Consider the following 43,513-nt stretch of genomic DNA (forward strand, 5'->3'; position numbering starts at 1 on the left):
TCAATGCCTTCGCGATTACCTTCGCTGACCGTTGGCCCGACGCTCAAACCTACTGATCACCCAACGCCGGAAACACCGTTAGCGAGATAGTCCCCGCGCTCAGGGGTTGGGGGGTTGGGCTTTGGCGCGGCGGCGGGCTAGTTCTTCCTGTTCCAGGATGGCGGCTTCGGGGAGGGTGGGGGCGGTGCCGCCGAGGCGGGCGGGGACCCAGCGGGCGCCGGGTTGCATGGGGTAGTCGTGTTGGGCGGCGGTGAGCAGGGCTGCCATGTGGGTGTGGAGGGTGGTGGTGAGGGCGTCGGGGGGTTCGGCCGGTGGGATGGGTTCGCCGACTCGGATATTGATCGGGAAGTTATGTCGGCCGAGCCGCTTCGGGATGTCCTTGGTCCAGACGCGGTGCGCGCCCCAGATGACCAGGGGGATGATCGGGACGTCGGCTTCGATGGCCATGCGGGCCGCGCCGGATTTGAAATCCTTCAGTTCGAAGCTGCGGCTGATGGTCGCCTCGGGATAGACCACGACGAGTTCACCGTCGCGCAGGGACTCGACTGCCCGGCTATAGGATTCGGCACCCGCCGTGCGGTCGACGCCGATTGCCTTGCAGTGCTTCATCAGAAAGCCGACGATGCCGTGCTCGAGCTCGGCCTTCATCATGTATCTGACGTTGCGGCCCGACTTGCGGCCGACCAGTCCGACCTCCATGAAGTCCAGGTAAGCGGTGTGATTCACCGCAAGCACCGCGCCGCCGGAACTCGGGATCCGATGCTGGTCGGCGATGTCGATCCGCAGCCCTTGCACCGCGAATATGGTGCGCACCAAGCCGGTGAGTATGTCGTAAACCGGTTCCCGCGCCATCCGAAATCTCCGCTACTACGAGGCCGTCTTCTTCCGAGCTGCTTTTTCCGCGGCCTCGGCGGCATCGAGCGCGTCGGCCTCCTCCAGGGTAGGGGCGCTGCCGCCGAGCCGGGCAGGCACCCAGTACGCGCCCTGCTCGTGCGGATAGTCCTTTTGCAGGTCGAGCAGCATTTCCTGCATGGTCGCGCGGAGCTTGGCGGTCAGCTCGGACGCGGGCTCGAACGGTGGGATCGGCGCGCCGACCGCGATGGAGATCGGAGTGTTGGTGCGGCCGAGGCGCTTCGGGAAGCCCTTGGTCCACACCCGCTGCGCGCCCCAGATGACGATCGGGATGATCGGCCCGCCGGACTCGATGGCCATCCGCGCCGCGCCGGACTTGAAGTCCTTGATCTCGAAGCTGCGGCTGATGGTCGCCTCGGGGTACACGCCGACGAGCTCGCCGCGCTGCAGATACTCGACCGCGGCCTGGTAGGAGTCGGCGCCCGCGCCCCGGTCGACCGGAATGTGCTTGAGCGCACGCATGATCGGGCCGGAGATCTTGTCGTCGAAGACCTCTTTTTTAGCCATGAACCGGATGTAGCGCTTGGGGGTGCGCACCGGCAGCCCCGCGTAGGTGAAGTCCATGTAGCCGGTGTGGTTGACCGCGAGTACGGCACCACCCCGCGCGGGGATGTGTTCAGCGCCCTTGACGGTGAACTTCAGGCCTTCGACGAAGAAGACGGTGCGGGCAAGGCCGATGATCGTCCGGTAGACGGGTTCCACAATTCCGCTAGCGTAGTCGCTGACTGTCTCATCCGGCAGTGGGCCACTGCTTTGTGGGTCACACCGAGCCTGGGACGGCTCGCTCGGCCTGTCGCACGCTGTAGAGAAGAGGATCGTCGAAGTGGAATGCGCCCATCTGAATCCACCTGGACGCGACCGTAGAACACCGCGTGATCAGCCCACCACATCGCCTCGACCGCTGCGCATCGTCCGAGCTTTGATCGGCGGCTTGGCAATCTCCGGCGCCTTCGCGCTGACCGGCTGCGACTCCGCGGTCGGCATTCCGAACGACGAGCCGGTGCAGGTCACGACGGCGAGCACGACACCGACCGCCGTCCCGTCCACTCCGGGCAGCACGTTGGCGCCCGCCACGTCGTCGGCCGCCCCTTCGGTCGGCCCGGTCGCCGAACTGCCTGCCGCCGTGCAGCATTGGGCCGCGGATCTGAAGACGAGCACCGTGGCGCAGCTGCAGGCCAAGTGCTGGACCATCGCACCGAAGAACGTGGCGGAAATGTACGCCGATGAGCAGCCCATCCTGGCCGCCCTCGCCCAGCCCGGTACCGCCACGCGGGACGCCATCACCTGGAAGACCAGGACCACCACGGTCGCCGTCGACCGCGCCGCGCTCGACACCGGCTATGCCTGCCCCCGGGTCGCCTCGGCGGGCGCCGACATCGAGTACGACGACGCCGACGCCAGACACACCGTGCGGCGCTACCTGGCCCGATCCGTCGGCGCCCCGCTCGACGCCGCCGATAAGGAGAGCACCTACCCACTGGTCTGCAAGGCGTCCCCCGCCACTTGGGATCCCACCGGCACCGGCAAGTCCAGCGCAGCACCGCTGGCTACCAACCCTGGCAAGCTGACCGGCGCCGCCAAGTTCGCCGACCAGGAAATCCATTCCGACCCGCCCCGCGGGGACTACATCGCTGTCGATGTTCCGGTGACCAACTCGGCCGGGACGACACAGACCCGCGTGTTCACCCTGGCCGCCGGGCCACAGGGCTACTGCATCGGCGACGTCTCCCCGTAGCCCTGCTCGCGGGGGCACCGCGAGCGCTCGGCAGTTCTATACAGCCATTACCCTGGATGGCTGGTAACGGTAGGAGGAGCAGCTCGTGCAGATCACCAGCGTCGGACACGCCGGATTCCACATCCGCACCGCGGCGGGGTCGATCCTTTGCGACCCCTGGGTCAACCCCGCGTACTTCGGATCGTGGTTCCCGTTTCCCGACAACACCCAGCTGGACTGGGACGAGCTGGGCAACTGCGATTTCCTCTACGTCTCGCATCTGCACCGCGACCACTTCGACGCAGAGAATCTGGCAAAGCACGTCAACAAGGACGCGACGGTGCTGCTGCCGGACTACCCGGTGCCGGATCTGAAGCGCGAGCTCGAGAAGCTCGGCTTCCACAAGTTCTTCGAGACCGAGGACTCGGTCAAGCACACCATCAGCGGTAACGGCGCCGAGCTCGACATCATGATCATCGCGTTGCGCGCGCCCGCCGACGGGCCGATCGGCGACTCCGGATTGGTCGTCTCCGACGGCGAGACCACCTGCTTCAACATGAACGACGCCCGTCCGGTCGACATGGACGTGCTGCACGATTCGTTCGGCCACATCGACATCCATCTGCTGCAGTACTCCGGCGCGATTTGGTACCCGATGGTCTACGACATCCCGAGCCGGACCAAGTCGAACTTCGGTAAGCAGAAGCGCCAGCGCGGCATGGACCGCTGCCGGAGCTACATCGAGCAGGTCGGGGCGACCTGGGTGGTGCCGTCGGCCGGGCCGCCGGTGTTCCTGGACGACGAGCTGCGCTACCTCAACGACGATCGCGGCGACGAGGGCAATATCTTCCCGGACCAGATGGTGTTTCTGGATCAGATGCGGATCCACGGCAACGAGGGCGGGATCCTGATGATCCCCGGTTCCGTCGCCGACGTGCGCGGGGCCGAGTTGGACTTGACCCATCCCTTCGAGCCGGGACTGGTCTACGACAACAAGGCCGAATACATCGAGTTGATGGCGCAGCGGTTGGCGCCGGTGCTCGCGGCCGAAAAGGCTTCCTGGGCAACGGGTGACGAGCCGCTACTGGAACCGCTGAAAGAGCTGTTCGAGCCGATCATGGCGCAGAGCGATCTGATCTGCGACGGCATCGGCTATCCGGTCGGGTTGGTGATCGGCGACGAGACTGTGGTGCTCGACTTCCCCAAGCGCGTGGTGCGCGGGGCGATCGAGGGAGAAGGCAAGTACCGCTACGGTTTCCGGATCGCACCCGAGCTGGTGCGCACCGTGCTGCGGGACAACGAGCCCGACTGGGTGAACACCATTTTCCTGTCCACCCGCTTCCAGGCGTGGCGGATCGGCGGCTACAACGAATTCCTCTACACCTTCTTCAAATGTCTCACCGACGAGCGCATCGCCTACGCCGACGGCTGGTTCTCCGAGGCGCACGACGATTCCGCCTCGACCGAGCTGGCCGGGTGGGAAGTGCAGCGTCGCTGCCCGCATCTGAAGGCGAATCTGTCGAAATTCGGTGTGGTGGAAGGTAATACGCTTACCTGCAACTTGCACGGCTGGCAGTGGGATCTAGAATCGGGACGTTGCAAGACGTCCAAGGGTCACGAGCTCCGGTCACGCAAGTTGAGCTGAGTCAGCATACGATTTCCGGTCGATGCCGCATGGTATCGACCGGAAATGGTTCTGACGGAACAGGTCTACTTGCCGTTGAGCTCGCGGGTGAGCCTCGAAGACCAGGGACACCAGAAGCAGCCGGGCAAGAAGGGGCCACACGCTTCATCGAGGTGATCGTTGGTGTACATGATGCTCGCGTCGCAGACCTCGATGGCCATCGTGAAGAAACTGATCGTGTCCGGGTCGAGGTGGAAGTCCCACTCCGGGTTGTACTCGGCGCGAACCTTCCTGATGCGGCCCATGACATGGGTCGACATCTGCTCCTCGCCCTTCAGAATGCGCCGAGCCTCCTCTATTCGTTGGTCGTTGGCGAGCTGGATGACAAATTCTTTGCCGGAGTAATCGGTGAATGCGAAGAGTGCCATGATCATCCCTCGGTCGAATGCGGCCAATCGACTCTGATTGGAGAAATCTAGCCCTTCGATGGTATCCAGTAGATCGTTCGCCGGGACGCGATTCGCTCGCGTAAATCATTGCACGACAACGGAATTAGCGAACCGGTCCGTTTGCCGCCGAGGAACCGGTAACGCCAACCGGTACGCTGGTACCGATCGAACCGGCTATCTGTTACTTCGTAATAATTGCTGCCGCACAGTACTTTTCGAGTAATTGAACAGTTTCGAACCGACCGCACGAAACAATTACCGCCGCACTATCCGCTTCGCCGTTACGATCAATTCGCGGGCAGCTATCGCGCCGCGGGCGACCGGCGCGGCGACACGGCCGTCGGCATCGATCAGCACCCCCGATGGGGTGCCGCGTACGCGGTAACGCAGCGCCGCTTCGTTGCCCTGCTGCACCAGCACCGGAATATCGGTGAGTCCCTGCTCACGTCCCCATTCGGCGTGTTCGGTGGCGTCACCGTTGCCGACGACGACAATGCTCAGCACCCGAGCGGTCCGCTCCTGCCAGCGCGGCAGCTCCCGCGCCAACGCCGCGCACAACTCGCAGCCCGGATGGACGAAGACCAGCAGTACCTGGCGTTCTCGCGCCAGCAGGGACGCCAAACTCGTTCTGCCACCGGCGACATCGAGTAGCTCGAACTCCGGGGCGACCGCGCCGACCGGTAAGCCCTCCGCACCGAGTGTCGACAACGCTTGCTCGTCGACCCGCTTGCGCAGGGCGTGCACGTCACCCCACAACCAGATCAGCACCGCGACCAATACCGCTGCCACGGCGAGCCAGACCGCGTCATCGGTGGGCAGTGTGCCCGGCACCCGGGGATAAGCGACCGCACCCCATCCGACCAGCATCGCGAGGACAAGCAAGACGCCGTTGCGCACCAGCGTCCGTGCCCCGATGGGCTCCGTACTCACCGCGCCGAAGCACGAACAGGCCGGTCGTTCCCCACGTTTCAACAACCGCGCCACCGCCAGCGTGAACACGACGAGCAACAGCAGAGCTAGCGCCGCACCCGGCAAAACCGTCCACGGCACCGGCACCGCGATCGCGACCAATCCCTCCAGCGCGGGTAACCCCCAGCCCACCGCAGCCACCCACCGCATCGGAACCCCGAACTCCCCCACCGCTTTCCGCGTCCCGACCGGGTCCGCGAGCTTCCCCACCGCCGACAATCCGAACAGCACACCAACTACCAGTCGCGAAATCCACACCCCGTATTCGATAGGCATGAGCGCACGATCCCACACCGGCAAACCGCTGAAATACGAATCGGTGGAACTACTTCCATGCGGCTGGACGGCCGACCGTCCGCGCGAAGTCAGCTAGGTGATCGGGTGGCGATACCGACGGCGACCAAAGTAAGCGCGCTGCCTACGACCGCGGTGGCGGACAGGCCCGCGCTGGTGGGGGTGGCGAGGTCCAGGACGATCGACATCAGGAGTTGGCCTGCTACGGACGTCAGGCCGAGAAGGAGTACACCGATCCAACGGACGGTGATGGCAGCCAGTGCGATGAAGGCGATGCCGATCAAGCCGCCGAGGTAGAGCCAAGGCTGCCTGGGGAATTCGGCGGAGAGGCCGGAGCCGAGCAAGACGACCGCTTCGATCACGACCAGGGCAACCAGGCCGACGCAGAAGTTGACCAGGGTGGCGGACAGCGGGCCGCCGACCGCGCCGACGCGACCGTTGACCGCTTGCTGCCAGGCCAGGCCGATGCCCGCCAGGGCTGGCAGGATGATCAGCAGTGCGGTCGGTGCGCCGCGCAGCGATTCGGGGACCGAGAGGGCGCCGGTCGATGTGCCCGAGCGGCCCGCCCCGGCGATCAGCACCGCGAGTACGCCGAGCGCGGCACCGCCGAACCGCAGTGCGGTGACCGGTGTGCGGCCGTTCGGCGCCACGCCGAGGCGGTCGACCACGAGGCTGCTCAGCAGCTGGCCCGCGACGACGGCGACGGTGAAGGCGGTGACCCCGATCGCCGCGACGGCAAGCCCCTGACACGCGACGAAGAAGGCGCCGCAGAGCCCACCGAGCAGATGCCACGGCCGCAGCGTGCCCGCCGACAGCGCGTTCCGAACCCGCGCCGCACCCTCGCGCAGGCGACCGCTGCACACGAACGCGACCGCCAGAATCAACAGACCGGACCCGAAACTGAGGGTGGCCGCGGCAATTCCATCATGCAACCGCGCCCCGAGCGCGCCATTGATCCGCCCCTGCACCGCCACCCCCGCACCGATGCAGAACCCGAACCCAAGCCCCCACCTCGCCCGCACGGTCACCCCCGGAACGCTACCGCCGCACCCCCCGCACCGGATGCACCGTGCCGAGTCGAACAACACGCGCGCGAATACCGCCGAGGTCAGCCACCTCAGCACAACCAGCTCATGCTCAACGGGACAAGTGGCGGCGCCTGAGCATGCCCACCATCCATGTCCCGTCGATCGTGACCGCCAGCGAGCACCCGTCTATACGGCGGGTGGAGAGCGTCAGCCGACGCGAAGGGTGGGACGGGTGGCGTAGGTGTCGTGGCGGGCGTAGGTGCGGTCGCCGCCGTTGCGGGCGATGGAGCCGCGGACCAGGCGGGTGCGGATGCGGGCGCCGAGGTTTTCGTGGAAGCGAGTGGCGCCGGGCAGGATTCGCCGAGGCACCTCGAGTGCACCGTTGACCACGGCGGTGGCCAGCACGGCGCTCTGGAAGAATCTGCTGTCGGGCAGGCCGAGGAAGTCGGCATTGGTCGCGCCGAGGATGATTCGGCTGTACGCGACCATGTAATTGGTGATCACCTTGCGTAGCGCGCGCTGCGCGGCGGTGGTGTCACCGACGAACAGGCCGCCCGCCGCGGGGACGAGGGCCTGGGCCAGGCGCTGGGAGTCGGCGTCGGGGATGAATTCGGTGTCGGCGAGGATCCAGAAGGCGCGCCAGGTGTCGGTCTCGCAGGTCGGCAGGATCTCCGCGTCGATGCCGAGCAGGAACCCGACGTAGCGCCAGAGCTGGAAGACGGCGTCCTTCTCCTTCGCCGAGAACTGCAGGCCGAGCGCTTGGGCGCCAACGAGATTCGCCATGGAGAACAGTCCGAGGGTGCCGACGGTGAGCACCTGGTTGATCGGATGGTCCCAGGCCTCGTAGTCCCAGTCGGGGCGCCGGTTCATGCCTGCGCGCACCAGCGCGTGCATCAATCGCACCCGCAACACGCTCTGATAGCCGACCGCATTGCGTTGCAGCGCACCGGGAGTCGTCACGTCGAGCCACCACTGGGTGGTCTCGGCGAGGCGGCGCGGCGCCATCGCGTCGAGGTCGCCGGTGCCGACCAGCGTCTTGTCCGCGCGCGAGGCCAGGTAGCCGCCCATCAGGGCGAACATGCCCATCGCGATGCCGCCCCAGACGCTGGTGCGGCCGACCACGCGGGCGCCACGGTCGATTTTCTCGCGGTCCAGCCAGTACGGATCGGCTTCCACCTGCGCGAAGAACGCGGCCAGCTCCGCGGGGGCGTCGGGCACCGCGGCGATGCCGCTGTCGAGCGCGACCTCGAACATCCGGCGGCCCTCGCCGACGGGCAGCCGCTTGAACATCGCGACCATGGCGTCGGCCAGTGGATCGCCGACCGTGGTGAATCGGCGGAAGGAGTCGCGCTGGGCGGCGGTGCAGCTCAGGTCGCCTGGTGCGAGTACCGGCACGGCGTACTTGAACGGGAACTCCGTGAACAGCTGCGGAGTGGCCAGTTTCTGGTTGTCATGCGCCATTGCACTTCACCCGTCGGATCGAGGTTCGCGGTCGAGCATTCTGACAAGACCGTCCCACACAATCCGATATCTGGCAAGGATGTATGCCAGAATGACTCGGATGGCTACCACCTCGCGGTCCTACGGCGGCGTGCCGATCGAACAGCGCACAGCGCGGCGGCGTGCCGCGTTGCTCGACGCTGCCCAGGAAATCATCGGGACCTCGGGTTTCGCCAAGCTGACGGTCTCAGGGTTGTGCACCAAGGCGCGGCTTTCCGAGCGGTACTACTACGAGAGCTTCCGCGATCTCGACGCGGTGTTCAGCGAGGTGTTCGACCGGATCGTCGACGAGATCGGGCAGGCGGTGGTCACCGCGTTCGTCACGACGCCCACCGATATCCGCGCCAAGACCAGGGCCGCGATCGCCGCGGCCATCGACCTGATCGCCGACGACCCGCGCAAGGCACGCATCGCCACCGTCGAGGCCCAGCTCAACCCGGCCTTGCTGATGCGAAGGGCCGAGGTGATGCGCTCGTTCGCGGGCATCATGATGGCCGTATGCGCGGGCGAGGTCGGCGCCGATGTGGTCGACAACGCCGGAGACCGAGCCGAATTCGCCGCCACGCATCTACTCGGCGGCCTCTGGGAAACCACCAACAGCTGGCTGGCGGGCACCCTTCCGGTCACCCGGGCCGTCCTGATCGATCGCTCCACCGACCAATTCCTGCTCACCGCAAGTCATCTCATCGGTGTCCCACTCGACTAGTCCTCGGCGCCGGCCGGTCTCGGCGGTAGCCAGGACAGGATCAGCAGGGCGATGGGAAGGATGGTGGCGCCGAGCAGAGCGAGGGTGGTAGCCATCGACCACCAGGTGGTGGCGAGCGTGGCGAAGGCGAATACCGCCAGCGAGACGACCTCGCCGAGCAGGCCGGATACCGAGGTCACGGTGGCTCGGGCCGGACCATCGATCGCGTCTTGCAGCCGGGCTCCGGCGACGACACCGGCGTTGTACACGATGCCGTAGGACAGGCCTATTCCCGTAAAGCCAAGGCCGGTAAGGACATACACGGCACTCGGCCAGTGCTCGGCGAGTCCGGCGATCAACGCGCCGCCGAGGAACAGGACGCCGCCGACGCCGACGGCGCTCGCCATGGTGCGGCCCGAGATGCCCTCGGTGCGCCCGGCCAGCAGCGAGCCGCCCAGCGAGCCGAACACGGTCAGTCCGACGAGCAGCGGCACCACCGCCGTCGGCACGCCGACCGACTCGGCGAGCAGCGCGAAGTACTCGTCGAACGCGGTGATGCCGAACAACAATGCGCCGAGCAGCACGCCATGGCGCGCCGTGCGTACTCGAATCGCCTCTCCGACACCGGTCTTAAGCATGACGAGGTAGCGGGCGAGCGGTCCTGCGCCGTCCGCCCGACCCGGCTCCGCCTTCGCATCGCCCACTATCACTCGGCCGCCGACGGCGGTGGCACGACCATCGATGGTGGCGTTCCGATTCGTCTCGGTAGCAAGGCCATCCGGCGTCGAGGCGCGCGTGTCAGCGATCGGTTCGGCCTCTGGCTGTGTGGCTTCGTCTTCCACCTCATCGATGTCGGCGGCGGATACCGCCTTCGGCGCGCTGGGCAGCGACAGCGCGAGCACCGTGTGCAGCGCGGCGAATCCAACACTGGACCAACCGATCAGCGCGTAACCACCCCAGAGGTACAGCGGCGTGGCGGCGACAATACCGACGACAATGGCGGTTTCCGAGGCCGCGCGGGTGTAGCCGAGGACGCGAGCGTAGGCGGACTGCTCGCCGCGGCTGGCGAGATCGTCGTAGAGGAGGGCCTCGAAAGTCCCGGAGGCCAAAGCGCCCGCGGTGCCCCACAGTACGAATCCCAGGGCGAAACCTGGATAGGTCGGGACGAGGGTCCACAGAGCGAATCCCGCGGTCAGCAGGGCGCCGCTGAGCACGAGGAGCGCGCGACGCGACACCGTATCCGCCCACGCGCCGGACGGCACTTCCAGCAGGAACGCGGTGGTCGACCAGATCGCGAACAGCGCGGAAATTTGCCCGGTGCTCAGCCCGTGGTCGGCGAACAGCAGGGAGTACAGCGCGTAGAGCGGGATCAGGTCGCCGAGGCCCTTGAACAGCACGGCGCGGATCGTCAGCGAACGGGCCGTCGACTCCGCGCGGACAAGAGCCGAGCGCCGCGAGAGCGCGGCTGGACGCGAGAATGTACGGAGGGCGCTACCCGTCAGCCGGGCGACAGATCAACAGAGGTAAACGATCAAACGCATGTGTATCAGCATGCGAACCCGTGGCAGGCCGCGTCAAGCGGTTATCCGAGTGGCAGCCAGCCGTTGGCGGCGTGCATCGAATCGCCGTCGTCGAGCTCGCGCCCGGCCGTACCCGGCCCGACCCGCCCGTGGTTCTCGTTGAGGTCGCTGATCAGCTCCGCGACCGGGTGCGAGTCGCTGTAGTGATAGCCCTGCGCGAGGGCGAAGCCGAGTTCGGTGAGCACCGCGGCCTGGTATTCGGTCTCCACGCCCTCGGCGATCACCTGCAGGTCGAGCGCGCTACTCAAGGCGGCGATCACGCCGAGCAGCGGCGGCGCCGGGGAGTCCGAGCGGATGGCGGCGACGAAGGACTGGTCGACCTTGAGGATGTCGCTCGGCAGCGTGGCCAGCCTGCTGAGCGAGGAGTATCCGGTGCCGAAGTCATCGATGGCGATGCGCACGCCTCGGTCGCGCAGGGTGTGCAGATTCGCGATGGCGGTGTGCGATTCGGCGGCCAGCTCGCTCTCGGTCACCTCTAGCACCAGTTGTTCGGCAGGCCAGCCGGTGGTGGCGAGGATGCCCGCGACGCGATCGGCATAGCCTGCCTCGGCCAGCTCCAAGCCGCTGACATTGACGTTCAGCGTCAGATCGAGCTGAGCGAAGGTGTCCTGCAGTCGAGCCGCGTCGGCGCAGGCCCTGCGCAACACCAGCTCGTCCAGATCGGCGATGAGGTCGTATTCCTCGGCGACCCGGATCAGGCCCTCGGTGGTGACGTCCGGCTGCGCGCTCGACGACCAGCGCAGCAGCGCCTCGACACCGACCGCCTTGCCGCCGCCCTCGGTGAGGCTGACGATCGGCTGGTAGTGCACGTCGAGCAGGCCGCGGTCGATGGCCTCGCGCAACTCCACCGCGAGCGGCAGCTGACGCGAGGACTCGAGCACCGTCCGGTTACGACCCGCCTGCTTGGCCCGGTACAGGCCGACGTCCGCGCGGCTCACCAGCAGCGAGCCGGATTCGCCTGGCTGCCAAGAGGTCACGCCCGCCGAACAGCCGGTGGTCACCGCCGCGCGCAGTTGCTCGGTGAGCAGGATGGCGGCCTGCTCGGTGGTGTTCGGCAACAGCATCGCGAACGCGTCGCCGCCGTAGCGGGCCAGGCGCTGGTCCGGCGCAAGCAGTTTCGACCAGGTGTCGGCGACCCGCTGCAGCACGGCGTCGCCGGCCCGGTGGCCGAGGTGGTCGTTGATCTTCTGGAATCGGTCGAGGTCGACGAGCACCAGTGCGAGTCCCTGGCCGGTGCGGGCGGCCTGCTCGATCGCGGAGTTGAGCGCGCGATCGAAGCCGCGCCGGTTCAAAAGCCCGGTCAGCACGTCGATATCGGCTTCCGACGCCATCCTGGTGAGGATGCCGACGACCACGCCGACGCCGAGGGTGACCCCGGCCGGAATCAACCCGGACCACCATGGCAAACCGGGATGCACCGGCCGCGTGGGCAATACCCACAGACACAGCGCCATGGCGAAGGCGATGTGCGCGGCGGCCTGCGACCACGCGAAGAACAGCGCGGCATCGCAGGCGACGAAGACATAGAAGGCGGCGAGGCTGATCGAGCCGACGGTGTTCGGGAAGGCGTAGACCGCGACCGTGACCAGCACCGTCGCGATGGCGACGTACCCGTGATGGACAGAGTGCGGCAGCCGAGGACCCCACGCGAGCAGGGTGAGTCCCAGCGTCAGCGCAATCGCCGCAGCCGTACCGACCAGCGGCCGATTACCCTCTTCGCCCGGGGCGATCGCAGTAATAAGCAGACCCAGCACACCACCCATGACGTAGAACGCCCCGGTGGTCCGAGCCATGACCATAGCTGTCGCCAGCGCCGATGCCGCCCGCACCCGGGTTCGGGTATCGCCGCGCGCCCCGATTCCTCGCACGGGGAATAGCCTAGACACAACGAATCCCAGCGGTTGCCACATCCCGTGAATCCGGCATGGCGAACCGGTAGCTATTCAGCGTCGCGAAACATTCGGGTAGCCAACGCGACTTGGCCACCGGTGCCCCCATTCCACATTCGTCGGCACCGGCGCAGTCTGTACAGAGGCGAACCAGAGGCAGTTCGGACGGGCAGATGTCCGCCTATCGCCTGATGCGTGCCGGACTCCAGGTATGCCCTACTTCGGCGGCGTCAGCACCTCGGTGCCGACGAACGGAACCAAGGCCGCAGGCACCCGCACCGAACCGTCGGCCTGCTGGTTGTTCTCCAGGATGGCCACGATCCACCGGGTGGTCGCGAGCGTGCCGTTCAAAGTGGCTGCGATTTGCGGCTTTCCGTTCTCGTCGCGGTAACGCACGGAAAGGCGACGGGCCTGGAAGGTGGTGCAGTTCGAGGTGGAGGTGAGTTCCCGGTAGGTCTGCTGGGTCGGCACCCAGGCCTCGCAGTCGAACTTGCGCGCGGCCGAGCTGCCGAGATCGCCTGCGGCAACGTCGATGACCCGGTAAGGGACCTCGACGGCCGCGAGCATGTCGCGCTCCCAGCCGAGCAGCCGCTGATGCTCGGCATCGGCCTGCTCGGGTGTGGTGAACACGAACATCTCCACCTTGTCGAACTGGTGCACCCGGATGATGCCCCTGGTGTCCTTGCCGTAGCTGCCCGCCTCGCGCCGGAAGCACGACGACCAGCCCGCGTACCGCTTCGGGCCGTTGCTCAGATCGAGGATCTCGTCCGAGTGGTAACCGGCCAGCGGCACCTCCGAGGTGCCGACCAGGTAGAGGTCCTCCTCGGCGAGGCGGTAGACCTCCGAGGCGTGCTGGCCGAGGAAGCCGGTGCCCGCCATGATCTCCGGGCGCACCAGCACCGGCGGGATCATCATGGTGAAGCCGTTGGCCACCGCCTTCTGCACCGCGAGCTGCAGCAGCCCGAGTTGCAGCAGGGCGCCGTAGCCGGTCATGAAGTAGAAGCGGGCGCCGGAGACCTTCGCGCCGCGTTCCATGTCGATCAGGCCGAGCGACTCGCCGAGTTCCAGGTGGTCCTTCGGCTCGAAGTCGAATTCCGGTGGCGTGCCGACGGTTTCGAGCACGACGTAATCGGCCTCGCCGCCGGCCGGCGCGCCGTCCTGCACCACGTTCGAGATGGCGCGGTGCGCGGCGTCCATGTCGGCGTCGGCGGCGTGCTGCGCGACCTCGGCCTCCTTGACCTTGACCGACATCTCCTGGGCCTGCGCGAGCAGCCCGGAGCGCTCCTCTTTACTCGCCTTGCCGACCAGCTTGCCCATCGCCTTGTGCTCGGCACGCAGGTTGTCGGCGGTGGCCACCGCCGCACGGCGCGCCACGTCCGCCTCGAGCAGGGCATCGACGAGGGCGGGGTCTTCGCCACGGGCGCGCTGCGAGGCGCGGACCGCGTCGGGGTTGTCCCGCAGGAATCGGAGGTCGATCATGGGGCCTCAGCCTAGTGGTTCGGCTATCGCGGTTTCACCCCGATATCCCAGGATGCGGAGCACTCGGCCGACGACGCGCGCATAGTTGGCTTGTGGGTACAACTTTCGACGAATCAGCGATCGACGACGCACTGGCCGAGCTGACCGCGGGCGCGAAGGTGTGGGCACAGACCCCGCTGCGCCGCCGCCGCGAGCTCCTCGACGACATCCACGCCCGGACCGGACGCTTCGCCGACGACTGGGTGCGGGCCGCGCGGACCATCAAGGGCCTGGCCGCGGACTCGCCGCTGGTCGGCGAGGAGTGGATGTCCGGGCCGCTGACCCTGCTACAGGCCACCGCGGCGCTGTCCGCGACGATGGCCGCGCTGGAGGACGGGCGCAGTCCGCTCGACGGGGTCGCGGTCAAGTCGGCGCCGGGCAATCGGGTCGCGGTGCCGATCCTGCCGTTGAGCACCTATGACCGGCTGCTGCTCAACGGTTTTCACGGCGAGGTGTGGCTGCGGCCCGGCGTCGACGCCGATACCGCGCGGCAGCGGGCCGGGCTGGCCCAGCTCGATCCGACCGCGACCGGCGGCATCGGGGCGGTGCTCGGCGCGGGCAACATCACCTCCATTCCGCCGCTGGACGCGTTGTACGAGCTGTACGCGCACAACCGGGTGGTCGTGCTGAAGCTGAACCCGATCACCGATCCGCTGTACACGGTGTTCGAGATGGTGTTCGCGCCGCTGTGCGAGCTTGGTGTGCTGCGGATCGTGACGGGTGGCGCGGCGACCGGCGGCTACCTGGTGCACCATCCCGACGTCGCGCATGTGCACATGACCGGCAGCGCGCAGACGCACGACGCGATCGTGTGGGGGCCGGGGCCGGAGGGGCTGGCACGCAAGCAGGACAACCGGCCGCTGCTGGACAAGCCGATCACCAGCGAGCTCGGCGGGGTCTCGCCGACCATCGTGGTGCCCGGCGACTGGTCCGACGCGGACCTGCGTTATCAGGCCGAGCACGTGGCGACCCAGCGGCTGCACAACGGCGGCTACAACTGCATCGCCGCGCAGGCCATCGTGATCAGCAAGGAGTGGGCGCTCAAGGACAAGTTCCTGGCCGAGCTGCGCGCCGCCCTCGCGCAGGCGCCGCAGCGGTCCGCTTACTACCCGGGTAGCGACTCGCGGGTGGCCGACGCGCTGGCCGCCTATCCCGACGCCAACCAGGTCGGATCAGGTCGCGTGCTGGTCGAGCAGGTGCCGCTCACCGACACGCCGCTGCTGCGCACCGAGTACTTCTCGCCCGTCCTCGGTGTGGTCGAGCTGCCCTACGCGGGGGGTGAATTCCTGCAGCAGGCGGTCGATTTCGCGAACAAGGAACTCACCGGCACGCTCGGCGCGAACGTGCTCGCCCACCCGTCGACGATCCGTAAGCTCGGCATCGGCTTCGATCGCGCCCTCGAACGGCTGCGCTACGGCGCGATCGCGGTGAATGCCTGGACCGGGCTCGCCTTCCTGGCCCCGCGCGCTTCGTGGGGTGCGTTCCCCGGCCACACCCTGGACGACGTGCAGAGTGGAATCGGCGTGGTGCACAACGCCTTCCTGCTCGACGACGTGGAACGCACGGTGGTGCGCGGGCCGTTCCGGCCCGCACCGCGCTCGGTGCTGCACGGTGAGCTGGCGTTGTCGCCGAAGCCGCCGTGGTTCGTCGACAACGCGGCCGCGGCGGACACCGGGCGCAAGCTCACCGAGTTCTACGCCAGCGGCAACCCGGCGCGGATTCCCGGCATCTTCGCCTCCGCGTTCCGCGGTTAGCGCGGCGAAAAGGGCTGATCAGACCAGGTCGTGGCACCGTGGCTCGGAGACTGCCATGATGGATCGCGATGTCCTCCTCCGATCATGCACCCAAGCCAGAGCCATCGAGCCGGCTACCCAAGCGTGGCCTGCCGTCGCGCCCCGGCGGGGTGCGGCGCTCGTTCGACACGGTTCGGGGCTTGTTCACCGGCGATACGCCGCTGCCCGCGCCGACGCTGCGCTGGGGGTTGCTGCTGGTGGCCGCGGGTGCCGTGATCGCCGCACTGGTGACGTTGTTCGTGACCGGCTTCGACAACAACAAGGTCGAGGCGCACACCCCCGGCTCGCCCGGCGAGCCGGTGGTCGACAAGGAATTCGGCACCGCGGTCAAGGGTGACTGCCTGAGCTGGTCCAAGCCGGACCACTCCGACCTGTTCAAGGTGCGCTGCGATACCAAGCACATGTTCGAGGTCGCGGCGGATGTGGACATGAGCAAATACCCGGGCAAGGAGTTCGGGCCCGGCTCCCGGTTCCCCGACTCGTTGCGGCTCACCGAGCTGAAGGAAGAGCACTGCGTGCCCGCGGTGCAGCAGTACCTGGGCGGGAAGTTCGATCCGCGCGGACGCTACATCGTCGGGTTGATGTATCCGAGCCCCGACGGCTGGCAGCACGGCGATCGCACGCTGCGCTGCGGGCTGCAGTACGCGGCGAGCACCGGCACGCCGCCATCGGTGGGCAGCGCGGCCGAACACGATCAGTCGAAGGTGTACGGGCCCGGCGTGTGCCTGGGCATCAACCAGAACCTGCCCACCGACCCGGTCGACTGCGCGCAGGTGCACGCGGTGGAGGTGGTCTCCACCATCGACCTCGGCCAGCGGTTCCAGGGTGGCCCGCCGGCCAAGGACGAGCAGGACAAGTTCGTCGAGGACGAATGCGCGCGGACCTCGTCGGACTATCTCGGCGGGCCCGACGTGGTGCGCAACAAGACGCTGACACTGTTCTTCGATTACCTGGACGCGCGCAGTTGGCTCGCGGGCAGCCGCAAGCTGGACTGCATGGTCGGCAAGGGGGCCGATCGGGAGGGCTTCGCGCCGATCACCGGTTCCGCGAAGGGCGACATCCTGATCAACGGCCAGGCACCGCAGCCGCCGCCGAACACCGGGCGCTCGACCCCCACTCCGCTGCCCGGCGCGGCGCCGCTACCGCCACAGCCGAGGTAATCCGCGACGATGCCGGTCTCCATGTCCGAGGACCGTTTCGAGGAACTGGTCGGCGACGCGCTGGACCGCATTCCACCGGAGCTGGCCCGCGCTATCGATAACGTGGTCGTGCTGATCGAACCACGCAATCCGAAGGATCCACATTTACTCGGGCTTTATCAAGGGATCGCGCTCACCGAGCGCGACAGCCACTACGGCGGCGCGCTGCCCGACACGGTGACGATCTATCGCGAGTCCATCCTCGCCATCTGCGCGGACGAGGCTGAAGTGGTGGAAGAGGTGGTAATCACCGTGATCCATGAGATCGCACACTATTTCGGCATTGACGAAGAGCGCCTACATCAGCTGGGATGGGGCTAGTCTTTACCCCAGCTGTATGAGTGCGGTTGCAGTTGGGGTGAGACAGGAAGAAACTTTAGGGGATTCGATGGAACCGATCGCTTCGCTGTCGCGTCCTATCACTCGAAGGGGGAATTCTCGTGGTTCCGCCCCATAGCCGCCACTAGAAGGAGTCGAGTCATGGTTGGCCACGTACTAGTACAACCCGAAGTCGTCCTCGCTGCCGCCGCTGAGCTGGATCTACTTGCCGAGCGGCTGGCTGCCGCCGCCGCGGTGACCGCGCCCGCGACGCATGTCATCCCGTCCGGTGTCGACGAGGTGTCGCTGCACGCCGCGAACCACCTCAACAAGGGGGCGATGACGCACGACCAGGCGGTCGCCCAGGGGATTCTGGAGCTGCATCACGCTGCCGCGACCTTGCGCAGCCAGCTCGTCACCCACCTCGGTGAGGATGTCGCCCGCGCGGGCGTCGTCAACGTCATCAGCGGAACAATCGCTTAACGCCTGCGGGCATCGCACACAGCACTAGCAAGGGGAGAAAGCATGACCGCAGGAATTACCGGGGTGTTCTGGCTGCCCCGTCTCGCAGAAGGCAACTCGATCGCGCTCAACTCGGGCGCGCACGCCATCCCGATCTCGGCCGCCGCCACCGCGTGGGGCGGGCTCACCGCCGCGTGGGTCGACGCCACCGCGACCGTCGCCCGGGTGATGGCGGAGCTCGGTGTCGGTATGCAGGGCATCAACGGCATCTCGGCGCTGTCCAAGCTCACCGGGTTCATCGGCTGGGCCGAGCAGCAGGGCGTCATGGCGGCCACCATGGGCTCGAAGGCGGCGGGCAACGCCATCGCGTACACCGTGGCATCGATCGCCATGCCGAGCATCCCTGAGATCGCCGCGGTCGACGCGGCCCGGGTCGCCGCCGCCTCCACCGGCGGTGTGCTGAACGGCTCGTCCGAAGCGGCCGAGGCGGCCAAGGCCGCGCTCGACCTGCGTGCGGCGCTCACCATGGAGACCTACGAGGCGGCGACCACCGCGATGGTGGTGACGCCGGGCGAGTTCGTCAACCCGCCCGCGATCGCGCACGGCGCGGGCACCGCGGATTCGGCGGGCCAGGCCGATCAGGCCTATCAAGCCACCAACGCCGATCCGGTGCAGACCGCGATCTCGACCGCGGCGGCGCTGGTGAACAACCCCGGCGTGGTCGGCGCGGTCACGCAGGCGGCGAACGTCGCGGGCTCGGTGGCGACCACCGGCGTGTCCACCGCGGGCACCATCGGCTCGCACGCGATCGCGGCGGTCAGCAGCGCCGCGGCACCCGGCATCAGCAGTGTCGCCCCGGCCACCATGGTCGGCGGCGCGGGTTTGGCCTCCGCCGCGGTCTCCGCGGGCACCCGGTCCGCGTCGTTCGGCTCCGGCGCGTCGGTCTCGGTCGGCAACGGCTCGATGAAGCTTCCGCAAGGCTGGGGAGCGGGCACCATCGGTGGCGCGCCCACCGCGGCGCCGGTCGCCGAGAACGTCTCGGTCAGCCAGCCCACCGCAGCGCCGGTGCAGCGCAACAGCACGCCCGGTAGCCCGCTGCTTGGCAACCAGGTTCGCGACGAGGACGACGAGTCCGAGCACAAGAGCCAGGACTACCTGCGCTCGATCGAGCACTTCAACGACGGCCGCTACGCCGCCGACGGAGTGATCGGCGCCGACACAGCCGGTACGGCCGCTAAGTGACGGTGCTCGGCGCGGGCCGCGGCCCGTCGATGCTCGCGTCGGTGGTGTTGTCGCTCGACGAGATGCAGTTTCTCCTGGAGAAGCTGGGGATCGACGAGGTGCCCGTCGTGCTGGACGCACGCGGGCAATACGACAACGTGACCGATCACGATGCCGCGATGGCCGTGGCCGCCCAGTCGCTCATCGATCGGGAACTCATGATCGGTGACGTGATCCATCAGGAACTCGAGGACCGGCTGCTCGCGCTGTATCGCCCGCACTGGGTGGTCGCGCTACGGCTGTTCGTGGACGGTCAAGCGAGTCGCATGTGTCTCGCGAAGGGCGACGACGTTGTCACCGTCGCCCTGCGCGGGCCGCAGTCCTACGTGATCGACGAGGCCCAGGAAGACCTGCCCGGCCCGGTGATCGCGGCCCTCGGCCCGGCCGACCCGCTCGACCTCACCGGCATGCGGGCACCCACCGAACAGCTGGTCCCGATCTTCGACGACACCGGTGACGCGGCAGCGACCGCCACCCGACTGGCGCAGGTCGGCACCCCACCGGCCGACGCGAAATCCCTCGCCTCGGCCATGGTGCAGATCCACTCGCACGCCGAGATCGTCGCCGTGGTGTACGGCGACGGCACCCGCGACGTCACCGACAACCACATCGCGGTCTTCAACACCCGCGGCGGACGCTTCATCGCGACCGCCAGCAAATCCGACGACGGCGTCAAGTGGACGTCGCTCGCCACCGGGACACCGGCACGGTTGCGAACGGCGTTGCAAGACTTGATCAGTGAACTGCCGGAACGTGCGGAGTTCCCGCGCAAACCCGAGCAGGTCTAGGACCCGACCACAGCCAGTCCCTCCGCCCCCGGATAACGAGCGGACCGAGGAACTGGCTGTGGTGCCGTTTCAGCCCGGTCGGGTGCGCATCTGCTCGCTGCGGCGGCGGCTAGCGAATTCGTGTGTGGGAGAAGGAAATACTGCGGAGAGGTGCTGCTAGCCCATCGGGTCGTCGGAGGTGGGGGCGACGTCGTAGCCGAAGGGTGGGGTGAAGCGGCCCCAGCGGGTGCAGTCCCAGGTGCCGTCGGGGAGCGGGACGAGTTCGATGGTTTCGGTGTTGTCGAGGTGGTTGTTCGTGGTGAACGGGGGCAGTACGTCGGCTAGGTAGCGGGAGACCAGGCGCATTGCGGCGCCGTGGTTGACCAGCAGTACATCGCCGGTGGTCGAGCCGGGGGTCAGATACGTTTCGCGGAGGTCCTCGATGATCGGGAGGAAGCGGGCGAGCACATCGCGGCCGGATTCCCCGCCGGGGACGCGTTCATCCAAATCGCCGTTGTGCCAGGCTCGGTAGATCCGCTGGAAGAAGAGGTGTGCCTCTTCGCTGTGCTTGCCTTCGAGGTCGCCGGCCTGCACCTCTTGCACGTTGTCCAACACGACGGCGGGCACGCCGCTCGCGGCTTCGATATAGCCCGCGGTCTGGCGGGCGCGTTGTGCCGCCGAGCAGAACAGGATCTGCGGCGGGTTGATCAGGTTCTCGCCGAACAGCTTCGCTTGTGCCGCACCGCGTTCGGTGAGCGGTAAACCCGGAACCTTGGTGTCGAGGAGCTTCGCGACGTTGCCCTCGGTCTCTCCGTGCCGGACCAGCACCAACTTGCCCGGGCCGATCTTTGCTCCGGTCACAGATCCGCCACCCCCTTTCGTAGCTGGGTCAGCCATTCGGCGGCCGCGTCGTCCGACGGCGGTGGCGTGCCGCTGGCCGACGTCGCGGCCCAGGAACCGAGGAATCGGATCCGGGCGGTGCGATGTAGAGCCTTGAGCGCCTCGGCCACCGCGGTGTCATCGATGTGCCCGACGCAGTCGAGATAAAAGCGATAGGTGCCCATGCCCGTGCGGGTGGGGCGGGATTCGATCCTGGTCAAATCGATGCCGCGGGTAGCGAATTCGGCGAACGCGCGCATCAGCGAACCGGGCTCGTTCAGCAACTCCAGCACGATCGACGTCCGATCCGCGCCGGTCGCGGGTGGTGCCACACACGGACGGGTGACCAGCACGAAACGGGTGATCGCCTGCTCATGGTCGGCCACGCCGGAGGCCAGCACCGCCAACCCGAGCCGCGCACCGGCCAGCGCGGTGGACACCGCGGCATCCGCCTTGCCCGCCACCACGTCTTCGGCCGCCGCGGCATTCGACGCCGACACGTACGGCTGAGCCTGCGGCAACTCCCGCGACACCCACTCGCGCACCTGCGCGGCGGCCACCGGATAGGCGGCCAGCGTGCGCACCTCGGACAGGCTGGTGCCGGGGTGACCGAGGATCGTGAAGGTCACCTCGAGCTCGGTCTCCGCGACGATCTGCAGCCGCGGGCCGATGGCCAGGGAGTCGAGTGTCGCGGAGATCGACCCCTCGACCGAACTCTCGATCGGCACCACCGCCCCTGCCACGTCACCGGACCGGATCAGCTCGAGCGCGGCCCCCTGACTGGGCGCGGCAACCCGCTCGACGACCCCTTCGAAGGCCCCCGAGGATTCGAGTTCGGCGAGGGCCATCTCGGTGAAAGTTCCGGAGGGCCCGAAGTACGCGATACGCGGCACGGTTACGACCTTACTTGCGTCCGCGACCGGCGCCCCCGGTATTAACCGCCGCCCCCATCCCACCAGGGTTTTCAGCCGTCGACGATGGGCGTGGAGTCAGGGGCGGGCGAGGGGGTGGAGGGCTTGGGTCACTTCCTCGATGGCTTCGGTTTCGATGGCGAGGAGGACAGTTCGGAGGGCTTCTACCGCAGGGGGTTTCAAGGCGTTGAGGAACGTGACGTCCGGGGTGGACAGGGCGGCGGGGATGTCTTCGCCGCAGAGGGCGGCCGCGGTGGCGGCGACGATGGCCATGGCGCGCTCGCCCGAGCAGGTGCGGGCGATGAAGCCGGTGTCGGTGTGCACGATGGTGGCCAGGAAGTCGGCGATGTCCGGGTCGGGGGCGTCCGCGTCGAGGATCGGGGCGGTGTTGCCGGGTTGGGGGGCGCGCACCAGGCCTTCGACGACGCTGCGTCGGGCGGGTGCCGTCAATGTGATGAGTACTGGTTCTCCGGTTGTTTCGTCTCCGTGCGCCACCGATCCACCGTAACAACCGGGTCCGTGCCCGCTGCCGCGCGCGAATTCTCAGGATCAGGATGGGGCGAACGGTTGCGCATGTTCCGCTCGTCACTTAGCTTAGGGTAACCTAATTGAGCGCCCGAGCGAGGCGAACAACGCCCGACCACGGAGGTTTGCATGCCGCATCCGACACCGACTGTCACACCGTCCACCGCAGAGCGGGTGCGTAGTGCGTGCGCGCATGCGGAGCAGGCGGTGCTGGCCATGCCCGGCATCGACCCGACGCCCGTCTCCGTGCATCACGTGCGCGAATGCGGCGACGCGGTGATCGCGGTGCCGACCACCTCGGTGGCGGCGATCGTGGCAGGCAACTCCCCCGACGCGGGCGCACCCGCGGTGCTGGAACTCACCGATCACGCGCCGCTGCCGCTGCGCGAACCGGTCCGCGCGCTGGTCTGGCTGCGCGGGTGGGTGCGCGCGGTGCCCGCGCAGGCTCAGCGCGCGCTGGCCGGCGAGGTCGCCAAAGAGAACCCGGATCCAGGCCTGCTCGACGTCGGGCACAGCGCGACCCTGCTGCGACTGGTGATCAACTCTGCGGTGGTGGCCGACTCGACCGGCGCCGAATCGGTGAGCATCGACGAGCTGCGGCTGGCCGAGCCGGATCCGTTCTGCACCTTGGAATCGGCCTGGCTGCAGCACATGGACGCCGACCACGCGGACGTCGTCGCGCAACTCGCTCGCCACCTGCCGCCCCGGCTCCAGCACGGTATCGTGCACCCGCTCGCCATCGACCGCTACGGCCTGACCCTGCGCGTCGAGGGCCGCGACGGCGACCACGACTTCCGTCTCCCGTTCAACTCCCCCGCCGACGACATCGAATCGCTCAGCCGCGCGGTCCGCACCTTGGCAGGTTGCCCGTTCCTCAACGGCCTGCGCCGCATCTGATCCCAGCCCCGCCGCTTGCTCAGAAACCACTCTGGGATTCACACAACAGGATTGAGCGCCCGGCACGCTGTGCACATCTGCTCGGGACAAGCCTCTGATCAGGTGGCGCAGCTGACTGGATTCACGTCGTGGATCGAGCCGGACCGCCCCCGAAATTGATATGCGAGGACCTCCCCGTACGCGAAGCCACCTGCGCGACTGGACAATTCGACTACGGCAACCACGAAACATGGCCGTGCAGGACCGTATAACCGAGATAAGCGACCGTATCGATGGTGGCGTGGGCAAGGATCAACGGCCACAGTTTGTTCGCCCGCTGCCAGTAGCGCCCGAAGATCAAGCCCATCACCAGGTTTCCGATACCGCCGCCGAGCCCCTGGTACAGGTGGTAACTACCGCGCAGCAGAGCCGAGGCGACCAGTGCCGAGTTTTCCGACCAGCCGAGCTTGCGCAGGCGGCTGATCAGGTAGGCGACCACGATGATCTCCTCCGCGAACGCGTTGGCGCAGGCGGACAGGATCAACGCGGGCAGCCGCCACCAGTGGTCGCCGAGCGAGGCGGGCACGATCGTGACGCTCATCCCCATGGCGTGCGCGGCCAGATAGAGGCCGAGGCCGGGCACTCCGATGATCGCCGCGAGCACCAACCCGGGCACGACATCCGCGCGCCAGCGCAACCGCGCCGCGAGCCCGATCAGGCGCGGCCCGATCCCGCTGCGCCACAACAGATACAGGCCGAGCACCGCCCACCCGGCCAGCCGTGTCACGCTCAGCAGCTGGAACAGCAGATCGATCGTTGATTGCGCGGACCGCGAGGGATTCAGCGCGACGGTCTGCCCACCCACCCCGCCTGGCGCGAGCGCGCTCTCCACCAGCGACAGCGCCGCATTGAGGCCGCTCAACCCGAAGGTGACCACCAGCACGACCGCGATCTCGAGCTTGATGCCGAGCCGCTCCCGATCCGTCGCCTCGGACGCGCCACTCTCGGCCCCGGACTCACCACGCATGGACTCGAATCTATTGCCCGCCCGCGCCCAGCGACGCGCACGCCCCGCGCGCCGCGCCTATCGAGTCGGATCCGCCGCCCGCAGACCGCCGTCCGCACGCAAGGCCGGCGCGGCACGGTGTCGACAAACACATCGATCCGTCGACGTGGTCCTCACCTGCACCGATACCGTCGATCCGAGCTCGTGATCCAACTGTTCTCCGCAATTCGATAACAGCGGGACGGCACAGGCGAATTCATAGTGAGTGCGCGGACGGACGCGCACCCGGGACCGGCGCGTCGTACACAGGGCAGTGGAATACGACGCGCCGGAATCGGAGCGAGATCATCCGTCGCACGACCACCCCGAACGACGACTGATAAGTAGAGTCTCAGTGATGAATGGCGACGACCCCCAGTACCGCGCGCGGATGCGCCGGGTGCCGCCGCCCGGCCAGCCGCCGATGCAGCGTCCCGGGCCGCACCGCGCTGGGCCACCGGGTGACCCGCAGTCGCCGTACATCGAGCCGACCCAGGTGCTGCATCGCGGCGGCCCGCAGCAGCCGCTGGCGTATTCGCAGGTCCCGCCGGAAAACGTCGCGTCACGCAGGCCGCCGCTGGACAAGCCGCGCCAGGCACCGGCGCACGCGCCCACGCAACAGCCGGTTCCCTACCGCGAGGGACCGCCGCCGCAGCGGCCGTACCGGGGCAACCCGCCACCACCGCCGCCCGGTCCCCCGCGCGGCGAGCGTCAGCCGCGCCCGCCGCGCCCGCGCCGCAAGCGCCACTACTTCCGCTGGTTCCTGGTTCTGCTGCTGGTACTGATCGTGGCCGCGGTCGGCGCCGTGGTGAAACTCGATGGCTCGCTGACCCGCATCCCCGCGCTGGCCAACTATGCCGGCCGCGTCGGCGATACGCCGGGCACCAACTGGCTGCTCGTCGGTTCGGACGGCCGCGCGGGCCTCACGCCCGAGCAGGAGCAGGAGCTCGCCACCGGCGGCGAGGTCGGCCCGGAACGCACCGACACGATCATGCTGGTGCACATCCCGGAGTCGGGCAAGACCACGCTGGTCAGCCTGCCGCGCGACTCCTACGTCAGCATTCCGGGCAACGGCAAGGACAAGCTCAACGCCGCGTTCGCGATCGGCGGCCCGCAACTGCTCGTGCAGACCGTCGAGATCGCGACCGGCGTGCACATCGATCACTACGCGCAGATCGGCTTCAGCGGTTTCGCCGGTGTCGTCGACTCGCTCGGCGGCATCGATGTCTGCCTGCCGAAGGCCATCGACGACCCGCTGGCCGGGATCAACCTGCCCGCGGGCTGCCAGAAGCTGAACGGACCGGAGGCGCTCGGCTTCGTGCGCAGCCGCGCGACCGCGCTCGCCGATCTGGACCGGATCAATAACCAGCGCATCTTCATGGCGGCGCTGGTGAAGAAGGCGACCAGCGGTGCGACCCTGGCCAATCCGTTCAAGCTGTGGCCGATGGCGACCGGCATGGTGAAATCGCTGAAGGTGGCCGACGGCGACCACATCTGGAATCTGGCGCAGCTCGGCTGGGCGATGCGCGGCGACACGATACCGACGACGGTGCCGGTCGGCGGTTTCGAAGATACCGACAGCGGCAATGTGCTGCTGTGGGACAAGAACAAGGCGGGCCAGTTCTTCGATGCGATTGCCTCGGACAGACCGATTCCGGACGACCTGCTGACGCGGTAGCGTCGTTTACATGACGAATACCGAGCTCGATCAGCCGTTCCCCACTTTGCTCAGTGCGCAGATTCGTCACGGTTTCACGGCCGCACAGCAGTACCTCGCGGCCGCCGTGTACTTGGACTCGAATCGGTTGCCGCAGTTGGCGAAACACTGCTACGCCAAGTCCGGCGAGCAACGCGCACACGCACTGCGGATGGTCCAGTACCTGCTCGACCGCGATCTGGAGATCCATATCGGTGGACTGGACGAGATCCGGTCCACCTTCGAATCACCCCGTGCCGCAATAGCTTTCCTGCTGGAGACGGAACAGACCAGGAGCGCGCAGATCACCGGGCTCGCCCGGGCGGCCCGCGGCTCGGGTGATTATCTCGGCGAGCGCTTCATCCAGTGGTTCCTGAAGGAACAGGTCGAAGACGTCGCGAAGATGACCACCCTGCTGACCGTGATCGACCGTTCGATGGATGACCTTTTCGGCGTCGAGGACTTCATCGCCCGCGAACTCCGCGCCCCACAGCGGGTCGATAACGCAACCCCGAGAATGGCTGGGGCAGCGAAGAATTAATTAGGCAATACTAGCCTCAATAAGGTAGTACTTGGGTGACAAGCGTCTTGACCAGCGCTAATGTCGCATACTATGTCCAGCCATCCGGAGTCCCCACGCAGCAAATTCCACGGCCTGCTCCATGATCAGATCAGGCACGAATTCAACGCCGAGCATCAATACATCGCAATCGCGGTGTGGTTCGACAATGCTGACCTGCCGCAGTTGGCGAAGCGTTTCTATGCGCAAGCGGTCGAAGAACGCAATCACGCGATGATGATCGTGCAGTACTTCCTCGACCGGGATATCACTGTCGAGCTGTCCGGCATCGACGCCGCGAAGTCCAAGTTCGAGAATGTGCACGACCCGATCGCGCTCGCCCTCGCGCAGGAGAAGACGGTCACCGACCAGATCATCCAGCTGGCGAGCACCGCCCGCGAAGAGGGCGACTACCTGGGCGAGCAGTTCATGCAGTGGTTCCTGAAGGAGCAGGTCGAGGAGGTCGCCAACATGACCACCCTGCTCACCATCGCCGAGCGCGCCGGCTCCAACCTGTTCGATCTGGAAGAGTTCATCGCCAGGGAAATGGGTGGCGCCAGCGACGCGTCCGGTGCCCCTTCGGCGGCGGGCGGATCTATCTGATCCGCGGTTGTCGCTCGAACGCGAAAAGGCCCAGCTCTTCACGAAGAGCTGGGCCTTTTGCCGTTTCGGCAGACGGCCTACTTGGCACTCATGGTGCTGAGGAGGGTCCGGAGCGCGGTGATCAGTTCGTCCATGGAGTCTTTTCCTCTTTCAATCATCAGGTCGGTGGGTCCACCAGCGTCCGATAGTAGCGGAGAACCTAACCGTGACAATATTAGAAAGGGGGATTCTTCACAAAATTCCGCACGTCATTGACCGAAAGGTCAGCGCAGGGTTACCTGACGCGACCGCAGGCCGTCCCTGGACCGGCGCTCGCCGGCCGTCAACGGCTCGTCCGAGGCCAGTACCTCGGCCAGTCGGGCATCGAATTCCTGTGCGGGCTTTGCCCATTCGTTGGGGTGCTGCTCAGGATCCAGATCGAAAACCGGGACAAGCACACCATGCGTGCGGAACGAACCCGCGAACCGGGAACCCTCGCCGAGGTGCAGACCACCCGCGGCGTGCAGGCGGGCCAGCGCCAGCATCAGGTCGTCCTCGTTCTCCGGACGGACCCAGCGGATGTGCGCCTTGTCCCCCGCGTCCACCCACCAGGCCGCGCCGGTCGCGTCCGGACCGAGCGCGATCCGCGCCGACGGCTTGATCGCCTGCTTGGCCTGTTCGATGGTCGCGGCGACCTGCGGGTCGGGCTGCACGCCTTCCGGCACCCACCAGTCGAAGTCCTGATGCACCGTGAGTTCCAGGTCGGCGCCGGGATCGATCACGTCGGTCAGCTTCGGGCCGCCTGCGATGCTCTCCACCGAGGCCACCGAGGCCAGCGAGTCGCCGGGCTCGGCGGACTGGGTCCACAGGATCGCGGCGGCGAGGTCGGCGCCGAGGTCGGCGCCCTGGAACTGCACCTGCGCGCCGACATAACCGCTTGGCTGATCGCCGGCCCGGACCAGCGCGGCCACCGCGCCCGGTAGCACGGTGGCGAGCACCACCGCGCGCTCGGCCGCGACACCGGGCGCCAGCTTCAGCTCGGCGGTCGCCGACGGCACGAACTCGCACAGCGCGACCAGATCGCACTCCGCGGCCAGCCCCTCGAAGGGACGCGCGACGGACTGGGTCGCCTGCTCCAGCGCCACCTTCCGCTCGGCGAGACGCTGTGCCCGGTTCCCTCCGGGCTTAGGACTATTCCGCTTGCTCTTACCCACGGGGGGTCAACCTACATGGTGTGCGCGCCGCCACCCCGCGCGCCACGGCAGCGAACCCGGTCGGCGGCGGGATCGGGTCGGAACGCGGACCGGCGCCCGGCCAACTGCGCAGGCGCACAACCTGGTTCGCCGACACCCTCGGGCCGAGAGATCTGGTCACCGGACCGACTCTGTCAAGCCACCTTTCGCCCACCCCGGGCGTGTCGAGCGAGTCGGCTCAGGCGGCGTCGAGCAAGGCCTTGGTACGCCCGGGATGATTGGTGGCCACCCAGCTGACGCCGAGATCGGCGCACAGGCGCACATCGTCGGGGTCGTCCACGGTCCAGCAATACGTGGCCCGTCCCGCCGCGGCGGCTTTGTCGACCAGTTCCGGGTGGTCGCGCAGCGTCTTCACCGACGGACCGACCGCGGTGGCACCGACCGTGGTCGCGGCACCACCGCCGAGATAGCGCGACGATTCACCGAGCAGCACCGTCGGCAGCAGCGGCGCGGCGCGCCGGATCCGCCAGACCGCGGTGGCCGCGAAGGACATCACCACCGCACGCGAGTGATCCGCGGACGCGGGCGTGGCGATGCCGAACCGCTGCAGCTCGGCGAGCAGCTTGTTCTCCACCAGCGCGCCATAACGGACTGGGTGCTTGGTCTCGATGAACAGCTTGGTCGGCCTGCTGCGCCAGTCGAGCACCAGCGTGATCAGCTCGCTGAGGGTGAGTACCTCCGCCGCTTCGCCGTCCGCGCCGAAGTCGAGCTCCTTCAGTTCATCCAGGGTCATCTCGCTGACCAGCCCGGTGCCCGAGGAGGTCCGGTCGACGGTGCGATCGTGCACGCACACCAGGTGCCCGTCCCTGGTCAGCCGGACGTCGCATTCCACGCCGTCCGCGCCCTCCTGGAGCGCCAATTCGTATGCGGCGAGCGTGTGTTCGGGGCGCGCCGCCGAAGCACCTCGGTGCGCCACCACGAACGGTGCGCGACTGACCTCGCTCACTTGGCCAAAACCTCCTCGTGCTCACGGTCCACTGCACCGTTGTCGTCAGCTGTGTCCTGCGGCGACTCCTCGGCCGCGCGCCGCGCCCGGCCACCGGGATGCACCGGCTCGATCACCGGCACGGCCGGGTCGACGGCGATCAACCAGCGCCGCTCGGTCCGGCTGCGGCCGCGCACGTCTCGCTCCTGCACCGCCCGCATCATCGCGAGGGTGAGCAGCGCGACCGCGGCGGCGACCAGGTCGGTGAACGCGGTGAACAGCACGCCGTCCGCCTTGACCTGCAACGAATCCGCGGTCCGCCACACCAGTGCGGCCACCGCGACCAGACCGCCGAATACCCAGGCGGCCCACCAGATCCGGATCGCCCGCAGGGCCCGCGGATCGGCGCGCCCTGCGACGATCTCGGTCAGGAACACGCCTGGCCACAGCAAGTTGACCACCGGAATCACGCAGCCGAGCACCACTGCCCTTACCGATCGCGGGTCGGCACGGCCGATTTCCTGGAAGGCGAGCCTGCGCGCGTCTATCAACCAGCCGACCACGGCCACCGCGGCCAGCAGTGCGAGCAGCAACGCGAGCAGCGCCGCGGCGAAGACGAGCACATCGGAACAGACCAGGACCGCGGGATGGATCAGCCGCGTCCGATTGCGCAGCAGCAGTAGATAGCGCAGCAGCTCGGCGACGGCCGCGACCGCGAACGTCGCGGCGGTGGCGATCAGCAGCGAGGACGCCCACTTGGTCAACCGCGTGAGCGGCGCGGGTGCCGCGGCGGCGGGTCGGGGCGGCGGGTCGAGCAGGCCCCATCGCGGAATCTGGGTGTAGCGCGGCGTTTCCCGGCTCGGCGTGCGGCCGGTGACCGGATTCCGGCGGGCGCGCTGGTCGGGCCTGCGCGCCACCCAGCGATAGTTGCGCCGCTCGGCGGGCGCGTCGATGGGTGCGGGCGAGAGCAGCACGCCGCGGCAGCGCGGACACCAGTGCATCGGTGTCGACTGCACGGCCCAGCGCGCGCCACACCGCGCACAAGGTTGTACGACCGTGCTCACCGTGCCTCCTGTGTCTTGCCGGACTAGTAGATCTTCGCCTGCCGGTCGCCGTCCGCGACCAGCGGGCGGCCCGCCTGTTGCCAGGCAACCATGCCACCGTTCACCTGGATGGCGTCGAAGCCGATGTGCGTGAGGTATTCGACCACCTGGAGGGAACGACCGCCTTGCCTGCAGATGACGTAGAGATCGACGTCGTAGTCCAGCTCGTCGACCCGGGCGGGCACGTCGACCATCGGGATGTGCACGGCCCCGGGCGCGTGCCCGAGCTGCCACTCGTCGTCTTCGCGCACGTCGAGCAGGATCGCCCGCGCGCCGTCGGCCGTGCTCGGCTGGCTGCTGTCGAATTCGCCCGGTACCGCGTCCACCGGGACCGAAGGAACATGGGGACTCGTCACGGTTTCGATCCTGCCATGGGTGGGCGGGTGCCGTGGAGTTCCGGCCCGCGCCCCGGCCGTCGGCGACTCGACATCGAGCCGGTACTTCAGGTATGTTCTGCGTCCCGGAACCCTGATCGACGCCCCGCTGGGGGCGCGGATGTGCATACCTCCGACAGAGTTATCCACATAATCCACAACTTCATCCACAGGCTGCAGCTATCAGACAGCGCACCAGTTTCAGGGTTTGGCTATCAAAGTTATCTACCGGCTAACCGCTTGCCGCCCACACACCCCGACCCGGGTCGTTCAAGGGGCCGACAGCAGACTCGCGGGCGTGCGCATGCGGCGCGAACGACCGATCCGGAACTCCCCTCCATGATCCAGTCCCGGAGCAGTCATTCGCCGCCGACCTCGAAACTCACGGGCGCACCGGGTTCCGATACCTGCTTGGACGGCGCTTGGCCCGAATCGGTTCCATAAAAAACGAGAACACTAGCGAAAAACTGAAATACTGGGCTCCACCGGTAGCTGTCGGTAGCCTGTTGGCCATGAACGTGAGCAGGGGGCTACTCGACGGCATGGATACAGCTGGGCTCAACGTCGCTCTGTCCGAGGCAACGTGCCTCGGCCTGGAGATCGACGCGGCGGCCAAGCAACTACGACTCGACTTAGAGGTGCTGACACTTCCGGAAAACGGAACGCCCACCGAGGATTACCGGGTTCAGGTGACGTTCACCGGAGTCGGCCGCGTCGCGGCATCGCTGCGCATGCAGAACTGGGACGATCTCGAACCCCGGGTGCTGCCCCTGCAACTCAACGGCCTCGACGAGGCGATCCGCAGCTTCGGCGGCGGCAGGCTGCACGGCTGGGAATTCATCGACCTCGACGACAGCGGCTGGGCCCTGTGGCGCGAGCTGCTCAGCTTCGACACCGAGATCGACGAACACATCTCTGCCCACGTCCTGGAGTTCTCCCAAGAAGAGGGCATCGACCCGCGCGAACTGGACGTACGCGTCTGGTTCGACAACCTGCTCATCAACGACACAACCGGCCGGGAAATCCCGCTAGCCGAATTCATCGCGGGCGCGGCACGCTGGTGGGAGGCACACGACGCGGGCGACCCGAGGGCGACCCGCCCAGGCATCGCGCCACCGCTCTGAATCCACCGACACCGATACCGCACACCCGGCTCCCGGATGTGCGGTATTCGTTTGTGCGCACGACCTGCCATGTTCGGAAAACCGGCGACAGCGGGGGTGACCGTCGACCTTGTGGGTATCCGGCACGAGGATCGGTGCTGCCCGACCGGGCCATACCCGATCCGGCGAGCATGACGAACGCCGGGAGGCGTAGCCGCTCCACTAGTTCGTCGTACCACTACATGGTTCGATGCTATTTGTGAGGTTCGAGCCGGTGCCGATGCCCCTGCGCGGGCGCAGCCCAAGCCCACAACGGAATGCGGGGGCATCAGGCCCGGTTGGAACCGAGCGGGTGTACGAATGATGGTTGGGTGTGCTCGAGATGGGCGCACACAGCCCGACATAGGAAGGGACATCGTGGCTGAGTACACGCTGCCAGATCTGGATTACGACTACAGCGCCCTGGAGCCCCACATCTCCGGGCAGATCAATGAGCTGCATCATTCCAAGCACCACGCCGCTTACGTCGCGGGCGCGAACACGGCACTCGAGAAGCTCGAGGCCGCCCGGGACAGCGGCGACCACGGCGCCATTTTCCTGTACGAGAAGAACCTGGCCTTCCACCTCGGCGGTCACGTCAACCACTCCATCTGGTGGAAGAACCTGTCCCCCAACGGTGGCGACAAGCCGACCGGCGACCTCGCCGCGGCCATCGACGACCAGTTCGGTTCGTTCGACAAGTTCCGCGGTCAGTTCACCGCCGCGGCCAACGGCCTGCAGGGCTCCGGCTGGGCGGTGCTCGGCTACGACACCCTCGGCCAGAAGCTGCTGACCTTCCAGCTGTACGACCAGCAGGCCAACGTCCCGCTGGGCATCATCCCGCTGCTGCAGGTCGACATGTGGGAGCACGCCTTCTACCTGCAGTACAAGAACGTCAAGGCGGACTACGTCACCGCGTTCTGGAACGTCGTCAACTGGGAAGACGTGCAGGATCGCTTCGCGCGCGCCGTCGGCCAAGGCAAGGGCCTCATCTTCGGCTGAGTTGAATTGCCGCGCCTTCGCGCGGCGTGTTTGCGGCCCCTTGATGGCTCGGGCCCGAGCAACCGCTGCTCGCGACTGCGTCGCAATCGCATCGGCCACTCGGGCCCGAGCCGGGCCGCAAACGAGTAATGCTCGATCTCGCTTCGCTCGAAACCCGCGGTAGTGCCGGTGTGGTTGCGATAGCAGTCAGCAAAACCCGCGAACAGGTCCACTGTTCGCGGGTTGCTCGTTTCTGCGGTACCCACAGGACACGCCCGGGGCGCAGCGCGGTATCAGTCCGGCGAACAATACGACGGACCACGGCGCGTGGGCGCGGACAACCGCTGGTCAGGCCGTTCACTGCCGTCACCTGGCACTCTTTGGTACTTGTGTGCCAGGTGTTTCTTCAGTCATTCTCTGAGTCCACAGAGGACGGGCAAAGCCGCCCCCGGTTATACGACGGGAGGCACCATGCGGATGAATGGACCAATCGGCATCACGCCTTTCCATGCCCGTGGCTCGCTGCGCGGGTTCGTCATTTCTGGCCGCTGGCCGGACACCACCAAGGAATGGGCGCAGGTGCTGGTGCTCGCCGTCCGGGTGGCCACGCTGCCCGGGTTGCTGACCACCTCGACGGTGTTCGGGGTGCGTGAGGAGTTGCCCGACGATCCGGCGCCCGGCACGGTCGGCCTGGTGCTGGCCGAGGGAACGGTGCTCGGCGCGGAGGCGCTCGCGCCCGGCAGGTTTGCCGAGCATGTGCCAGCTGCGCTGCTGATGCTGCATCCACCCTCGGAAACCCGGCCGTCGCTGCCGGAATGCGCGGGTGCCGCGTCGGGCTGTGTGCTGCTGCCCGGCGTGCCGCATCTGGGGCTGGAACACCGGGCCGCGTGGGCCGAGGCGGAATCCGACGGCACGGTCACCTCCCTGGTCAGCAGGGTGGGCCTGGACCCGATCAGCGATCCCGACACCGCGGTTCTGGCTATGCTGCTTGCCGCGTAAGGGTACCCGAAACCTGCCGCACGGATCGCCAAACTTATTGCGCGCATTGCTATTTGGGCCACCCCATGGTGGCACACCCGGCGGTGTCCGGGTAGAGTCGGTGACAGCGAAGGGGAGTAGCCCCCAATTGCACAGTCGACATACTGACCCGCCGCCCCACGAGGGTTCGGGTCCGGCTGTGTGAACCGGAACAATCCGGTGGGCGAGACCTTCGGCCTAGACAACTATTCGTTGTCGGCCGGAGGCACACCCAGACTCCGACCGGCAGGCCGGAGACCCGGGAGCCGCACACATCATGATCGCCACCGTTTTGCTGAGTATCGGCATCGTCTTTCTCGCCGAGTTGGGTGACAAATCTCAGCTGATGGCGCTGACGTTCGCGCTGCGCTACCGCTGGTGGGTGGTGCTCGGTGGCATCGCGACCGCCTCCGCCGCGGTCCACCTGATCTCGGTGGGCGTCGGCTATTTCCTCGGATCGGCGCTGCCGACGCGGGCCATCTCGCTGGTCGCCGCCCTCACCTTCCTGGCCGTCGGCCTGTGGACGCTGCGTGAACACTTCCGCGCGGACGAGCAAGAGCAGGCACCGAAGTCATTGCGGGCCAGCACCGCACCGTTCTTCGTTGTGCTTTCCGCGTTCCTGCTCGCCGAGCTCGGCGACCGGACCATGTTCGCGACCGCCGCGCTGGCCACCGACTACGACTGGGTCGGCGTGTGGATCGGCTCGACGATCGGCATGGTCGCCGCCGACGCCCTGGCCATCGGCATCGGCATCCTGGTCGGCAAGCATTTGCCGGAACGGGCCATCGGCATCGGCTCGGGTCTGCTGTTCCTCTACTTCGGTGCGGCGACGCTGCTCTCGACGGCCGCCCCGACGCTGGCCGGGCTGACCGTCGCCGCGCTGGCCGCGATCGCGCCGGCCGTGGGCGGCGCGACCATGCTGCTCATCCGCGCGCGGAAAGCAAAGCGTCCCCGTACAACGCGCCACCCCGACGCACCAGATTCAGTAACGGCGCCCGCAGCGCAAGCAGGCCAGCCAGGTCATCGGCCGCGATCCGAGCGGTGACCATCGCGCTGATCGCGGCAGCCAGGGTCTGACAGGCGAAGCGCTGCTCGTCGGTTCGCGCGCCGAGCACGTCGGCGATCCGGCCGACGAACAACTCCTGCAGCTGCGCCCGGCGGGCGAGCGCCGCCGAACCCACCGCGTACACCTCGACCAGGAACAGCCGCGCGCTGGCCGGATCGTCGACGAGGTGCTGCAGGTAGGCCGCGAAGATCCGGTCCATCCTGGCCATACCGTCGGGCTCGGGTTCGGCCGCCGGGTCGTCGGCGGCATCCGCGATGCGGCCGAGCAGGTTCTGCACGGCTCGCTCGTAGGCGGCCTCGAAACAGGCTTCCTTGGAACGGAATTGCTCGTAGAAGGTCTCCCTGGACACGCCGGCGCGCTTCAGGATCGCCGCGACCGAGGTGCCGACGTAACCGTTCTCGGCCATCGCCTCGGCCATCGCGATCAGGATGCGCTCGCGCTGCGACGCGACCACCTGCTCACGCGGCAGGCCGTGCCTACCGCGCGGGAGTTGGCGTGCGCTGGTTGCCGATTCGGTCATTCGAGGGCTCCGGTGGTTAGGTCGGGCTAAGCTTGCCGCTCCATTTTGCGGGGTCGGTCCGGTTGGTCCGTGGTGAAGGGTGCCTCTTCACCGCGCGCGATCTCCAAGGCGCGCCGCACACCCTTGCGCAAGGCGACCGCGATCACGCGCTGGGCGATCGGCCGGAACGGCAGCACGACGGCCACCCACCAGGGCGAGACCACCTGACGCCGCCGCCGCGCGATGGCCTTTTCCACCGAATCGATGGCGGGCCCGAGCGGTGCGACGCCGGAAACGGTGGAGCGACCGATGATCGCCCTGGCCGCGTCGGTGCCGAACCCACGCGAGGTCATGTCGGTATCGAGCTCAGCGAAATACGCGACGCCCACCTTGGCTCCGGTGTGTTTGAGCTCGATCCGCAGCGTATTGCCGAGCGCCTCCACCGCGGCCTTCGACGCGCTGTACGCGCCGACCAGCGGCAGGTGCACCGCGGCGGCCAGCGAGGAGACAACGAGCGCATAGCCGTTCGCGTGACCGATGTGCGGTCCAGCCGCACGCAACGTGTAGTAGACGCCGAGCACGTTCACCGCCAGCGTCTCCTCCATCACCGCGGGATCGCCCCCGAGCAACGGCAACTGCCGCGCCACCCCCGCGTTGGCCACCACCACATCGAGCCCGCCGAGCTCCCCCACCAACGTCGCCACCACCCGATCCACCTGCTCACGATCCCCGACATCGCAGTACCGCCACGGCGCGTCACCACACTCGCGCGCCACCTCCCCCAGCAGCTCCGCCTCCAACCCCAGCAGCGCCACCTGCGCCCCACCGGCGTGCAACTGCCGAGCCAGCGCGGCCCCGATCCCCCGCGCCGCCCCCGTGATCAAGACCTTGCGCCCAGCAACAGACGCCCCCGCGAACAGCTTCATGCAGCGACCGTACCACCTAAGAACATGTCTGTTCGCAGATAGGTGGGCGACGAGTCGAATGACGGCACGGACCGGCCGAAATAGCCAACTGCCTGCATATATTTCAGTTATGCCATTAGCACATGAACGTAACGCAGGTCACAAGTGGTCGATAGAGCCGACATCAGCTCGATCACTTCTCGCAGAAGGCAAACCAGATGACGTCACCGCAGGGCGAACACCCCCCACAGCAACCGCCGAATCCCAGCTGGGGAAACCCACCCCCACCCGTCGGCGGACAACAGCCACCGCAACCCGGACAGTTCGCACCGCCGCCGGGATACGGCCAACCGCCTCAGAAGAAATCCAACGGCGGCAAAATCGTGCTTATCGTGATCGCGGTCATTGTCGGACTGTGCGGATTCGGTGCGGTCATCGCCGTGGTGAACAGCGGGGACGACAAGAAAACGGATACCACTGCCAGCAGTGTGGCGGCAGCGCCCGCACCCGACACGGCCGGTGCGTCCGTCGCCCCGCCTGCCGCGAAACCGTCGCCGGGCCTGCCTGGCCTCAATACACCGGTGCGTGACGGCAAATTCGAGTTCGTTGTCACCGGAGTCCAGGTCGGCGTGGGGGAAGTGGGCGACAACCCGTACCTGCAGCGAAAAGCTCAGGGCGCGTACACGATCGTCTCGATGACCGTGAAGAACACGTCGAACAAACCGCAGGGATTCAGCCCGAGCGACCAGTATCTGTTCGACGGACAGAACCGTAAATTCGAGAACGACAGCATGGCCGCGATCAACCTGCAGGCCGATACCAGCATGTACGCCAACATCAACCCCGGTAATACCGTGACAGCCCAGGTTGTCTTCGACTTGCCGGCCGATGCGGTGCCGAGCCACGTCATGCTGCACGATTCGATGTTCTCCGGCGGCGCCAAAGTGACCCTCCAGTAGCCGGAGCGATGGTTCTCTCCGGAGTGAGAGGAGAGGGAGTCCTCATGGGCCTTGTTGGGTGCACCCGTTAGGGTGCAATTGACAAAGGGCCAACTGGCTGTCACGAACGAGAGGACCATCGTGGAGATTTCGGGTTCCGCCGCCATTGTCACCGGAGGCGCATCCGGCCTCGGCGCCGCCACCGCCAAGCGCTTCGCCGAGCTGGGGGCCACTGTCTTCGGACTGGATGTGCCGCAGTCGATCGAGCGCGCCGGCGACAACGTGCCCGCCGGGGTCACCCTCATTCCGGCCGATGTCACCAGCAACGACGAGGTCAGCGCCGCGGTCGCGAAGGTCGTCGAGTCGGGCGCGCCGCTGCGCATCGTGGTCAACTGCGCCGGTGTCGGCTGGGCCGGGCGCATCCTGTCCAAGAACGGCCCGCACGACCTGGAGTTGTTCCGCACCGTCATCACCGTGAACCTGCTCGGCACCTTCAACGTCATGCGCCTGGCCGCCGACGCGATCTCGAAGACCGACACCGTCGACGAGTACGGCCAGCGCGGCGTCATCATCAACACCGCCTCGGTCGCCGCGTTCGAGGGCCAGATCGGCCAGATCGCGTACTCGGCGTCCAAGGGTGGCGTGCACGGCATGACCGTGCCCGCCGCGCGCGACCTGGCCCAGTTCGGCATCCGGGTGAACACCATCGCCCCCGGCATCATCGACACCCCGATGCTGGCCGGCGTCACCGAGGAGTACCGCAAGGGCCTCGAGGCGGGCGTGCCGTTCCCGTCGCGCCTCGGCCGCCCGGACGAGTACGCGCAGCTGTCGCAGTACATCGTCGAGCACGACTACCTCAACGGCGAGACCATCCGCATGGACGGCGCGCTGCGCATGGCCCCGCGCTAGTAACAAACCACGCGAGAGCCGCTGCCGACCAAGCCCTGGTCGGCGGCGGCTTTCCTGTCTTCAGGCCAGACTCTCAGAACGCGGGTTTGCGGCCGACGCCGAGCAACGCGGTGGTGGACAGCGGCTGCCGGGGGCGGTAGTGCTCGGCGAGGTAGGACTTCATCACGGCGACGCGTTCGGCCCACACCTGTTCGCCGACTTTGCGACGCATGAGGCCAAGCGGTGCGCTGCTGTGCGCCATGGTTTCCCATAGCTGGTCCGCGTCGGCGAAGGTGAGCGTGGTCGAATGCCGTTGGACGGACACGGTTTCGAAGCCTGCGCTGTGCATCTCGGCCTGGAAGACCTCGGGGTTCTCCAGGCTGAGGGGGTCGGGCCGCGGCTCCTGAATGCTGGGGTCGGCGGCGCGGTAGGCGCCGAACATCGTGCGCATCAACGGGGACTCGGCGACCGGCGCCCAGCTGGACACCACCGCCGTGCCGCCGCGGCGCAGCACCCGGAACAACTCAGCGAATCCCCTGCCCCGCTCAGCGAAGAACATCAGCCCGAACAGGGAAAACCCGGCGTCGAAGCGGTCGCTGTCGAACGGCAGCGATTGCCCGTCACCGACGCACGCCTCGATATTGGTCAGTCCGGCGGCCCCCGCCGCAGTGATGAGCCGCTCGATCATCGGTCCCGAGAAGTCGATGGCGTGCACCTGCGCCACCCTCGGCGCGGCAAGCAGGCTCAGCATGCCCGGGCCCGCGGCGACATCGATGACCTGGGAAGACGTTGTCGCCGATGCGCATTCGAGGGCGCGCTCGGCGAAGGGCCGCATGATCGCGGGCGCGAACTCGGCGTAACCGTCGGCGACGAGATCCCACGGCTCGGCGACGGCAAGGGGGTTCGCTGGCACGGACTCAGAGCTCACGGCGGAAGTTCATCAGATGACGGCCAGGACCGTTGTAGTCCGGCACCGGCCCGTCAACGGTGAAGCCCATCCGGCGATGGAACGCGATGGACGTCTCGTTCGCCGGCGCGGTGACCGCCGTGACCACCCGTCGGTCGTGCGCCCGAGCGGTCACGAAGAACCGCTCGTACAGCTCCCGCGCCAGGCCGCTCTTGCGCGAATCCGGATGCACCCCAACAAAATGGATGTAGGCCTCGTCGGATTCGGACGGCGAGGCAAACCCGATCAGAAAGCCCGACAGCCGCCCCGCGGTTTCCGCGACCAGGCTCGTCCGATGGAAATGATCGAGAAACAGCCGAGGCAGCACCGGCAGGATCTCGCGCCCCCACCACGCATCGACCACGCCCGCGATCGCGTCGTAGTCCGCGGGCCGCGCCGCCCGGATGACCAGCTCAGTCGAATTCGGCACAGTACTCATTCTGCCGATACCGGCGAGGACCACCGTCCGGTGGTCCTCGCCGGTGACCGGATCAGAGCGTGCGGGTGAGCCGATCGGTGAGGATGTGCGCGAACCGCGCCGGATCCTTCAGCTCGCCGCCCTCGGCCAGGACCGCTGTGCCGTAGAGCAATTCGGCGGTCTCGGCGAGCTCGGGGACCTTGCCTGCGTCGGCGTCGTCCTTGCGGGTGTCGTAGGCGTCGCGCAGCCCGGTGACCAGCGGGTGGGTCGGGTTGAGCTCGAGGATGCGCTTGCTGTCCGGCATCAGCTGACCGGACGCGCGGTACATCCGCTCCAGCATCGGGGTGAAGTCGAAGACGTCACCGACGAGGCAGGCGGGCGAGGTGGTGAGCCGACTGGTGAGGCGCACCTCCTTGACGCTGGCCTCCAGGGTCTTGCCGAGCCAGCCGAGCACCTCGGCGAAGTCCTTGTCCTGCTGTTCGCGCAGCGCCTCGGAGGCCTTCTTCTCCTCCTCGGACTCCAGATCGACCTCGCCCTTGGCGATGGAGGTGAACGCCTTGCCGTCGAACTCCGGCACCGAGCCGACCCACATCTCGTCCACCGGCTCGGTGAGGATCAGCACCTCGCGGCCCTTGGCCTTGAAAGCCTCCATGTGCGGCGAGCTTTCGACCTGCTGACGGGACTCGCCGGTCATGTAGTAGATGGCGTCCTGGCCCTCCGGCATGCGCTCGACGTACTGGGCGAGCGTGGTCAGCTCGGACTCGGAGTTGGTCGAGGCGAACGACGAGACCTCCAGGATGGTCTCGCGGTTGTCGGTGTCGCCGAGCAGGCCCTCCTTGAGGACGCGCCCGAACTCCTTCCAGAACGTCTGGTACTTGGTCTGGTCCTCGGCGCCCTGCAGGTCCTTGACCGTGGACAGCACCTTCTTGACCAGCCGCTTGCGGATCATCCGGATCTGGCGGTCCTGCTGCAGGATCTCGCGAGAGACGTTGAGCGAGAGGTCCTGCGCGTCCACCACACCCTTGACGAAGCGCAGGTACTCCGGCATCAGCTCTTCGCAGTTGTCCATGATGAACACCCGCTTGACGTAGAGCTGCACGCCGCGCTTGTGCTCGCGGGTGAACAGATCGAACGGTGCCTGCGAGGGCAGAAACAGCAGCGCCTGGTACTCGAAGGTGCCCTCCGCCTTCATCGGGATGATCTCCAGCGGATCGTCCCAGGCGTGGCTGACGTGCTTGTAGAACTCCTTGTACTCCTCGTCGCTGACCTCGCTCTTCGGGCGGGTCCACAGCGCCTTCATGGAGTTGAGCGTCTGGTCCTCGACGACCGTCTTCTCGGTCTTCTCGTCGCCTTCACCCTCGCTGACTGTCCGCTCGACCTGCATGCGGATCGGCCAGGCGATGAAGTCGGAGTACTTCTTGATGATCTCCCGGAGCTTCCACTCCTGGGTGTAATCGAAGAGGTGGTCGTCCTCGTCGGCGGGCTTGAGCTGCAACGAGACCGAGGTGCCCTGGGGCGCCTCGTCGAGGGTTTCGATGGTGTAGGTCGAGCTGCCCGCGGCCGACTCCCAGCGGGTGCCTTCGGTCTCCCCTGCGCGCCGGGTGGTCAGTGTGACCTTGTCGGCGACCATGAAGGTCGAGTAGAAGCCGATGCCGAACTGGCCGATCAGTTCCGCGGTGTCGATGTTGCCCGCGGCGGCGCTCTTGGCCTCGTTGAGCTTCTTGCGCAGCTCGGCGGTGCCGGACTTGGCGAGGGTGCCGATCAGGTCGACCACCTCGGCGCGAGACATACCGATGCCGTTGTCCCGAACGGTCAGGATCCGGTTCTCGCTGTCCACTGTCAGCTCGATGTGCAGGTCGGACGTGTCGACCTGTAGATCTTTGTCCTGGTAGGACTCCAGGCGCAGCTTGTCCAGCGCGTCCGAGGAGTTCGAGATCAACTCCCGCAGGAAGGTGTCCTTGTTGGAGTAGACCGAATGGATCATCAGCTCGAGCAGCTGATGGGTCTCTGCTTGGAACTCGAGTTGTTCGACGTGCTCAGTCACGTCGCGATAATACGACGCCCGAAATCCGCGAGGCCAGGAACCTCGAGGTCTGCCCGGTTCGACATCCACTCGCGCAGCACCTGGGTGGCCCGCACGTCGTCCTCGTTATACTCCAGCAACCGGGTGCGCTGGGACATGTCGGGGTCGCCCTCGTAGCCGACGGCCAGGCGATACCAGCTCATCGACGCCTCGCCGCCCGCCTCGGCATCGCGCCAGGCGAAGCCCGCGACCGGGGCGATCTTCTTGAGGCCCTTGCCATTCGGGCAGATGAACTGATCGGAGACGGCCTGGAACATGTCCACCCACTCCGGCCCGTCCACGAACGCGCGCACCTGGTCGACCGTCGGTACTCCGGGCCGCCCGGCGAAGCGGCGCGCCGACTCGTACAGCCACTTGTCCTCGGCGGTGCGCGAGTAGCAGTAGGCGGCAAAGGTTTTCCCGCTCAGGGCGGCCTCGGCGCGGGTGGTCATCAGCCAGGTCCAGAACTCGCCGAACGAGCGGCCCTCGTCCTCGGTGGGCAGCGGATCCCAGGTGACGAACGGGCGGTACACGCCGTCGAGCAGCGTGCCCCACAGGTACGCGCCGTATTCCTGGAAGCTCTCCAGGTCGACGTCCACCTCGACGTCGGCGCGCTGCACCCGCACCGGCTCCACCCGGCGAACCAGCGGCGCGCCCGCGAGCCAGGCCCGCGCGGTGACCACCGCCTCGTCGAACGGGCCGTGCTGCCAGTCGTCCGGGTCGTCGCCCGCCCAGCCGGCCAGGTCGTCGATCGTCTGCACGCCGTGCCTGCGCAGCACCTCGGCCCGCGAGCCGGGCGCGACCAGGCTGACGTCGCGGTGTTCGACGAGCCAGCCCTCACAGCTCGGCCCCTCGATGCCCCGGGTCCACCACGGGCACTGCCTGCACTCGGGCACCTTCGACGGCACCGTCGGCAGCTCGCCGCGGACCACCGCGACCCGGTCGGCGTAGCGCTGGTCGTAGTCGGCGAGCACCGGGCCGAGGTCGTGCACCAGGATGCAGTCGAAGTGGTAGCCGATCACGCCGCCGACCAGTGCCGGGCTCGCCATGCCGTGGCGCTGCAGCATCCGGTAGAGATGCGCGAGGCGCTGCTGATCGCGCGGCTGCTGGCGCAGTTTGCGGTGCCGATCCGGACGCGGGTTCCAGCGATACGGATCGGAAGTAGTGGGGTGGAAGTCCGCGGGCTCCGGTTGACGCGGGTCGGTCACCTTGTGGTTCACCACGATCACCGGGATGTATCCCCCGCGATCGAGATCGCGCAGCAAAATCTCCGAGCCGCCGCGCCTGCCCGTCTCCGGCTCCTGTGGCAACAGCCCGCCCCAGATGTGCTGCACGCCAGCCGCACACGCCCGCATGGTGGCCTCGGCACGCTCCGACGCGCGCAGCGTCGGGTCGATCACCATCCACCCCGCGGGATCCGCCTCGATCAACGCGTCACGCACCCGCACCCGATGCGCCGTCGCCGCCTCCCTGCGCTGCCGCACCCCCGGATCCTCGGTGACCCCTTGCAACGCGCCGGGATGCACCGCATCCAGATGCAGCCGATGCCGACAACCGATCAACGCCCTGGCATCGATGAACGGCGTCGGCGTGCCCGCACCGCCGGCCGGCCGTTCGACGGCCGTGCCGTTGTGCTTGCGACCTTCTCGGTCACCGATGCCCGATTCCACGCTATGCAGTATGGTCCCTACCCCCGACAAACCCACGAACCCCAAGGGCAACGGCCCGGTTCGGGCGAAACCCGACCACACTCCCGACCACCACACCACGAGTTCTGCAAGCCCCGTTTGCGTCCCGGTTCGGCGAAACCCGACAACTCTCCCGACCACCACAGCGCGAGTTTTGCGAGCGCCGTTCGCGGCCCGTCTCGCGTCCGAGCTGTCGAAGCGCCAGTGGCGCCCGCCCCCCGGACGCCCGCCGGGCCGCGGGCCAACCGGGGGC

The 43,513-nt window shown here is 67.5% G+C and carries 41 protein-coding genes and 1 pseudogene; 19 read left to right on the forward strand and 23 right to left on the reverse strand.

Annotated features, from left to right (window positions below; all coding sequences use genetic code 11):
• Window positions 1-99: 99 nt before the first annotated feature.
• Together ACIBCN_RS28690 and ACIBCN_RS28695 are read right to left on the reverse strand one after the other, a co-directional pair.
• Complete coding sequence (locus tag ACIBCN_RS28690; protein ID WP_396994804.1) at window positions 100-852, reverse strand: lysophospholipid acyltransferase family protein; 753 nt, start codon at window positions 850-852, stop codon at window positions 100-102.
• A 15-nt stretch (window positions 853-867) separates the two neighbouring features.
• Window positions 868-1,614: a lysophospholipid acyltransferase family protein gene (locus ACIBCN_RS28695; protein WP_396994805.1), complete on the reverse strand. Its 747-nt coding sequence runs from the start codon at window positions 1,612-1,614 to the stop codon at window positions 868-870.
• A 229-nt stretch (window positions 1,615-1,843) separates the two neighbouring features.
• Between ACIBCN_RS28695 and ACIBCN_RS28700 the strand changes: the two genes are divergently transcribed.
• Window positions 1,844-2,647 (forward strand): hypothetical protein, encoded by an 804-nt coding sequence (locus tag ACIBCN_RS28700; RefSeq protein ID WP_396994806.1) that lies wholly within the window; start codon window positions 1,844-1,846, stop codon window positions 2,645-2,647.
• An 85-nt stretch (window positions 2,648-2,732) separates the two neighbouring features.
• Complete coding sequence (locus ACIBCN_RS28705; RefSeq protein WP_396994807.1) at window positions 2,733-4,271, forward strand: Rieske 2Fe-2S domain-containing protein; 1,539 nt, start codon at window positions 2,733-2,735, stop codon at window positions 4,269-4,271.
• Between the two features lie 65 nt (window positions 4,272-4,336).
• Here ACIBCN_RS28705 and ACIBCN_RS28710 read toward each other — a convergent pair whose 3' ends face one another.
• The 4 genes from ACIBCN_RS28710 to ACIBCN_RS28725 form a co-directional block, all read right to left on the reverse strand.
• Entirely contained in the window at window positions 4,337-4,678 is a 342-nt protein-coding gene (locus ACIBCN_RS28710; RefSeq protein ID WP_396994808.1) for a calmodulin, read from the reverse strand.
• Between the two features lie 276 nt (window positions 4,679-4,954).
• Window positions 4,955-5,944, reverse strand: coding sequence for a peroxiredoxin family protein (locus ACIBCN_RS28715; RefSeq protein WP_396994809.1), 990 nt, complete (start codon window positions 5,942-5,944; stop codon window positions 4,955-4,957).
• A gap of 89 nt (window positions 5,945-6,033) precedes the next feature.
• Complete coding sequence (locus tag ACIBCN_RS28720) at window positions 6,034-6,990, reverse strand: DMT family transporter (RefSeq protein ID WP_396994810.1); 957 nt, start codon at window positions 6,988-6,990, stop codon at window positions 6,034-6,036.
• A 207-nt stretch (window positions 6,991-7,197) separates the two neighbouring features.
• Complete coding sequence (locus ACIBCN_RS28725; protein ID WP_396994811.1) at window positions 7,198-8,451, reverse strand: oxygenase MpaB family protein; 1,254 nt, start codon at window positions 8,449-8,451, stop codon at window positions 7,198-7,200.
• Between the two features lie 100 nt (window positions 8,452-8,551).
• Between ACIBCN_RS28725 and ACIBCN_RS28730 the strand changes: the two genes are divergently transcribed.
• Window positions 8,552-9,196, forward strand: a complete 645-nt coding sequence (locus tag ACIBCN_RS28730; protein WP_396994812.1) for a TetR/AcrR family transcriptional regulator — start codon at window positions 8,552-8,554, stop codon at window positions 9,194-9,196.
• Here ACIBCN_RS28730 and ACIBCN_RS28735 read toward each other — a convergent pair.
• The 3 genes from ACIBCN_RS28735 to serS form a co-directional block, all read right to left on the reverse strand.
• A complete protein-coding gene (locus ACIBCN_RS28735; protein ID WP_396994813.1) occupies window positions 9,193-10,572 on the reverse strand; it encodes an MFS transporter in 1,380 nt (459 codons plus the stop codon). The two genes, ACIBCN_RS28730 and ACIBCN_RS28735, sit on opposite strands and share 4 nt — an antisense overlap.
• A gap of 185 nt (window positions 10,573-10,757) precedes the next feature.
• Window positions 10,758-12,623 carry a putative bifunctional diguanylate cyclase/phosphodiesterase gene (locus tag ACIBCN_RS28740; RefSeq protein ID WP_396994814.1) on the reverse strand — a complete coding sequence of 622 codons (1,866 nt, stop codon included), beginning with the start codon at window positions 12,621-12,623 and terminating at the stop codon, window positions 10,758-10,760.
• 237 nt (window positions 12,624-12,860) lie between these two features.
• Entirely contained in the window at window positions 12,861-14,123 is a 1,263-nt protein-coding gene (gene serS, locus ACIBCN_RS28745; protein WP_396994815.1) for a serine--tRNA ligase, read from the reverse strand.
• A gap of 92 nt (window positions 14,124-14,215) precedes the next feature.
• Between serS and ACIBCN_RS28750 the strand changes: the two genes are divergently transcribed.
• From ACIBCN_RS28750 to ACIBCN_RS28775, 6 genes are all read left to right on the forward strand, one after another.
• Window positions 14,216-15,916 (forward strand): aldehyde dehydrogenase family protein, encoded by a 1,701-nt coding sequence (locus ACIBCN_RS28750; RefSeq protein WP_396994816.1) that lies wholly within the window; start codon window positions 14,216-14,218, stop codon window positions 15,914-15,916.
• Between the two features lie 68 nt (window positions 15,917-15,984).
• The gene (locus tag ACIBCN_RS28755; RefSeq protein ID WP_396994817.1) at window positions 15,985-17,115 is read left to right on the forward strand and encodes a septum formation family protein; all 1,131 of its coding nucleotides are present in this window, start codon (window positions 15,985-15,987) and stop codon (window positions 17,113-17,115) included.
• A 9-nt stretch (window positions 17,116-17,124) separates the two neighbouring features.
• On the forward strand, window positions 17,125-17,475 hold the full coding sequence (locus tag ACIBCN_RS28760; protein WP_396994818.1) for a metallopeptidase family protein: 351 nt from the start codon (window positions 17,125-17,127) through the stop codon (window positions 17,473-17,475).
• A gap of 159 nt (window positions 17,476-17,634) precedes the next feature.
• Window positions 17,635-17,955, forward strand: a complete 321-nt coding sequence (locus ACIBCN_RS28765; RefSeq protein WP_396994819.1) for a PE domain-containing protein — start codon at window positions 17,635-17,637, stop codon at window positions 17,953-17,955.
• 42 nt (window positions 17,956-17,997) lie between these two features.
• Entirely contained in the window at window positions 17,998-19,176 is a 1,179-nt protein-coding gene (locus ACIBCN_RS28770; protein ID WP_396994820.1) for a PPE domain-containing protein, read from the forward strand.
• The gene (locus ACIBCN_RS28775) at window positions 19,173-20,003 is read left to right on the forward strand and encodes an ESX secretion-associated protein EspG (protein WP_396994821.1); all 831 of its coding nucleotides are present in this window, start codon (window positions 19,173-19,175) and stop codon (window positions 20,001-20,003) included. The genes ACIBCN_RS28770 and ACIBCN_RS28775 overlap by 4 nt, the downstream gene beginning before the upstream one ends.
• 156 nt (window positions 20,004-20,159) lie before the next feature.
• Here the strand turns inward: ACIBCN_RS28775 and ACIBCN_RS28780 are convergent, their stop codons facing one another.
• From ACIBCN_RS28780 to ACIBCN_RS28790, 3 genes are all read right to left on the reverse strand, one after another.
• Window positions 20,160-20,843: a histidine phosphatase family protein gene (locus tag ACIBCN_RS28780; RefSeq protein WP_396994822.1), complete on the reverse strand. Its 684-nt coding sequence runs from the start codon at window positions 20,841-20,843 to the stop codon at window positions 20,160-20,162.
• On the reverse strand, window positions 20,840-21,754 hold the full coding sequence (pheA, locus tag ACIBCN_RS28785; RefSeq protein WP_396994823.1) for a prephenate dehydratase: 915 nt from the start codon (window positions 21,752-21,754) through the stop codon (window positions 20,840-20,842). Before pheA ends, ACIBCN_RS28780 begins: the two co-directional genes overlap by 4 nt.
• A 96-nt stretch (window positions 21,755-21,850) precedes the next feature.
• Window positions 21,851-22,267, reverse strand: a complete 417-nt coding sequence (locus ACIBCN_RS28790) for a hypothetical protein (protein ID WP_396994824.1) — start codon at window positions 22,265-22,267, stop codon at window positions 21,851-21,853.
• A 159-nt stretch (window positions 22,268-22,426) separates the two neighbouring features.
• Between ACIBCN_RS28790 and ACIBCN_RS28795 the strand changes: the two genes are divergently transcribed.
• Entirely contained in the window at window positions 22,427-23,194 is a 768-nt protein-coding gene (locus tag ACIBCN_RS28795) for a DUF2470 domain-containing protein (RefSeq protein WP_396994825.1), read from the forward strand.
• Between the two features lie 211 nt (window positions 23,195-23,405).
• On the opposite strand, the gene ACIBCN_RS28800 is transcribed toward ACIBCN_RS28795, so the two are convergent.
• Complete coding sequence (locus ACIBCN_RS28800) at window positions 23,406-24,200, reverse strand: CPBP family intramembrane glutamic endopeptidase (RefSeq protein WP_396994826.1); 795 nt, start codon at window positions 24,198-24,200, stop codon at window positions 23,406-23,408.
• A gap of 376 nt (window positions 24,201-24,576) precedes the next feature.
• On the opposite strand from ACIBCN_RS28800, the gene ACIBCN_RS28805 reads away from it, so the two are divergent.
• The 3 genes from ACIBCN_RS28805 to ACIBCN_RS28815 all read left to right on the forward strand — a co-directional run bounded on the left by ACIBCN_RS28805 (window position 24,577) and on the right by ACIBCN_RS28815 (window position 27,076).
• Window positions 24,577-25,896 carry an LCP family protein gene (locus tag ACIBCN_RS28805; protein ID WP_396994827.1) on the forward strand — a complete coding sequence of 440 codons (1,320 nt, stop codon included), beginning with the start codon at window positions 24,577-24,579 and terminating at the stop codon, window positions 25,894-25,896.
• Between the two features lie 10 nt (window positions 25,897-25,906).
• Window positions 25,907-26,455, forward strand: a complete 549-nt coding sequence (locus tag ACIBCN_RS28810; RefSeq protein ID WP_396994828.1) for a ferritin — start codon at window positions 25,907-25,909, stop codon at window positions 26,453-26,455.
• A 72-nt stretch (window positions 26,456-26,527) separates the two neighbouring features.
• On the forward strand, window positions 26,528-27,076 hold the full coding sequence (locus ACIBCN_RS28815; RefSeq protein WP_396994830.1) for a ferritin: 549 nt from the start codon (window positions 26,528-26,530) through the stop codon (window positions 27,074-27,076).
• Window positions 27,077-27,339: 263 nt separating this feature from the next.
• On the opposite strand, the gene ACIBCN_RS28820 is transcribed toward ACIBCN_RS28815, so the two are convergent.
• The 4 genes from ACIBCN_RS28820 to ACIBCN_RS28835 all read right to left on the reverse strand — a co-directional run bounded on the left by ACIBCN_RS28820 (window position 27,340) and on the right by ACIBCN_RS28835 (window position 30,692).
• Window positions 27,340-28,269 (reverse strand): DUF5926 family protein, encoded by a 930-nt coding sequence (locus ACIBCN_RS28820; RefSeq protein ID WP_396994831.1) that lies wholly within the window; start codon window positions 28,267-28,269, stop codon window positions 27,340-27,342.
• A gap of 217 nt (window positions 28,270-28,486) precedes the next feature.
• Window positions 28,487-29,254 (reverse strand): glycerophosphodiester phosphodiesterase, encoded by a 768-nt coding sequence (locus tag ACIBCN_RS28825; protein WP_396994832.1) that lies wholly within the window; start codon window positions 29,252-29,254, stop codon window positions 28,487-28,489.
• Window positions 29,251-30,297 carry a DUF4328 domain-containing protein gene (locus tag ACIBCN_RS28830; RefSeq protein ID WP_396994833.1) on the reverse strand — a complete coding sequence of 349 codons (1,047 nt, stop codon included), beginning with the start codon at window positions 30,295-30,297 and terminating at the stop codon, window positions 29,251-29,253. Before ACIBCN_RS28830 ends, ACIBCN_RS28825 begins: the two co-directional genes overlap by 4 nt.
• Window positions 30,298-30,320: 23 nt before the next feature.
• Entirely contained in the window at window positions 30,321-30,692 is a 372-nt protein-coding gene (locus tag ACIBCN_RS28835; protein WP_396994834.1) for a rhodanese-like domain-containing protein, read from the reverse strand.
• Window positions 30,693-31,222: 530 nt separating this feature from the next.
• Between ACIBCN_RS28835 and ACIBCN_RS28840 the strand changes: the two genes are divergently transcribed.
• The 4 genes from ACIBCN_RS28840 (at window position 31,223) to ACIBCN_RS28855 (ending at window position 34,895) form a co-directional block, all read left to right on the forward strand.
• Window positions 31,223-31,834, forward strand: coding sequence for a hypothetical protein (locus tag ACIBCN_RS28840; RefSeq protein ID WP_396994835.1), 612 nt, complete (start codon window positions 31,223-31,225; stop codon window positions 31,832-31,834).
• 396 nt (window positions 31,835-32,230) lie between these two features.
• On the forward strand, window positions 32,231-32,854 hold the full coding sequence (locus ACIBCN_RS28845) for a superoxide dismutase (protein ID WP_357380064.1): 624 nt from the start codon (window positions 32,231-32,233) through the stop codon (window positions 32,852-32,854).
• A 450-nt stretch (window positions 32,855-33,304) separates the two neighbouring features.
• Complete coding sequence (locus tag ACIBCN_RS28850; RefSeq protein WP_396994836.1) at window positions 33,305-33,832, forward strand: peptidase; 528 nt, start codon at window positions 33,305-33,307, stop codon at window positions 33,830-33,832.
• Between the two features lie 295 nt (window positions 33,833-34,127).
• Window positions 34,128-34,895: a TMEM165/GDT1 family protein gene (locus tag ACIBCN_RS28855; protein WP_396994837.1), complete on the forward strand. Its 768-nt coding sequence runs from the start codon at window positions 34,128-34,130 to the stop codon at window positions 34,893-34,895.
• Between the two features lie 322 nt (window positions 34,896-35,217).
• Here the strand turns inward: ACIBCN_RS28855 and ACIBCN_RS28860 are convergent.
• Together ACIBCN_RS28860 and ACIBCN_RS28865 are read right to left on the reverse strand one after the other, a co-directional pair.
• Window positions 35,218-35,436: pseudogene (locus ACIBCN_RS28860) on the reverse strand (TetR family transcriptional regulator); the annotation flags it as partial.
• A 26-nt stretch (window positions 35,437-35,462) separates the two neighbouring features.
• Entirely contained in the window at window positions 35,463-36,341 is an 879-nt protein-coding gene (locus ACIBCN_RS28865) for an SDR family NAD(P)-dependent oxidoreductase (protein ID WP_396994838.1), read from the reverse strand.
• 371 nt (window positions 36,342-36,712) lie between these two features.
• On the opposite strand from ACIBCN_RS28865, the gene ACIBCN_RS28870 reads away from it, so the two are divergent.
• Both ACIBCN_RS28870 and ACIBCN_RS28875 read left to right on the forward strand, forming a co-directional pair.
• Window positions 36,713-37,279 carry a DUF4352 domain-containing protein gene (locus ACIBCN_RS28870; RefSeq protein WP_396994839.1) on the forward strand — a complete coding sequence of 189 codons (567 nt, stop codon included), beginning with the start codon at window positions 36,713-36,715 and terminating at the stop codon, window positions 37,277-37,279.
• Between the two features lie 120 nt (window positions 37,280-37,399).
• Window positions 37,400-38,167, forward strand: a complete 768-nt coding sequence (locus tag ACIBCN_RS28875) for an SDR family NAD(P)-dependent oxidoreductase (RefSeq protein ID WP_396994840.1) — start codon at window positions 37,400-37,402, stop codon at window positions 38,165-38,167.
• A 73-nt stretch (window positions 38,168-38,240) separates the two neighbouring features.
• Here ACIBCN_RS28875 and ACIBCN_RS28880 read toward each other — a convergent pair whose 3' ends face one another.
• The 4 genes from ACIBCN_RS28880 to ACIBCN_RS28895 all read right to left on the reverse strand — a co-directional run bounded on the left by ACIBCN_RS28880 (window position 38,241) and on the right by ACIBCN_RS28895 (window position 43,149).
• Window positions 38,241-39,074, reverse strand: coding sequence for a class I SAM-dependent methyltransferase (locus tag ACIBCN_RS28880; protein ID WP_396994841.1), 834 nt, complete (start codon window positions 39,072-39,074; stop codon window positions 38,241-38,243).
• On the reverse strand, window positions 39,064-39,522 hold the full coding sequence (locus tag ACIBCN_RS28885) for a GNAT family N-acetyltransferase (RefSeq protein ID WP_396994842.1): 459 nt from the start codon (window positions 39,520-39,522) through the stop codon (window positions 39,064-39,066). The genes ACIBCN_RS28880 and ACIBCN_RS28885 overlap by 11 nt, the downstream gene beginning before the upstream one ends.
• A 61-nt stretch (window positions 39,523-39,583) precedes the next feature.
• A complete protein-coding gene (htpG, locus tag ACIBCN_RS28890; protein ID WP_396994843.1) occupies window positions 39,584-41,554 on the reverse strand; it encodes a molecular chaperone HtpG in 1,971 nt (656 codons plus the stop codon).
• Window positions 41,551-43,149, reverse strand: coding sequence for a TM0106 family RecB-like putative nuclease (locus ACIBCN_RS28895; protein WP_396995163.1), 1,599 nt, complete (start codon window positions 43,147-43,149; stop codon window positions 41,551-41,553). Before ACIBCN_RS28895 ends, htpG begins: the two co-directional genes overlap by 4 nt.
• Window positions 43,150-43,513 lie beyond the last annotated feature (364 nt).

This window comes from Nocardia sp. NPDC051052 (assembly GCF_044456045.1).
In the GTDB taxonomy this organism is placed as follows: domain Bacteria; phylum Actinomycetota; class Actinomycetes; order Mycobacteriales; family Mycobacteriaceae; genus Nocardia.

What these genes read in the sequence shown, in the direction of transcription:
- ACIBCN_RS28840 (WP_396994835.1), top strand. Translation starts at nt 31,223, where the DNA reads ATGAACGTGAGCAGGGGGCTACTCGACGGCATGGATACAGCTGGGCTC.
- ACIBCN_RS28730 (WP_396994812.1), top strand. Translation starts at nt 8,552, where the DNA reads ATGGCTACCACCTCGCGGTCCTACGGCGGCGTGCCGATCGAACAGCGC.
- ACIBCN_RS28760 (WP_396994818.1), top strand. Translation starts at nt 17,125, where the DNA reads ATGCCGGTCTCCATGTCCGAGGACCGTTTCGAGGAACTGGTCGGCGAC.
- ACIBCN_RS28725 (WP_396994811.1), bottom strand. Translation starts at nt 8,451, where the DNA reads ATGGCGCATGACAACCAGAAACTGGCCACTCCGCAGCTGTTCACGGAG.
- ACIBCN_RS28710 (WP_396994808.1), bottom strand. Translation starts at nt 4,678, where the DNA reads ATGGCACTCTTCGCATTCACCGATTACTCCGGCAAAGAATTTGTCATC.
- ACIBCN_RS28855 (WP_396994837.1), top strand. Translation starts at nt 34,128, where the DNA reads ATGATCGCCACCGTTTTGCTGAGTATCGGCATCGTCTTTCTCGCCGAG.
- ACIBCN_RS28765 (WP_396994819.1), top strand. Translation starts at nt 17,635, where the DNA reads ATGGTTGGCCACGTACTAGTACAACCCGAAGTCGTCCTCGCTGCCGCC.
- ACIBCN_RS28715 (WP_396994809.1), bottom strand. Translation starts at nt 5,944, where the DNA reads ATGCCTATCGAATACGGGGTGTGGATTTCGCGACTGGTAGTTGGTGTG.
- ACIBCN_RS28810 (WP_396994828.1), top strand. Translation starts at nt 25,907, where the DNA reads ATGACGAATACCGAGCTCGATCAGCCGTTCCCCACTTTGCTCAGTGCG.
- ACIBCN_RS28770 (WP_396994820.1), top strand. Translation starts at nt 17,998, where the DNA reads ATGACCGCAGGAATTACCGGGGTGTTCTGGCTGCCCCGTCTCGCAGAA.
- ACIBCN_RS28800 (WP_396994826.1), bottom strand. Translation starts at nt 24,200, where the DNA reads ATGCGTGGTGAGTCCGGGGCCGAGAGTGGCGCGTCCGAGGCGACGGAT.
- ACIBCN_RS28850 (WP_396994836.1), top strand. Translation starts at nt 33,305, where the DNA reads ATGCGGATGAATGGACCAATCGGCATCACGCCTTTCCATGCCCGTGGC.
- ACIBCN_RS28805 (WP_396994827.1), top strand. Translation starts at nt 24,577, where the DNA reads ATGAATGGCGACGACCCCCAGTACCGCGCGCGGATGCGCCGGGTGCCG.
- serS (WP_396994815.1), bottom strand. Translation starts at nt 14,123, where the DNA reads ATGATCGACCTCCGATTCCTGCGGGACAACCCCGACGCGGTCCGCGCC.
- ACIBCN_RS28795 (WP_396994825.1), top strand. Translation starts at nt 22,427, where the DNA reads ATGCCGCATCCGACACCGACTGTCACACCGTCCACCGCAGAGCGGGTG.
- ACIBCN_RS28865 (WP_396994838.1), bottom strand. Translation starts at nt 36,341, where the DNA reads ATGAAGCTGTTCGCGGGGGCGTCTGTTGCTGGGCGCAAGGTCTTGATC.
- ACIBCN_RS28690 (WP_396994804.1), bottom strand. Translation starts at nt 852, where the DNA reads ATGGCGCGGGAACCGGTTTACGACATACTCACCGGCTTGGTGCGCACC.
- ACIBCN_RS28755 (WP_396994817.1), top strand. Translation starts at nt 15,985, where the DNA reads ATGTCCTCCTCCGATCATGCACCCAAGCCAGAGCCATCGAGCCGGCTA.
- ACIBCN_RS28815 (WP_396994830.1), top strand. Translation starts at nt 26,528, where the DNA reads ATGTCCAGCCATCCGGAGTCCCCACGCAGCAAATTCCACGGCCTGCTC.